This is a genomic window from Paenibacillus sp. P4_E11 (genome assembly GCF_056401635.1).
Genome location: NZ_JBFUIX010000052.1, coordinates 1 through 50256, shown reverse-complemented (window position 1 = coordinate 50256; position 50256 = coordinate 1). Strand labels below are relative to the sequence as shown.

Here is a 50256-nt window from a genome sequence, read left to right as displayed (position 1 = left end):
CTTTATTGCCCACCATATGTCCATATGTATCGTTAATTTGTTTGAAGTGATCCAGATCAATTAACAACACCCGTACCTTGTTCCCTTTCTCGACTAATTGTTGCCCGAATAACAAGGTTTGCTGCAAGGAAGACAGGCCTGTGAGCGAATCAATCATGGAGAGGTGCTTATATTCGTTTCTCTCTTTGATCAGATTACGCATCATATGGGTTAGCAAGGAAGACACGAGGACATTCAACAAGATGGCGAATACGTTCGCCCACAGCTCCTCTGCTTCCATAAGTCCCTGATACCGGATAAAAAATAACGTGGACGACAGCAAACCTGCTACAAAAGGAACGATCGGACTCGTATTGATAATAGCAATGAGCAGCAGCAGCGGGTATAGGATGAGCAGGAAACAGTGCAGCGGCACTACCGGCAATACGAATAACAACAATAGCAGCGCTGTTGCAGACAATACGAATGAAGTCATCTTGCTCGACCGAAATCGAACCAGGAACAGCAAGTTGATCGAGAACACCAAGGAGAGGAGGAGATCATTCCATTGCGTGTAACTCGCAGCGATGGCGCATGATGAGGCGAACACCGCCAGCGGGCCAAGGAATATTTCCAGACGCTCATATGGGAACAATGACCGCCAATTCAATTTAATTAAAGGTTTCATCATAACCGATCTTCCTTTCGTCGGAAAATCTGAAAACGAAAAAAAACCATTCCAATAATCGGAATAGCTGGGTTTGCATCAAAAAACAACATTCTGTTTTCATCGGCAACCCAGCTATCATAGTTCTTGGTAGAACCTTAGACCTGAGGCTTTGCGTCCTTGCCTTTCGGCAAGTTTGCCATTTATCGGTATATAGGACTATCGGGTAGTTCTTTTTAACTACTTCACTATAACACGAAACTCATCAGTTTCCTAGTGTTATTTTCATCATTTTGGTAAAAAGCCTTCTCGGCTTACTAGCAAATCCCCTTCCTCGAACCGACTCCGCAATAAATCCAGGACACGCATATATGCGTCCCGTTCAAACCAAGATTCCAGCCCAAGCTGTTGAAAGATGTCTCCGATCCGCAAAGATTGTGTTCGTTTCCCACCACTACCGTCTCCCATATAGAAATCATCGAGGCATACACGCCCTGTCACCGAAGCCAACGTATCCGCGAATGTATCCGAGCTTGGGAGCACTGGCGAAACCGCTGCCTGCGCAGGTATACCTGCATCCCGCAGCAGCCTTAACGCTTTCAGCCGTGCAGCAATTGGAGGAGCCGCGGGGCTGAACGCCTTGCGAACGTCTTCTCGATCTGTCTCAACTGTCACACTTACCCGAATTCGGTCTTCGAATTGAGCGAATAAGTCGATATCTCTTGTCACCAGTGGACTGCGTGTCTGCACGAACAGGAAGTCAGGCGGTGAAACGAGCATCGCTTCAAGTAATGATCGTGTTACCTTCGCCTTCACTTCGGCAGGTTGATAAGGGTCCGTTGCACTGGACATGAATATCGTGACCGAGCCTTTCTTCTTCGCCTTCCGCATATCACGAGCTAGCTGCTCAGCCGCCTGCTCCTTAATATCCACCCATGTCCCCCACTGCTCTTGGCGGAATAAGGAGACCGGCATCCGGCGTACGTAGCAATAAGAGCAAGCGAAAGCGCATCCTGCATAGGGATTCAGCGTATGACTATAGCCGGTTAAGTATCCTCCAGTAGGAGTTAGAACTTGCTTGGGGACTACTGTGCGAATCGTAGCATTCATCTGTATCTCTCCTTGCTCTCAGTATTAACCATTCAAATCATATGAAATCCCATGACATCACGTACTTGGCCGATGACACGCTGAGCCGTTTCACGAGCTTTGGTCCGTCCGTAGAGTAACAGGTCTCGAACATCAGCATCTGTCAATCGTTCTCGCCTCTGCCTGAACGGTTCGACGATCGACACAACCGATTCCGTTAATAATGACTTGCACTGTACACAGCCAATCTGTGCGTTCCTGCATGGCTCCACCACAGTTGGGGTGAGATTGCCTACTGTGAAATACGTATGCAGATGAAAGACGTTGCAACCTTCCTTAGTCGGAGTACCGGGAAGCTCACGGTGTGTTCTCGTCGGATCCGAATAAGCTCTCTTCACCTTCCGACCGATCAACTCAGGATCGTCCTTCATACTGATATAAGAATCCGCTGCATCTGACTTGCTCATCTTCCCTTCACCCGTCAGCGCCGGAATTCGGACCGCTTGATCTATCATCGGTTGAGGCTCGGGGAAGACGTGTCCGTACAGCTGATTGAATCGACGCACGATCGTTCTTGCGATCTCCAGATGCACAAGCTGGTCTTCTCCTACTTGCACATACTCGCCTTTATGAATTAGAATATCAGCTGTCATGAGCACGGGATACCCCACTAAGCCATAATTCACATTATCAGGGTGCTTCTTGGCCTTTTCCTTGAAGGTCGGGCAGCGTAGCAGCTCTCCGAGCGGCATCATCATGCTCAAGTACATATGCAGTTCTGCCAACTCGGGGGCTAATGAAGACTGTGCGTAGAATGTGCATTTGTGTGGATCAAGGCCGGCCGCCAAGTAATCCTTGGCAATCTCGATTACGTTCTTCGTCATATTCTCCGGCTTCGGATGTGTCGTCAGACTGTGCAAATCCGCAATGAAGAACGAAGCGTCGTACGTCTCCTGAACGTCCAATAATCCTTTTAACGCGCCATAATAATTACCCAGATGCAGCTCTCCCGTCGATCGTATGCCGGATACAAGTGTTTGTCTAGCCATCGAAATCCCTCCATTTATTTGTTTGTATTCCACGCTTTCCATGCTTGTTCCCTAGCCAATTCACCTGCGGTTGCCATCGCCAATCTTCATTCATTGCCGTCACACTCCTATTGAGTCATTAGTATCGTTGTACGCAAAAAAGGGGCTCCCGTCCTTATAAAAGGACGGGAAACCCCGCGGTACCACCTTGATTGGCCCGATGCTTCGGACCCGCTTCATCGTATCAGGCTGGTCATCGTGCATCACCGCCGAATACGTGTCTCTTGTAACGATGAGACATTCGCCGAAGCCTACGTGCGCCAACTATCAGACGCCTTCGGTTCGGATGCTCAGAAGCCCATTCAACACCACCCAATCACTGATTCGCACCGTCCATCAGCTCTCTATAGATTGCATGTTGCTTACTCTTCTTCCTCATTGCATAGTTATATTGAAATTACAGCCAATTGTATACCAAACGGATCTCATTATCAAGATGATCTTAGTTGCTGCAGTAATTCCGATAACGAATGATCTGCCATGGAGGCGATCCGCCGATTATGTGTTCCGAAAGGCAGTGTTTCCGTTACCGAGTTCGGCACGATCACACAATTCAAGCCTGCGCGATGAGCGGCCAATGCTCCATTCGGTGAGTCCTCGAAGGCAACTGTCTCGAATGGTTGTACCTCTAATGAGTTCACTGCACGCATATACAGCTCCGGATCGGGCTTTACTTTCGCCACATCGTCCTTCGTATGGATCGTTTCGAAATAATCCATAAGCCCTATTCGCGATAAGTGGCCAGTAACCCAAGCTCGGGATGAACTCGAAGCCAGTCCGATTCGCAGTCCGAGCGCCTGCGCTTCTTCTAAGAAAGACACAACGCCTGGCCGTACAGTCTCATTCTCCATAAATCGTGCGAAGTTAGCCTTATGCATGCTGCGGACTTGTTCCCTGTCTAGGGCAAACCCGACTAACTCATCCAAATGATCATAGGGATTGTATACCGATAAATCGGTCCCCACGCAACCGGACCAGCGATCCAAGGTCAGCTGATGACCATGCTCCTCGAACACCATCTGGAACGCTTTGAACTCATTCGTCTCCGTATCCAGAATCAATCCATCGAAGTCAAATACGACTGCACGCCACATATTAATTCTCTCCCATCCTCTTTGTCTACTTGTCCAGTATACAATAAAAATAACCCCTCGAGGGGGCAGAGTTAAGGAGATTCACCTCACTTTGTGGGGCTGAGTATCGGGGTCCCCGCAAAGTAATAGGCATAGGCTTCGAAGATTTTCGCTTCACTTTGTGGGGCTTAAACGCAGATCATCAGGACGAATCGACATCAGCTCCTGCTTGGAAGGAACCGATGTATACTGGCCCATTAGACGCACCGCCTGGTGACGGATCGACTTTTCGAGCAGATTCCTTACATATCTGGCGTTACTGAACGAGCGCCAATACGCAATCTTCTCCTCAGCCAAATGCTGCTTCAACTTCGCCACGGTTTGCGGCATAAGCACATAATCCTTCTCCTTCGTCATCTGCTCGGTAATGAGCAACAACTGATCCACACTATAATCCTCGAAATCCAGCTGAATAGGGAATCGCGAGGGCAGGCCAGGGTTCGTCGCCAGGAATTGCTCCATTTCATCCGGATAACCGGCAAGAATGAGAATGAATTGATCCCGGTAGTCTTCCATCGACTTCACCAGACAATCGATCGCTTCCTTGCCGAAATCTTTTTCTCCCCCCCGTGCCAGGCTGTACGCTTCGTCTATAAATAACACGCCACCCATCGCTTTCTTGACTAGCTCACGGGTCTTGATCGCCGTATGCCCGATATACTCTCCGACCAAATCTGCCCGTTCCACTTCGATCAAGTGCCCCTTCTGCAGCAGACCCATCGATTGGAACAGCTTGGCGATAATACGGGCTACCGTCGTTTTCCCGGTTCCAGGATTGCCTTTGAATATCATATGGTACACTTGTGGGTTGGACAGAAGTCCTGCTTCCGTTCGATATTGTCCGACTTGCAGAAGCGCATATATTTCATAGATCAGTTCCTTGGCATGCTCCAGCCCGACCATACGATCCAAATCTTTCATAATTTCCGCAAAGGGACCTGTTCCGGTAATCGCCCGATTGGCGGAAGCCGGCTGTTCAGGATCAAGTGGCGCAGTAGGATTGGCGTGGCGGAGCACTACATTGATTTGTCTGGATGACTTCGAGCCGGCTTTCGATTCTGTAGGAACAACACGACTACTCAATGAATTCACCTCTCATCCCTCTGACTACTACTTTACCGGTTTCAGCCTTGTCCTATGAATGTTTTTTTCAAAAAAAACAAGCCAGGGATGTCCCAGCCCGGCTCGTTTGATCAAATGATTTTCATTATAACTATTGAATATTTATTCATCGATATGTATAATGATGCGAAATAACATTTTATAAAGGAGGCCTGCCCAAATGCTTCAACTGGACAATACTGCACAATTGGAACGAATTGCCGCCAACACATGGCCTGCACAGCATAACGAGGCGCTAGAACAATGGTTGCTGCGAGCTAACCCCGAATTACCTTCCAGACGTTCCAACAGTGTACTTACGATCGGACAATTCCCTCGAACAGCGGACTGGATGGAGCGAATCGATACATTTTACGCATCGCACAGCCTTCCGACTCGGTATCAGATCGGTGCATCAAGTCCGAACGAGCTGGACGGTATGTTGGAAAGGTTGGGCTATGAGAAAGAGATGGAGTCGATCGTTATGGTCGCCAGCGTTGATACTGTCTCCAAGATTATGTCATCTGGTGATCCAATCCCTTATAGCTACTCGCTCACTGACACAGCAACCCCTCAATGGACTGCGGCTTTTATGAATATCGAACAGTTCGCACCAAGCCGTACAGAAGCCTATCAGCAGATGATGGATCGGATTCAGGCTCCCAAAGTATTCGCACTTGCTCATGATCTGTCTGCTGAAGCTGCCGGGATAGGAACGGCTATACTTGAAGGAGAATGGGCAGGCCTTATCAACATAGCAACGGCCATTCATTCTCGCAGACAAGGCATTGGACTTCAAATGATTCGCACCCTTATGGAATGGAGTTCCCAGTATGGGGCCCGCTACATATACTTACAGGTTCTAGCGACTAACGAGACCGCCCAGCAATTGTACTGCAAACTCGGATTCGAACCGGTATTCAGCTATCACTATCGCACTCGCACTTCATCCGTAGGTTAAGGACGATTCCCGTTTATCGTAAAACGCAGTTTATCCATCTCCCATTTCGTGAAGGCTAGCGTTTCTCTCGCTTTGTGCCACGGCATCCACATGACCTGGGAGTTCATGGAGGAAACCTTCGTACGTTCCATGTCCAGGAAACGAGCAATATCATAGGCTCTCGCAGCGTGATAGGTATGCGTGATCAGAATAGCGCTTGTCCATCCTTTTGCGGTCATGATCTGTTGTGACAACAGTACGTTCTCATATGTACTCCGGGCGAGTGGTTCCAACGAAACAGCTTGCTCCGGAACACCTTCTCGAACCAAATAATTGCGCATTCCTTCCGCTTCTGTGATCGTCGAGCCGTTGTGATCCATTCCACCACTCACGATAAGATGTGCGACTTGACCATTGCGATATAAGGAGAGAGCACGCTCCAGCCTTTCCCGTAACGCCGGACTCGGCTCATTGTTCCATACGGAAGCTCCAAGCACGATGCCCACATCTGCACGCCCATTCGGGGCTGTTTCCGGAACGGTGTGAATCTTGTACTGGATATAGGCTACCCACAAACAACCAACGATTAGGCAGACAATGGCTAGTCGAATGAACAGAGATAACTTTCTGCGTCTTCTTCTCCGATTAGAGATGGTTACCGTTCCGTAATGTATTGGCATCCGCTTCCTCATACTTCTAACCACTCATTCAGATGCATGTCCGCGACGAGTGTCAAGTCGAATGACCCTTTGCGGCACTCCTCCATAACCATCCTGGCAGTCGACCAGGCTAGTTCGTAATCTTCGGCATTCACGATCCCTTGCTGGCGCGCCTCCTCCAGCTCCTCCTGATCGAGCAAATAGAGCTCACCGGATGGAAACATAACAATATCCAGAAACAGATCGTCATACCAAGGGATTCCTTGATCCGAAATCCCCTGTTGCTTACATATATCGATGTATCGCTGCACAATACAGTCCTTCTCATCATATACGGAAGTCAGCACATAGCTGGCATGCTCCGGAAAGTGCTGCACCCACTTATAGCCGTTATCTACAATCCGTGTTGGGCGATTGTTATAGTTGACAACCAGCGGTTCTCTCACACGAATCATCTCTAATAGCGTCATATGCCCGCTGAAACCGATCGATTGCTTGGAGTAGACAGTGAACCTTCGCTCCAATATTCTTGTCCAATCGGCGCGATCCGCATATTTACGTATCACGAACGCTCATCCCCTCCCAATCTGGAATTACTTCTCCTTGATCGTTATGCTCTTGATCTTCACTTCTTCAGTTGGAACACTCATTTCCCCACGAGAGCTGGCCTTAACAGGAGTCGAGGCAATGGTCTGCACGATATCAAGTCCCTCGGATACTTTACCAAAGATCGTATAGTTCGGAGATTGATTCAATCCGCTGCACTGCTCACCTGTACATATGAAGAACTGGCTGCCTCCTGAGTTAGGCTGTCCTGTATTAGCCATTGCTAAGATGCCCGTCTCATACTTATAGGGGCTCTTAAGCTCGTCTGGAATGTTGTAGCCCGGTCCACCTGCACCGGTCCCTGCTGGGTCTCCCGACTGGATCATAAAGGATTTCATAATCCGGTGAAAGACGACGTTGTCATAAAAACCTTCTCTGGATAAAAATACGAAATTGTTCACTGTTTTGGGGGCGTTCTCAGCGAATAAAGCTACTTTAAACGACCCTTTGGACGTTTCGAAGGTGGCCTCATACGATTTCTTGGCATCGATCGTCATAGTTGGAGCTGAAGTCCATGTCTTCTTTGCAGGTGTAGCTCCAGGCGTTGCAGTTGGAGCAGCAGTCGGAGACGGTGTCGGGGAAGCGGACTTCCCACCATTCGTGCTTGTGTTGCCACCTGCACCGCTAGTTTTACCATCGTCCGGTTGCGGCTTAGAACCGCAAGCGGCAATGGACACACATACCGCTGTAATCATGAGCAGTAATCCGATTCGTTTCAACATTGAGTTCATTCTTGTTCACCTGTTCCTTCAATAAAATAGTGATTTTGACAATCCATTATCTCACCTGCGGTGTTATTGTAGGCCTTGGCAGCTGGCCTCCGACAGGAGTTGACGTTGGTGTGGGTGTCGGAGTCGGCTTGGGAGTTGGTGTTGGAGTTGGGGTCGGCTTAGTGCTGCCGGTCCCACCACCACCGGGAGTAGGGGTCGCTCCTGGCCCGCTGCCGTTGCCAGATCCATTGCCATTGCCATTGCCATTTCCGTTACCGTTATTGCCGTTACCATTCCCGTTGCCATTATTTCCATTGCCATTGCCATTATTACCATTCCCGGGTTTGTTGCCACCATTCCCGTCAGACCCAGAAGACTCCTCAATCGTCACCGTAACAACGTTCGAATTGGCACCCTCCTGGTTGTTGTCCATATTGAGCGGCACTACGTAGAATTGATACGTCTCGCCAGGCTTGACAGTGAAGTCCTCATACAACGTTGTTGCCAATCCAAGCGAATCTCCGTAAGACGCGTCCTTGGAGCTTTTACGGAACAGCTTGTAAGTGATATTGCTCCCCTTAACCGGAGTCCAACTAAGTTTCACCGAATGGTCGCCCTTGTTATAGGTAGCTGTCAAATCGGTAATACCTTGAGGCGGTTCACTCAAGTCAGGAACGCCACTCGGCTTCTGGAATTGCACGACAGTACGTCCATTCAGAGCCTTGGACATAATCTCCTTGAACAGCGCGGCCGGACGTCCGCTGCCGCCGTTCACGAAGTGCTTGGTGTCTGTCGTGTCGAAGCCCATCCAGATCGCAGCGGTCCATTCTGGCGTATACCCGGCGAACCAGACATCGCGGTAATACTGTTCGAACCCCTTCAAGTCCAACTGTGTCGATCCCGTCTTCCCGGCAACCGGACGGTTCATCTTGGCACTCGCTCCGGTTCCTACATCAACAGCATTTTTGAGCATAGTCGTCATGTAATAAGCGTTTTTGGCGCTCATGACTTGCTCAGGCTTATCTCCTTTGAATTTATACTTTTCCTTCCCGTCTTTATCCAATATTTTAACAATCGCATGGCTCTCATTCAACTGTCCGTTATTAGCAAACGCTGTATATGCCCTGGCGATCTGTAAAGGTGAGGTTCCATTCGTCATCCCCCCTAAGGCAATGGACAAATTCACATCCTGCGGGCGTGTGAACGTGATCCCCAACTTCTCAGCAAACGCCATCCCCTTACTAACTGTAATCTTATTCAACATCCACACGGCGGGAGCATTCGCTGATTTCTCAATCGCCTTCATCATCGTAATCTGACCGGTGTACACATTGTCCCAGTTGTTCGGGCTGTAGCTGCCATAAGACAGCTTCTCATCGGTCAACATTGAGTAAGGGTTATATCCCATCTCCAGCGCTGGGGCATACTCTACAATCGGCTTGAATGATGAACCCGGCTGGCGTGGCTTGATCGCCCGATTCCAAGTCTTCGTCTTGTAGTCCCGACCGCCGATCATCGCGACAATACCGGCATCCTTATTGTTCAGGATCGCCATCCCGCTCTGCATGATTTGTTCCGGTCCATCCTTCTGGAAGAAATCCGGATTCGCATAAGCCGTCTCCGCGACTTTCTGGGCATTGGCATCCATCGTCGTATACACTTGATACCCGCCGCGCAGAAGTTCATCCTCCGTCAGACCCGTCTTCTCGATTGCTTCATTCACCGCGAAGTCCAGGAACGTTACGTAATCCTTCTTCGCCGAAACCGGAGGTGCCACGTAGTTGTAAGCCAACGCATCGGTCTTCTCTTTGTCCGTAATGTAGCCTTGTTCAGCCATCAATTGAAGTACGACCCCGCGACGCTCCTTTGATTTCTCCGGATTGTCCAGTGGGTTGTAGTTACTCGGCGCCTTAGGAATGGCCGCTAAGGTAGCGATCTCTGCAATTTTCAAGTCTTTCAGATTTGCAATGCCAAAATATTTTTTGGCCGCTGCTTTCACGCCCCATGCTGAATTTCCGAAATAGATGCGATTCAAGTACATCTCAAGAATCTCATCTTTCGTCTTGTGATTTTCCAAGGCAATAGCGATCGACGCCTCGGTAGCTTTACGGAAAATCGTTTTATCGGCGTTCAAAAACATATTTTTGGCCAATTGTTGAGTAATTGTACTGCCGCCTTCGAGAGCACTGCGGTTAATGACATCCTTCACAATCGCACGTCCAATCGAGAAGAAGTCAATCCCGGAATGCTCGCTGAATCGTTTATCTTCGGTAGCGACGAATGCTTGCGGCAACTTGTCCGGCATTTCTGCCATCGTTACGACTTCACGATTCTCCCGAGCCATTGTCGATACTTCTTTGCCAGTGACATCATAGAAGATTGCCGCTTCCGACATCTCCATTTTATCTTTATTCATTTCGTATTGCTTCTCGCCGCTAAGCAAGATGATCATATACCCGACCATCGCGCAGACGACCCCCAGAATGATCAAGACCAACAACCAGATGAACCATTTCTTCTTGTTAAACTTCTTGCGCTTCTTATTCGGTTTGGTGGTTGATCGATCGGATTTTCCTTGTACAGTCATCCTTCTCGACATCCTTTCTCGCTAAAATCCTTAGAAGTAAAAGAACAACCCTTAAGGTTCGGGTTGCTCTGTGCACTATCGTTATTAACGTAGGCGGCTCTAGAAAAGTTTCAACTTCGCCCGTTCCAGCGCTAATCAGCTTCCATTATTCGGAAGTTTCCTGCTGCATAAGCGATACTGGACGTTGTGGGGTAAACGTAGAGATCGCGTGCTTATATACCATTTGCTGACGGCCTTCACTGTCAATAATAATGGTAAAATTATCAAATGCCTTAATGTACCCGCGAATTTGAAATCCATTGGTCAAGTAGACGGTTACGGCGATGCTTTCTTTGCGCAATTGATTCAAGAAAGTGTCTTGAATGTTGATCGATTTGTTCATAATGGAACCCCCTAATTGGTCTGAATAGGATCGCTTCCGCAAGGTTAGCGCCGCTTACGAATTATATTCTCTACGGGAAAGAAACTTTCCTGTTATTATATCACTAATTATTTTCAATTGCTCGGAAAAATTTGATCCATCTGCAAGTTCCACCCAATGAATCTCCTTCATTCTACGAAACCACGAGAGCTGTCGCTTCGCGAATCTTCTCGTATTCCGCTTGAGCAATTCGACCGCTTCCTCTAGCGAATACTCGCCTTCAATATACTTGGCAATCTCTTTATACCCCAATCCTTGCATCGATACGAGACCTTGTCCGCAGCCTTCCGCCAATAGACTCCGCACCTCTTCGATCAGGCCAGCTTCTAACATTTGATCAATTCGCCGTTCTATTCGGTTATATAGCATGTCACGGTCCATTGTCAATCCGATCAAGATCGTCTCATAAGGAGATTCCCTTGTCTGACCCGCCTGCTGCTCCGATAACGAGACCCCTGATAAATGCTTGACCTCCAAGGCACGTATCGTCCTTCTCCGGTCATTAGGGTGAATACGTTCGGCAGATTGTGGGTCTGCCTCCTTCAATAGATCGTGCAAGGCCTCTTCGCCATGTACGTCAGCAAATACGCCAAGCTGCTCCCGATACACCTCGTCCGAACCGGCTTCATTGAATTGAAAATCGTAACAGACCGATTCTATATATAACCCAGTTCCACCTACGATAAACGGTAAGTTGCCTCGGGCATGAATTTCCTGAATCAGGGTGCGGGCTCTCTCCTGGAACTCAGCAACAGAGAACGGATAATCCGGTTCATGGATATCGATCAGATGATGAGGGATGCCGCGTCTCTCGGCTTCCGGTGCTTTGGCCGTGCCGATATCCATCCGTCGGTACACCTGCATGGAATCACCGGAAATAATCTCGCAGCCGAATCGTTCGGCGATATCAAGACTAAGATTCGTCTTGCCTACCGCAGTCGGACCGACAAGGACTAGCAGCTCAGGCTTATGGTTCAATGGGTATCACTCCGTATGCAATTTTGGTTCCGGAACGGACCCAGCGCTCGAAGCCGAGCCGTTCGAATTCACCACTGTCTCGATGCTCCTTGAGCACGATTCGTTTGCGGGCCACACGTCTTGCTTGCAAGATCGTCGATTCGGATAAAGGATTATGATTCGCTAGTCGTCGTAACGGCTGCAATCCACTAGAATCGTGAATCGGGCTGCGAAACATCGGGTCGAAGTAGACGATATCGACGCTTCGGTCGGGCAACTGCTCCAATATCTGCATATGGTCGCCTTGCTTCACTTCAATTCTGCGCATCGCTTCATTGAAAGACGGCAGATGTGTCTTGTAGTTCGCTAACCCTTCACGAACGAGAATGTGCAGCGCAGGCTCGCTCTCGATTGCCGTTACATGCCCGGTCGAGCCTACCGCGAAGGAAAACACGATGGAGTCCGAGGCCAGTCCGGCCGTACAATCGAGAACCGTGTCTCCCGGCTGTACAGCTGCACATTCCATCAAGGCATCTCCTTCTCCTTGCAGAAGACGTTTCACACGTACGAATGACATGCTCGGGTGGAAAAACATCGGAGCCGGTTCAGTACCGGCTGGGTCTAATTCGTGATCAAGTCCCATGTAGAGCTTCAATTGATCGTCCGCCTGAAGCAGGATAGGTGAAGCTCCATACGAATCGAGCATTTTGCGGATAGACTTTCCTTCGCGCGGAACCCAACGACAGCCCCATTCCGCTGCAATCCGCTTGGATGCCGCAATCGATTCCGCCGAAGGAGTATGGGAAGTCGTTACGACGAACACTACATCACCCGCTTAAACATTTTTTCCAACTCATATGTGGAGAAGCTGACTACGATCGGACGGCCGTGCGGGCACGTATAAGGATTGCGGCAAGCAGCCAATCGGTCCAGCAGCGCTTCGATTTCTGGAATCGATAAGCTCTGATTCGCTTTGATCGACGCCTTGCAGGAGCACATGATTGCGGCCTTCTCTCTTAGTTTGGACAAATTTACCGATTTTTTTTCAGCAAGCACCCATTCGGCCATTTCATCGATCAGCGTCTTCTCGTCATTCGGTGGAAACCAGTGCGGTAAGGCGCGAACGATGAAGGAATTCCCTCCGAACGGTTCCAAGTAAACGCCGACCTGCTCGAATAACGGCAGCTTCGCTTCTATAGCTCCGGCGTCAGATGAAGTAAACTCAAGTGTGATCGGCAGCAGCAGCTCTTGGCTCGCTTGTGCGGGCTGACCGAACTTCTCATAATAATATTCGTAATGAATGCGTTCATGAGCGGCATGCTGGTCGACTAAATACAAGCCACGCTCGTGCTGCGCTACGATGTATGTACCGTGCATCTGTCCGATCGGTTCCAGCTTAGGGAACTCAGGTAAGCTTGGTGCGGATTCGGGCGTCGGATCTGGCAGCATTTCCTTGATTTTATCGTATGGCAGCGAGCTGACGGGAGGCACAGGGACGGAAGATCGGACCTTGACAGCGGATGAATCGTTATCCTTCCGAACTTCTGAATAGGATACAGACGGCCTATCCACTTGAGGAGTGGCTTGCTGAGCCAAAGATGGCTGCATAGACTCCACAGTCTGGGGCATCGGTGATTTCTGAGCTCCAGCGAACGGGTCTGTCATTTCCACTGTTGGTCGATACAACTCCATCCGCTCTTGCACGACCTGCTCGCGTATGACGCTCGATGGTGTTACCTTACCCCCTTGTGGAATTAGCACCTGCTGCTGCAGCGTCTGGCGAATACACCCTTCCACAAACTGGATGAGCTCAGACTCCTTGCTGAAGCGCACTTCGAGCTTGGACGGATGCACGTTCACGTCGACCAATTCCGGATCCATCCGGATGCTAAGCGCCGCTATCGGAAATCGGTTAATCGGCAAGAACGTATGGTAAGCGTTCAGTATGGCATGATTCAAGGCATAGTTACGAATGAACCGTCCATTCAGGAATAAGCTGATCGCCTGACGGTTAGCGCGGGTCAATTCCGGCTTCGATACGTACCCCTGCAGTTGATAATCAGGATGATCACCTTCAACTAGAAGCATCGTCTTCGCAGTAGACGTCCCGTAGACAGCTGCAATGACTTGCAGCCGATCACCATTTCCCAATGTGCGTAAAAGTTCATTGCCATTATGTCGCAAGCTGAAGGCAATTCCCGGATGGGCCATAGCAAGCCGATACATATAATCGGATATGTGCCCGAGCTCCGTCTGGATCGTCTTCATATATTTCAAGCGAGCCGGCGTGTTATAGAACAAATCCTTGATTGTAAAAGAAGTTCCTCTCGCAGCAGCCGTCTCTTCGAACGCTCGAACAGTCCCGCCTTCTATCGTCAGCTTGCGTCCGAGGCCTGATGTATCGTTGGCTGTCGTACACTCGACCCTGGACACTGCTGCAATACTGGGGAGCGCCTCGCCTCGGAAGCCGAGCGTGCGAATCTGAAACAAGTCCTTCCCTCCGACGATCTTACTCGTAGCATGCCGACTGAAAGCCAACTCGCAATCCTCCGGCTCCATCCCGGAACCGTTGTCCGTTACCCGAATGAGATCCAGTCCGCCCTCCTCAATCTGAACATCGATTCGGGTGCTTCCTGCGTCGATCGCGTTCTCCACCAGCTCCTTGACGACCGAAGCCGGTCGCTCCACCACTTCACCTGCGGCAATCTGATTCGCTACATGGTCGTCAAGAACGCGTATAATTCCCATCAGCGACTCTCCTTTCCTGCTTCCTTCTGGACATGCAGATCAACCTGATCTCCACTAGTCTCCCAAGTCAGCTGAGCAAATTGCTTTTGGAACTCTGCTACGTCGATCAAACCTACACCATCACGATTAATCATTCCACTGTCTGCTCCGTAGGATACCGTTGCATTTGATCCGGCAGTTGTAGCGCCATCTACACTTGTTGTACCTGTGGCGATCTCAATCGCCTGTTGTTGATCATTCCAGACAATCTTGCCCCCCACCATGGACGCTAATAACCGTGCTGGTACGTACAAGCGACCGGACAATTGCAACGGAACAAGCTTGTCCGCCATGGCCAGCCCATTGACTTTCACGTTGTCCTTGTCCATCTTAACATTCAGTGCCGCACTGCCCGCTTCTCGCAAGGCGGTAATGAACTGAGGCGTAGCTCCTTCTACTTGAACATCCGGTGTAATGCCGACATGATTGACCGGCTTGCCCTTAGGGGTGAAATATTGTTCGATTGTGACCTTGACTGCTGCACCGGATGATAGCATGACTATGCTTTGTACGCTACCTTTCCCATAAGTCAGGGTTCCGACAATCTTCGCTTTCCCATAATCCTGCAACGCCCCGGAGAGCACCTCGGAAGCGCTCGCGCTGCTCTCATTCACGAGAAAGACGACAGGGACTGCCACGGTATTACCGCCCTTCAGCAGGACAGGACTGTCCACTCCATTCCGGTCTTTCGTATGGATCAATGTCCCTTCCGGAATGAACTGCTCGGCAATATGCTGAGCTGTCTCCAATACACCGCCTGGGTTGTCGCGAAGGTCGACGATCAGTCGTGAGATGGACTTCTTCTTCAACTGCTCCAACTGAGCAGCGAACAGTTCATCTGTCGTATCGGTAAAACCGGTTACTTGCATGTACCCTGACCCATCGTCCAATACTTGACTTACAACGGAAGGTACGGATATGGCACGGCGTGTCAGTTGGATCGTGCTGAGCTTGTCGTCCTTGCGGAGCAGCGTGATAGATACCCCGGTTCCTTCGGGGCCCTTCACAACGCCGGTAATATTCTCGAGCGATAAGCCCATCATGCTCTTCCCGTTCACTTCCTGTATGTAATCCCCTGACACGAGACCTGCTTCTTCTGCCGGACTGCCAGCAAATACTTCTACGATACGCGTCCCCTTCTCATCTTGCGACAGCTTGGCGCCGATGCCAACGTAGACCATACCCAATTCGTTATTGAAGAGCGCATATTGTTCCTTCGTGAAATATACCGTGTACGGATCTTTCAACGAGGCGATCATTCCCTGGATGGCCGCATCTGTCAACTTCTCGTCAGTCACGCCGCTCACGTGGTTGTTCTTCAGTGTGTCATATACTTCTCCCAGTCGCGTTAAAGCTTCGTCCTGGGTTTCGGCCGCATAAACCGCTTGCGGTATGAGCGCTCCGGCTGTTACCCCGCAGCCTAGTGCGAATACGGCGGCTAGCCTTAATCCGATCCGCGTCCTCTGAATCGTCCCTGCTAAGTTCATTCCATCTTCCTCCTCATAGTTCCAAGCAATTTCGACGCGGCCTCAGCCGCAGCTGAGTTATTTGTCCTGCGTCTGCTGTTTCAAGTCGAATAAGAAATTCATCGCCTGCATCGGCGTCATGTTGATCAGATCGGCGGCCCGCAGCTGCTCCAGCAGCTTCTCCGCGGCCGCCTCGCCCCTCGGCTTCGCCTTGGCGCCCGAGAGCTTGTTCGGAGCTTCGCCGAACAAGCTCAACTGCACCGCCGCGTCCCCCGCAGGGGGCTCCGCGGCGGCGGCAACGGCTACGCCGGCGTCGGCCTGGGCCGAGCCGGCGGCAGCCTCTTCGCGGGCCAGCCGCAGGGCGGCCCGCGCTTCAAAATCACCGAGCAGGCTGTAAGCCCGCTCGATGATAGGGCCCGGCAGCCCGGCGATGCGGGCGCAGTAGATGCCGTAGCTCGTGCTGGCCGCACCGCGGATCAGCCGGCGCAGGAACGTGACCTGCTGGCCGCTCTCCTTCACGGCCATGCAGTAATTGCGCAGGCTGGCGAGCGTCTCCTCCAGATGCGCCAGCTCATGGAAGTGCGTCGAGACGAGCGTACGGCAGCCGACACGGTCATGAAGATACTCGATGACCGCTTGCGCGATCGCCATCCCTTCCCCGGTCGATGTGCCGCGTCCGAGCTCGTCGATGATCACAAGGCTGCGCGATGTGGCCTTCGCGGTCATCGACTGGATGTCCATCATCTCTACCATGAACGTGCTCTGACCGCCAACAAGATCGTCTGCCGCGCCGATCCGCGTGAAGATACGGTCTGTGATCGGAATGCGCGCTGCAGTGGCTGGAACGAAGCAGCCGATCTGAGCCATGATGCAGATGGTCGCTACTTGGCGCATATAGGTGCTCTTCCCTGCCATGTTCGGACCCGTAATGAGCAGTACATGCCCATCCTCCTCGGACATGCGGGTATCGTTCGCCATGAAGGCTCCGTTCTTCAAGATCGCTTCCACAACAGGATGCCGACCTTCCTCGATCAGCAGCTCGTCGCGCTCGTCACACAACTCCGGCTTTACGTACCGATATGCCGCACTTACAGCAGCCATCGCCTGCAGCGCATCGATCGCGGCGATCGCTTCCGCCAGCTGCTGCAGCCGCTTCAACTGATCGGCTACCTCCAGACGAAGCTGTAAGAACAGCTCGGATTCCAGGCCAACCATCTTCTCCTCCGCTTCCAGAATGAGAACTTCCTTCTCCTTCAGCTCAGGGGTCACATAGCGCTCCGCATTCGCAAGCGTCTGCTTACGCTCGTAGCGATCCATCGGCAGACTGTTGGCACTGCTGCGCGACGCTTCCAAGTAGTAGCCGAACACTTTATTAAAGCCGATCTTCAGCGACTTCACGCCGGTCAACTCCCGCTCCCGCTTCTCCAGCTCGGCTAGCCATTGCTTCCCGTTCGTACTCGCTTCCTTCAGTTGATCCAAGTAGGTGTCGAATCCATCCCGAATTAACCCGCCTTCTCGCGTCGATACCGGGGGCTCGTCCACAATGGCGGAGGCAATCCGATCGCGCAAGTCGCCGCATTCATCGAGTGATTGCCCTAGCTCCCTAAGCGTTGCCGATCCGGAAGTCAGACAAGTATGCTTAATCGACGGTACTTGCTCGAGCGACAGTTGTAACGCCTGCAAATCCCTGGCGTTCGCATTGCCATAGGCGATACGGCCAACAAGCCGCTGCAAGTCATAGACGTCCTTCAACTGCTGTCTCAATTCTTCCCGTACAATCAACTGATTGTATAAGCAATCGACGGCTTCTAGTCGCTCTTCGATTTTCCCACGATTCATGAGAGGCTTGTCCACCCAACGACGAAGCAGCCGCCCGCCCATTGAAGTTACCGTACGGTCTAGCAGCCAGAGCAGAGAACCTTTCTTCGTACGTTCACGCACGGTCTCCACGAGCTCCAGATTGCGACGGGTAAATGGATCAAGCGTCATGTATTGCCGATGCTCATACCCTTGGACGTCGGTAATATGCGCTAGCGCTCTTTTCTGAGTTTCACTAAGATAACCCATTAGCAGGGCGACCGCCTCGTAACGAGCCGGTTCCAGCGAGTCAGTCGCCCTATCCGGGAATTGCTCATGCATGAGCTGACTATTGGCCACAACTTCCCAATCAGTCAATAACTTGGCCGAAGGCTGTGTCCACTCATTCTGTCTCATCCGATCCAACACATCCGGGTTGCCCAGCAATTCCGATGGGGAGTAGACGTTCATCTCATCAATCAAGGCATCGAGTGATTCTTCAATGGACGTGACGAACAGCTCTCCTGTCGTCAAATCACAAGCGGCCAGCCCGAAAGTCCGCTCGACGGCGGACACGCAGACGATGAAGTTATTTTTGGCTTCCCCCAACGTCTTCCCGTCCATGACGGTACCTGGGGTAACGATCTTCACAATTTCTCGGCGCACAACGCCCTTCGCCGTAGCGGGATCTTCCACTTGCTCGCAGATCGCCACTTTGTACCCTTTTTCAACCAGTCTTGCTATGTAATTCTCGGCCGCGTGGTAAGGGACCCCGCACATGGGAATGCGTTCTTCCTGTCCGCCTTCGCGGCCGGTTAATGTAATTTCCAGCTCCTGAGAAGCTTTAATAGCATCATCGAAAAACATCTCGTAAAAGTCGCCCAGCCGGAAGAACAAAAAAGCGTCCTTCGCCTGCTCCTTCACGGACAAATACTGTTCAATCATCGGCGTGTACTTCGTCATCGTTCTCCTCCACCCGCAACATTCATTTCTCGGTTCCTATTATAGCATGAATTGTCGGATCGTGAACTTGCCCGTCGAAGGGAGAGATTTTCCACAACGGCCGAATATCGCGGCGTTCGTCCCAGGCTTGCATCGCGAAGAGGGACTGTTTATAAGGCTCCAGCCAGTCGGCCCAAGCTTGGTAACCAGGCAGTCGTTCCATATCGCTCCACAGTGACTTGACAAGCGGCAGCAGCTCGGATTTACTCCCATCGTAGTACTGTCTCTGGACGGCTGCATGAGTAAGCGGACGTTGCGTGAGCTCCTTATAATGTGTAGCGACAAGCGCAGTTGAAGCGAGCACGCCTCTAGCCAGACGCGGCGAGACTAACCAACTGGGAAGCGTGCGGTATTCGAAGCCTCCATGCTTCTGGCGGCGGAAATCGCCCAGGAATCCGTAGCGCGGACGGCGCCGAACAGATCTGGCCTCCTCCGCCAACACAAGGGGCAGCGCCACATAATTGTCCAACGCCCGCAGCAGTGTGGTGTTCAACCAGATGCGGCTCATATGCACATGTCCTCCCAGAGCGAAGCCCTTCGCTGGCATAGCGCCAGCAACCCAAATCAGACTATCATCGAGAATATAGTCTGCGGCAAGCTGCATGGCCTGACGTATATGACGCACGAGCTTTCTCGGATCCGGTGTCGGGGTCGGCCGCAACTCCGCCAGCGGGAAACGTTTCACACCGCGAATCGTCAATACGTCGCACCCTGCGGAGCCATTCTTAGGTAAATATCGGGAAGCATGCACAATCGTTCCGGCATTATCCGCGATTAGAAATTCCGGATCAGCGCCCAGAATGGGCAATTCTTGTCGCTGACTTGCCGTAATGTACTCCCGTTGGAACCGACCAATCGCTTCGGCGAATAGCTCTGCCAAGCGATCATCGAGCTCAGGATAAGGGATCACCGACAATATTTCCGGCTCACCCGACGCTGGAAAGACGACATCAACGACGCCGTAATCCAGTCCAAGGGCGTATAACGCTTTCACCGCCTCCCGTACCGCCGAAGCACCACGTTTGCCCATTCGTTCCAAGCCGGTTTCTACGAAGATGGGGGTAAGCCTCCCTAACTTCCGCAACGACTGCGGCTCTCTGTCACGGGCTGCGGATCTCCTGTTGGGCGGCTCCATGAACCGGAGATGGGTTGCCTCATGTTCACTAAGTGATGTGACGGTAACCGGCATACGCAGGCGAATCGCCGCATTGGACTGGGCACTGAATAAGGTAAGCGCCTCCAGGTGGAACACGGGTACCCGATAATGAAACGAATAATCGCCATCCTTGTTTCTGGCATATTTGGTGTAAGCTGTCGCAATCCCATGCAAGTTCAACTGCTCCGCCATACGTTCCACATTCGTGCAACGTTTCACGTTCGACGGATGATTCAGCACCCAATCGCTCTGAGCCAGGATGGACGACACCTCGTCACCCCATACGATAATCGCTCCTTGACTTTCGTTCGAAACAGGAGCTTTGCTTCCATGAGGAATGTGATGTCGCTCCAATCTCTCCAACAGATTTCGTACATGAACCTGCTCGGCATATAGCAAGAAGACGCTCATGCTCTTCACCTCCACCGCTTATCCTGCTTAATCCGTGTATAAATAGGCTTATTCATCCCCCGACAAGCGCCCAATTGAAACAAAAAAGAGGGCTATCGCCCCCTGCCGAATCCTGGGATTCGTCATATAATGAACTAAACCTTAGTCGAGCTCATCATCTAACAAATCAGGATCGAGATCTTCGAAGTCGCCTTCATCCCCACTGAAATCCATCGACTTCTCCGACAAATCGTCGCACCCGCCTTCACACACGACGACACAAACCGTAGTCTCTGCAACCATCTCGCACAAGAATTCACGTTCCACGCGAATGGATACACTGCCCCCACCTGACGACACATTAGCTTCCACGCAGTTCGGGTCCTGCGTTGCGGTCGCAGACACCTCGACCGTGGAAGCTCTATGTTTGGGATCTAGGTACGAGAGCGGAACCACTTCTACGAATGAGATCGTTTCTTTTGCTACGTCTGTTTTCCGGTTCTTGTCGTAAGAATACCAGATGTTGATATCGTAAGTACCCACTACCTCGACGCCGTCACTAGACTTCACCGCTTCATATTCATGGTTAATGACCCAAGCGCCAAGAATGCTCGTCGGTGTATGTGGCGGGGTTATCGTATGAGTGACCTGCGAAAACTTACGACCTTTACCGCATACCGCTTTCACACGTATTTCCCTGCAATGCGTGTCTCTATCTTTAGTCGACATCCTCTAAACCTCCTCCATACAATCATTCAATAAAGTGTATGCAGGACATTCGTCTAGGGTGACATATTTTTTTCAAAGACGCACAGCATTTCCACGTCGCTTCTTTTCTTTCTTCGCAATATTCAGATAGAGGTGCAGCGATTGACATATTTGAAACAGGGCTGAGCGTACCTCGAACTCCGAGCGGCTGGCCGGCAGAGGCATTTGTTTGTACTGTTGCTCCAGCTCAATCAGAAGCTTCTCGGAATTGCCTGTGTACGTTTCTTGCTTCACATCCCCGCTCAGAATCTCGAATAACGCTGCGGTCGACCGCCCTGGATCGAGCGTCTCATATACTTGCGCCACCAAGTCCATCATCTGTTCTACAATATCTAACTGCTGCTCACGCATATGGAAGTAGGCGTTCCAATATAGATCTTCCTGGAACAGGCGGTTCTCCCCTGCTCGCTTAGCCAGTTCAGCCCCTTCCTGAATCGTATCCCTGGCATCTAGCAGTTCTCGTCCGTCCCATACATAATCATGATTTTTCAAATGCGCAGCAATCTCTCTGAATATCGATGAGAACAAATCCTCGGTTTTCGTTCGTATCTCCATTAGCTGTTGTTCAGCCTTCGGCATATACACCATGTTGATCAAAGTTGCCGTCCCTAACCCCGTCAGAAGCAGCAGCAACTCGTTCACCACCACTTCCTGATCGGCATACCCAAGGGAGAACACATGAAATACGGTTACAGAACAAGTAGCCAAGCCATCCTTCAACCTTGAACGATTCAAGACAGGAATAATAAGCAGGATGTAGAGTGCGATCACCCACAAGTGGAAGCCGAAAAACTTCATCATGACAGCGGCAAGCATAAGACCCAGTACGGAAGCGGCGAGACGTATGACTGAGGTGACGACCCCTTTGCGAATAGTGGATTCCACGCCCAATATGGCCAACAATCCGGCTGACATCGGAAATTGCAGAGACAATAACATGGCCAAGTAGACAGCGATAACGGCTGCGACGGCCGTTTTGATAACTCGAATCCCCATGCTTCCATCCCCATCTTTTTTAACCTCTATGGTACCTTATGGGGGCTCGTGTTTCAAACCGTTCACTGTCTCTTCGCCAATTTCCTCTCGATCATATTAACCGCCTGATACATAATCGCAGCTACAATCGCTATAACGAACAAGCTTCCAATGACTAGCGTGAAGTTGAACACTTGGAAGCCGTAGATGATCAAGTACCCCAAACCAGCCTTGGAGACGAGAAATTCACCCACGATTACGCCCACCCAGGCTAGCCCGACATTCACCTTAAGTGTGGAGACAATCGTAGGAACAGCTGCAGGTAAGATGACCTTGCGGAACGTCTGTGCCCGACTACCGCCGAATACCCGCACAACTTTGACATAGTTCGCATCCACTTCCCGGAAGCTGGTGTAGACGACCAGTGTTGTAATGATCACTGTAATCGCAAGCGTCGTCGCAATGATGGACCATACGTTGGGCCCTATTCCTACGATGAACAGCGGCCCGAGCGCTACCTTCGGCATACTGTTCAGCACGACAATGAACGGGTCCAGCGTACGAGCCAGGAACTTGGAGCCCCAGAGCAGTGTTGCGAATGCTGTGCCGCATAAGGTGCCGAGTATGAAGCCAGCCGCTGTCTCCAAGACCGTAGCTCCGACATGCGGCAGCAATGTGCCATCCAGCAACTTGACACACAGCAGATGTACGACTTTGCTCGGATAACTGAATAGCAGGATATCAATCCACTTCATCCGTCCAGCCGCTTCCCAGCAACCGAAGAAACCGATAAGGAGAAGGGTGCGGGTCAGCCAGACGAAGCCGGTCTCTGCTCGTTTCTGACGTATATGGGCCTGATAGATCGTGTTCAACCAGGCTGACCGCTCTACTCGCACCGATTCTGTAGGAGTCATACTTTCTGTTGTACGCTCAGGTCGATTCGGTTCGATGCTCATCTTGCCTCCCTCCCCTTCTCCATCTGCTCGAACTCCAGCCATATTTGTTTGAATGTTGCTTGGAATTCCTTCTGCTCTCGTGCTTCGAAAGGCAGCATCGATCGGATTGGTTCGGGAATCCATACTTCTTTGCGAATGGTTCCTGGATTGCTATTCAATACAATGACCCGATCACTTACAGCAATCGCCTCCGAGATATCGTGCGTGACGAGAATCGCCGTTTTCCCGTGTGCTTTCAAAGTTTCAAAGATCAGATCCTCCAATTGCAGCCTCGTCTGGTAGTCAAGGGCCGAGAATGGTTCGTCCAGCAGCAGGATGTCCGGCGATGTGGCAAGTGTCCGGACGAGCGCCACCCGCTGGCGCATTCCTCCTGACAGCTGATAAGGGTAGTGCTGCAGCACCGCACCTAACCCCATCTCTGTCAGCAAATCCACTGTGTGTGACTTCGTCTTTGCATTCAACTGATCTGTCAGCTCCAGACCCAGCAGCGCATTCTGCATAATCGTTCGCCAGGGGAACAAGTAGTCTTGCTGCAGCATGTACCCGACTTGTGTGGAGGGCGCGTTGACCAGCTTTCCTTGGATCTGTACCATCCCAGAAGCAGGGACGATCAAACCAGCGATAATGGACAAAATCGTTGTTTTCCCGCAACCACTCGGCCCGACTAGACTGATGAACTCCCCTTTGTTCACGGTTAGGTCAATATGTTCTACGGCCAAGGAAGCCTCCTTGTCGGTCACATACACATGAGTCACATCTTGCAGCATAACGGCTGCTTCATTCATTGTTGCTCACCTCAATGTTTTACCCCGATGTTTACCCCAAAAAGTGGCGTGATACTCTGTAGCTTAGTCCGATTACTTTTTGGCTGTATCGATTGCTTTTTGTGCGAATTTTGTGTTGACCAGCTTCTTGTACTCTACGCGCTGCTTGAGTTCACCGGCCGCTTCCATGACATCTTGCAAGTTGTTCCATTCTTTCTCGTCCACAATCGGGTCGGTTGCGAATGAGCTCTGCTCCTTATAACGTTTCACCACGTTTAAGACGATAGCCCGGTCCGTGTCTTTGAAATAGGGCAGTACGGCATCCGTTATCTCATCGATGGATTTCGCAGCCACCCACTGTTGGGCTTTGTAGATCGCGTTCGTGAACTTCTGTATCGTATTAGGGTTTTTGTCCAAAATACTGCTCTTTGTCATGAATACCGTATACGGAAGTTTACCGCTCTCCACTCCGAACGAGGCAATGACGAATCCTTTGCCTTCCTTCTCGATCACGGTAGCTTGTGGTTCGAACAACTGAACATAATCGCCAGTTCCGGAAGAAAAAGCTGCTGGAATATTGGCAAAATCGACGTTCTGGATGAGCTTCATATCTTTTTGTGGATCGATTCCCTTCTTCTTCAGCGTGAACTCACCTGCCATCTGTGGCATCCCTCCCTTGCGCTGGCCAAGGAACGTACTGCCCTTCAAGCTATTCCAGTTGAAGTTAGGAACAGGTTTCCTGGAGACGAGGAACGTTCCATCCGTTTGCGTCAGTTGTGCGAAGTTGATGACCGGATCGTCAGACCCTTGCTGCTGCACATAAATGGACGTTTCCGAGCCAACAAGCGCTACGTCGATCGCGTTCGAGAGCAGCGCCGTCATCGTTTTGTCCCCGCCTGGCGTTGTTTGCAGTTCGACCTCAAGCCCTTCCTCTTTGAACATTCCTTTGGACAATGCCACATATTGTGGCGCATAAAAAATYGATCGGGTTACTTCACCGATTCTTACCGTGGTCAGTTCTGCCTTCGAAGAAGTGCAGCCTGCAAGCGGTACTAGTAAGCCGATCCCCGTTACAAGTAGCAGCTTCAATCCTATCGATTTCATCGAAAATCCTCCCCATATTGCATAGATGCAATATCTTATGCAGCCACCTTTCCTCGGGTCAATCGGATCGTAAAGTAATCAGGTAACTGGAAAACCTCCTGCTAATTTATGTAATTCTCAATTGAGACAAATTAACAGGAGGTTTTCCCTGTAACATCTCGTATTCAGCGGGTAATCCAGCAATTTCCTACATAACAAATAACCCCAGCCAGTGGCAGTGGCTGGGGGTTGAGTATGTTGCGAGTCATTATAGTACGCAGGTATTTTCACTTAGCGCCTGTAACCGATTGTAGAAACGGCCTTAGATGGCCAATGGAGCGCGAAGCGCCCGGTGCAAGGCCGGAAATGAGGCTGTCGATTCATTGTGGACAAGAGATATTTCGGCTTACAGCCCCTGCGGTTGGCCTTTCTCGTGCTGTAAGCCGATTTTTGAGGCTGTCGATTAACTTTGGATATGAGGAGTGTAGAGTGAAAAAGAGGACCCCAGCGAGTTTTGGCTTGAACCTCCATACCACTTGATCCCTTATACAATCAGGKAGGTTCAAACAAGATGTTTGAGCTAAAGGGGTCCTTTTTCACTTGGAACGGCCGTCTTAGCATCTACCAACAGTTAATCGACAGCCTCTTTTTTCGGCTTACAGGGCTTTTTCACTTGGCACGGTCGTCTTAGCCTCTATCTACTGTTAATCGACAGCCTCATCATTCAACTTACAGTCGGTAAATATCTTTGTACTTCTCTTCGATGTATTCGACCAGGTAAGCCGGGTTCAATTCCTCGCCCGTCACGTTCAAGATGATCTCCGACGGTGTGAGAAGCTTGCCGTACTTGTAGATCCGTTCGGTCAGCCACTCCTTGATCGCCAGCAGCTCCCCGTTCCGAATTTTCGCTTCGAAATCCGGTAACTCCTTCATTAAAGTCGCACGTATTTGGGCAGCATACATATTGCCAAGCGCATAGGATGGGAAGTAACCGAAAGCACCACCCGACCAATGCACGTCCTGCAGTACACCTTCCCCATCGTTCGATGGCTCGATGCCTAAATACTCCTTGTACTTGGCGTTCCAAGCGGCTGGAAGGTCCTTCACATCTAACGTCCCGCTGAACAACTCCTTCTCCAGCTCATACCGGATCATGATGTGCAGGTTATACGTCAGCTCATCCGCTTCAATACGGATAAGTGAAGGCTTCACGTCGTTGATGCCGCGATAGAACAACTCGACGGGAACTTTGCTGAAGTGCTCCGAATATTGCTCTTGCAGTTTCGGATAGTACTTCTGCCAGAAGCCCAGACTACGGCCGATCATATTTTCCCAGAAACGGGACTGAGACTCATGGATCCCCATGGAAGTTCCGGTGCAGAGCGGTGTCCCGATAAGGTCTGTCGATATATTTTGCTCATACAGCGCATGACCGCCCTCATGGATCGTTCCGAATAAGGCGCTCGTCACATCGTTAGGGAGGAACCGGGTCGTAATCCGCACGTCACCTGGATTGAGTCCAGTTGCGAACGGATGTGCACTCTCGTCCAGTCGACCGGCTTCGAAGTCGTAGCCCATCTGGCGGAGCGTGAACAAGCTGAATTCCTTCTGCAGCTTAATGTCGAACTGTTGCTGCAGGAACGACCGATGCGGCTTATGGGGCGAAGCCTGGATCGCAGCTACGAGAGGCACCAGCTTGCGCCGCAGCTCCCCGAACACTTGATCCAGCTTAGCTACTGTCATGCCTGGTTCATACATGTCAAGCAGCGTATTATACGGATGGTCTACATAGCCCCACAGGTCGATGAACTCGCGATTGTAAGCTACGATCTTTTCCAGATAAGGACTGAACGTCGCGTAATCGGATTTGGGTTTCACCTCTTCCCACACCGACTCGGCTTGGGACGTTAGCACGACATATTGTTTATACTTTTCAGGTGGAATGCGCTTGCTGCGGTCGTAGTCTTTCTTGCACTCGGTGACGATCTTCTTGTTGATCTGATCTAACTGCTCGAATGTAGGTGGATCCAGCAACGCTTCCAGATAACTCCCCATTTGATCGGACACGGACAACTTGAACATCTCGGACGACAATTCGCCGATGACTTCTGAGCGAGCCTCACTCCCCTTGCGCGGAGCGCCTGTCCGCAAATCCCAGTAGATTAAGCCAAGTGCTTCCTCATAGCTTTTCATCTTCTTCACATAAGCGCGAAATTCCGTCAGTGTGTTTTCATACGATGCTCCCAATTGGATTCCCTCCCGGTCAAATGATAGTCATTACCTTTTGATCTTACTTTTTCTGGGTAAAAGAATCAACTTTCGCTCTTATTTGTGGTAAAATATTTTCTAAAATACTTTCATTAACACGACTGTTGCCAATAGGAGGAAAAGGAACATGCAAATTACTTATACCCAAGAAGCCGTCACCCACATTCAGCATGTCCTTGATGAGACCCAGCCTGGAGCGCCAACCCGAATCAAGCTCGCTTATGATTCCGAAGGATGCGGTTGCGCTGTGAACGGAGTCGCTGCGTTATGGCTCGTTGAAGAACCGCAAGTGGACGATATCGAGTCCGAAGCTTCACCATACCGGACCTTGTACGACAAGAAGCATGCGGTGTTCTTCGATGAGCAGGTAACTGTGGATTATAATCCCCAGAAACGGGCGTTCACGTTGAAGAGCAAGCAGCAAATTTATAACACGATGATGCGATTAATCGATAAGAGATCCGGAGGTCGCCATGTACAACATTAATGAAATCCTGGAATACAACCGGACGTTTGTAGAAAACAAGGAATTCGAACAATTCCGCACGACCCGCTTCCCCGACAAGCGGATGGTCATTCTGACTTGTATGGATACGCGGCTTGTTGAACTGCTGCCCAAGGCGATGAACATCCACAATGGCGACGTGAAGCTGATCAAGAACGCTGGAGCGATCGTGACCCAACCCTTCGGTAACATCATGCGCAGCATCATCGTCGCGATCTATGAGCTGAACGCGGACGAAGTGCTCGTGGTCGGGCACTATCAGTGCGGCATGACGGGTCTCGACTCTGAACGGATTATCACCAAGGCTAGAGAGCAAGGCATCACGGACGACACGATCTCGACGTTGCACCATTCCGGGATTAATCTGAGTCGCTGGTTGACCGGGTTTGATGATGTGAAGCAAAGTGTGGAGAACAGTGTGGACATTATCCGCAATCATCCCCTGCTGCCGAAAAATATTCCCGTCCATGGCATGCTGATCGACCCGGAGACTGGGAAGTTGGACTTGCTTGTCGATGGGTATGCGTATCTGGATGAAAAATCCTAAGTAACCTTATTGCAAGACCCTGACAGCGTAAATGCCGTCAGGGTCTTCTTGCAGTCGCTATTCGATTGACTTAAACTATTTCTGTCTCGCCATCAGACTCGTACCAAGCAGACTAAGCGCTCCTTCGAACTTCTCGTAAATGTACACTCTAGGGAAGGACAAGTGAGTCACGTCATTGCCCGTCACATCCGCAGTCAAGGTGATGTCTCCGTTAGCTAGCGAGTTGGCACCCTCGAATGGAATATCCCAAGATTTCATGATCACATCATTCAAGTCCCGCAGTTCAATGACAAGACTGCGATTCTTGTTCCCTCCTGTGACAATAGAAGCTGTCGTCATTTCGTAACTGAAATCGAGCTCATACCGATTCAACGCAGGTGCTGATGGCAATTTAAACGCCAGTACCTTATTGAATTTGACCGAGTAGGGATACAAGTCCACGGTTCCCAGATTGTATGCAACATTGTCAGACACATTCTGAATCGTCGAAGAAGATACGTATGTTCCGATGTGTGCTACTGGCACTTGCAGTTGCTCTTTCATGTTGGACAGGCTGAAGCGTTGTACGCTCGTCAAGGCCGTATCGTCCAGCTTCTGACCGAAGACTAGGTCGAATCCGTCCAAGGATTTCGACACCGTCGCGGGAAGTGTCACCCACAACGTCGTGAGCGCTTCACAACTGTTGCATAGCCGACCGGTTTCTTCCGTCACTTTGGCGTTCCATATTAAACCATTCGGAGCGATGAAATATCCTGTATAAGGTACAATGTTGCCTACCCGCTTCTCTTGACTGGTCTGGGTCATTCGTACAGCGAGCATCTTCTGCGTCCCTTGCGTGAATACTTTGGCATCGATTATTGCTCCAGTGGATTGACGCCCTTTATCCGTAATAGTCCAGACCTTATCCTTCTCAACCGTTGGAATGCCATCGCCATTCGTCATTGTGAAGGCGATCCGCGTCCATTCTTGAACAGGCGTAACCGTGGAGCTTGTATTAGAATTTGTATTCGTGTTGGTGTTGGTGTTCGTATTCGTATTGGTGTTCGTTCCCGTTGTTCCATTCGTAGTACCGTTCCCCGCACCTGATCCGGTGGACGATGATACGGTGCCTTCGCCTAGGAAAATACGCCCCTCTGCTGTATCCAGCGAATATGGAATTTTGGTGTACAAGTACACGGTCGTGCTTTCATTCGGATTGAGGTAAGCTGACGATTGCAAGCGAACGACCTTACCCGTTAGCTCGAAATCTCCTGCTGCATATCCACCATATAACGCAGGCAGAGTGACGATCGAATTCGTATCATTTCTAACGAAAATTTCGCTCAGAAGCACGTCATCGCTCTCTAATGTCAGTCGTTGTGTCTGTCTCATCTGAACAGCGAGCAAACCTTGCGATGTATTGACATGAACCAACGACCCTTCTGTTGGCGTGAGGATCCCGGATGCTCCGGCTAAGCTAAGGCCGAGGATCGGTTGCACGGTAGCAGCAGCAGCTGTGGCCCCGGTCTTCTTCTCGGATAAAATGAAACTCGTGTCCGCCATCTCCGCCCCTACAGGCAAAGTCACTCGAAACGTATGGGTGACGCTTTCTTTGGGTGATAAGTAATCCAATTGGGTAGCTGACTCCGTCGTAGCGACAGACGTGCCACTCGTATTCAATTGATAAGAACCGACCAAAGAAGGAACGGTCACGACTGATTTGCCATTGTTGGTCAGTCGAATGGACGTTTCTACAGACACCCCATCCGTCAATACCTTGAAGCCGGCACGTTCGACCGATAGGGACAAGCCATTCGGATTCGCTATGGGATAATCCCGGACCTGCCCAGTAGCGATCGGGTCTGAATTGATAATGGCTAGGGTACCAGCCAGGCTTGTTGTCGTCTGCGTCTTGTTCATGAACTGCACGGCAAACTGGTTATCAGTGAACGCTCCCCCTACCGGAGCCTGAAGCGTCAGTCTAACTGCTTGATGAGGGAGCAGGGCGTCTACACCGGCTAATGCTGTTGCTGCGAACGTCAGCCCCTTGGCATCAACCAACTGGTAGATGAGTGCTGCTGGCAGCTTGAAGGCGGTCGCACCGAGATTCTCTACCCGCAGATCAACCGACATGGTCCAGTTGCCATCCTTGGCCACCTTCGTGCTGCCGATCGGTTGGAATGAGACTACCCCATCATCTGGCAGCGCGGCATCCAATTCATGTACATTTAGGACGGCGGATTGTTTCGTTACCGGTTGATCCGAAGCAGCCACACCTACGGATAACATTCCGAAATCCTTCATATAATTGGTTGCTTTCGCATCCCAGGCGAATAGGACAACCGAGAGATCATCCAGCTTCAAACCGCTTGAGATGTTGCTTGCATACTTGAACGTTTGTGATGTGTGAGGTTGCACACGGGCGGTTGATCGTTCGCTCAGTTGCACAGAATAGCTGTTCCCGGCGGAATCCGCTACCCGAGCACCGTACGAGTTGTAATCAACTGCCGTATCGCTGTCGTTGGTCATATTCAGTGTAAACCGCAACGACTGGGAATCGGTTCCTGTTGAAAGCAGCACATCGCTCAGTGTGAAATAGACGGAATCACTTAAATATACGCCTTCTTTAGCCGCTTGGGCCGGAGTGGACCATAGGGGGGCGCACACTAGGCTGAATAGGGCTAGAAGGACAAAAAGATGAAATTTACGATGACGGGTGCGCTTCAAGTTGCTCATGTTCCGACCTCCTGCATTCCATAAATTTAGTTTAATCAAATCGTAAGGCATCGATCGGGCGGAGCTTGGAAGCCTTGTTCGCCGGGTACAGACCGAATATAATGCCGACCAGAGCCGAGAATAGGAAGGCGTACAGACTGATGTCCACCGATATTTGCGTCGGCTGATCCGGATTGAATGACGGCCATGCGAGTGACAGCCCGATTCCGAGCAACAGCCCGATCAACCCGCCCATCCCGCTTATGACGCCAGCCTCAACGAGAAATTGGAACAAAATATTGCGTCGCTTCGCTCCAATTGATTTGCGTATCCCAATCTCTCGCGTTCGTTCACTAACCGTGACCAGCATAATATTCATGATGCCGATTCCGCCGACTAACAACGAGATACAGGCAACGCTGACCAGCTGTTTCGTCAACGTATCGCTCGTCGCTGTCTTGGCCTTCAGCAGCTCATCCTGGTTCACCAATTGAAAACCTGTATCACTCTTGAACTTGTAGGTCAAGTATTGCTTCATGGTGTCCTGAGCCTTATAAATGTCCTCTTTCGTCGGCGCTTCGATATAGGTTGTACGAATCGTTCCCAGCTTGAATTGCCGGCGAGCGGTTTCGAGAGGGACCATGACCATGCTGTCGATAGATGTCCCACTGACGTTTTGCCCCTTCTCCTTCATCCGCCCCACGACCGTGAACACGACGCCGTCAATGTTGATCTGCTCGCCAATTGGGCTTAGATAACCGAAAAACTTCTTGGACACCTCACTCCCCAGCACGGCCACATTCGCCCGCAAATCCAAGTCAGCCGATGAGATAAAGCGCCCTAAATCTACGGAAGCTTTGACGATAGCAGGATATCGGTCGTTCGTCCCGAGAAGCGTGTACTTCTCCTGGGTCCGATCATACTTCACGTTGGAACCTGGTTTCGTAATTGTAGGTGCTATCGTATCGATTTCCGGCAGTCCTTCAAACTTCATCAATTCATTGTAATCCAATTGGGTCGCACGGCCGTTCCCATTCACATTGACCACGAGCATGTTCGTCCCTAGATTCTCATATTGCTTCTCGATCTGGRCAGACGTCCCTCTGCCTATGGCGACCAATGTTACTACCGATGCCACACCAATAATGACTCCAAGCATCGTCAGAATGGTACGCAGCGGGTTGGACATGACAGTCCGCAGCGCCATTCCGATTAATTCAGCCAACCTCATACTTGCACCGCCTCTTGCTGTATGCTTACGATGCCTGTATCCTTGCGTTGGTCGCTAATGATGTTGCCATCACGCAGGGCGACAACACGTTTCGCATGGTCGGCAATGTGGGAATCATGCGTAATCAGAACGATCGTGTTGCCTTCTTCATTCAATCGCATGACGAGTTCCAATACTTCCTCGCCCGTCTTGGAATCTAGTGCACCTGTCGGCTCGTCAGCCAGAATGAGCGATGGGGATATGGCAAGTGCCCGCGCTATCGCTACGCGCTGCTGCTGTCCGCCGGACAACTCGCTCGGTTTGTGGTGACCGCGGGCCCCCATTCCTAACAGCTCCAGCATCTGATACGCGCGTTCCCGCCGTTCCTTCTTCGAAAACCCAGCGTAGATCATCGGCAGTTCAACGTTCTCTATAGCATTCAACCGGGGAAGCAGATTGAATTGCTGGAATATAAAACCGATCTTCTGATTACGAAGCTGGGCTAGCTGGTTATCCGACATATTTTCCGTCGCAACGCCATCCAACGAATACGTACCTGACGTAGGAGCATCCAATAGTCCGATCGTATTCATGAGTGTCGATTTTCCCGAACCACTCGGTCCGATGATGGCAACGAAATCTCCTTTTGCAACGTTCAAGGATAGTCCTTTCAGAACGTGAAGTTCCTCTCCGCCGCGGCTATATACTTTGGAAATGTTGTGAATCTGTATCATATCCATGGCTGCTCCTCCTTTCCACCCTTACCTGCCGCCGCCGGCATTTCCTCCACCGCCAGCATTGCCCTGTTGACGCTGAATTTGGACGTTGTTACCGCCGCCTGCAGCTCCACCTTGCGTCCCACCGCCTGCTGCTCCAGCACCTCCAGCAGCACCGCCCTGTCCGCCTTGGCCGCCACCGAATTGTTGACGTAGCTGGTTGATCTGTTCCTGAGTCAGCGCTCCGCCTTGACCTTGTGCTCCGCCTGCTCCTTGCTGGAATTGCTGTCTTAATTTATCAATCTCCGACTGGCTCATATCTGTCGCTTTCTTTGGAAGCGGGATGATGACTTTGTCGCCTTCCTTCAGACCGTCTGTCACTTCCACCTCGGTTTTACTGCGAATGCCGACCTTGATTTCGTGCTGCTCGACGATACTGCCATCGGCTTTCTTCAGGGTCACAAACCGTTTGCCCTGCTGCTGCTGAAGCGCTTCGTTTGGCACCGTAATAATGCCTTTTTTGTCCTGAATCAAGATTTCACCCGTCGCTGTCATGCCATATTTCAATTGCGCCGCATTCTTGACTGTCAGTACCACATCATAGAACGTAACTCCGTTCGTCGTCGTGCCTACCGTGGATACTTGACTGACTTCCCCTTCGAATATTCTTCCTTGAATGGAATCAGCTTTCACTTCCGCCTTCATTCCGGCCTTAATGTTCGGCAAATCCAATTCATCGACCTGAATCGGCAGTTGCATTGTATTCATGCTGGCCACGGCTCCCAATTGAGCATTCGCAGCAATCTTCGAGCCAGGTACGTAACTGGCCAGTACGTTCGCTTTTTTATTGACGAAGTCTGTGGAGAATACACCCTCGAATGGAGCCGTAACCTTTAATGCCTTCACTCGCTCCACCAGGTCATCCACAGTAATTTTTTGCAAATCCATAGCGGACTGCTTGCTCGCAATATCGTCTCTCAGCGAATCATTCGTAATCTGGGCAATAATATCTCCTGCATATAAGTAGGACCCTGTCTTGAAATTGAGCGTATTGATCGTGCCCGGAACATTGGCCAATACGGATACTACCTTGCTATATCGCAGTGTGCCGGCATCCTTCGAGTCCACCTTACGACCGTTCAAGGTTACACTACCTCTCGCCTTCAACCCGGCATCCATTGTTGCGTCATTCTGAATGGAGATTTCCGCGTCGATCATCTTGCCGCCCTTACCGTCACCACGCGGGTCTTTCCCAATGGACAGGATCTGTCCTGGCTTGGAAAGCATGAACCCGTCAATGGTCAAATCGACGTCCGTGCCCGGCTTGAATTGTACCGCGTCCTCCAAGGCGAACGGAATGGTGACGAGAAGTACAGAATTGTCGGAGATTTGCCCGATTAAAGAGTTTTTCGTCAACGTTGCCCCTACATCGATCTTATCCGACAGCGTGAACTTCCCGTTAATCGAAGCTCTAGTGGTCAAGGCATCCATCTGTGCGTTCAAATCGTTCAAATCTCTTTGGAGCTGCGAATACGTCGTTTGGGAACGTTGAAGGTTGTTCTCGAGTGTAGGGTTACTAATCTCGAACAAGACCTCCCCTGCCTTCACTTCTTTATTCCGTGTGAGATTCATCGTTTTGATCGTGCCATCTGTAGGCGCAATAATATTCTGGGAGTCTTTCGGCTCCAACTGGGATGTTCCCGAGACGGAGAACCGAATATCACTTTTTTTTGCTTCTACGGATACTTCTTGCTTCGCTTCCTTAGCACTGCTCTTACTCCCGTTTTGAAAGTAGTAGTAAGTCGCTCCACCGCATACCACAATGACGACCAGACTCCATATAAACGATTTACTGCGCAACCAACGCATGCTTCCTACCTCCTATTGTAGATTGGTTTAGGGCGGGCTTAGCTTACTCTCGAGCAGCTCCACAAGCTGCTGCTCCACGTTCTTGTCCAGAGAAGAATCCACTGGAGGGGGTTCTCTGAACGGAGAAGGGATGGGTCGGTTCCCATCTTGGTCTTTCGGTTCAATCAGTCTTCGCTGCTCCAGATCCTTAGCTAAGGCTTGACGTTCTTCTTCGGTTAAGGGCGGACCTAGAGGACGTCCTTGCTTGTGCTTCATGGCTGCTGCCCGTTTCTTCATCCGTCCGCTGACTTCCTCGTAGTAGGCTTGCTGTACCGTATCCAGCACTTCGAGCAGCTCTTGACGATCTGTCTGTGCCAGTAGCCCATGCTCGATCGCAGCGTTCACTATCGGCAAGATTCGTTCAGCTTGCGGACTTGTGATATGCAAGTCAGCCTTCTTGTCCATCTCTAGCAGTGCGATGAATGCGACAACCAGCTGCCTCTCCGATGAGCTCTGAAGCAGCTCGCTCGTTTGGCGACCCGCTCCCTGGTTGCTCACACCGGATCCTRCAGCGGCCTGTGATGGAACGGTCCCCTTGCCGGAATCGTAATCATATGCACAGCCAGTTAACGCTGCGATTAGAACCGAGCAGATTAAAGTAACATTTCCTCTGTTCCTCACCACGCCTCTCCCCCAATCAAAGTCCATCCCTATCGATTGGCCTACCATGTTGACTCCAACCTACACAATCCTTCGAGGATCAGAATAGGGCAAAATATTGATGAAAGCGTGTGCAAATTGTAAAAAATGTGTGAATGCGTACACAAAGAACCCGCCTGGAATCCCAGACGGGTAAAAACACCTATAGTAGGCCGTTATGCAGCCTCACGTTGATAGATCGGGAAGATCAACCGGAATTCCGTTCCTTCCCCTAATCGGCTCGTTACCTCAATCTGTCCCTTCAAGCCATTCACGAGATGCTTGACAATCGTGAGACCGAGACCTGTTCCATCCGTCCGCTCACCTCGGGAACGATCGGCCTTGAAGAAGCGGTCCCAGATGCGCTGCATCTCCTCCTCTGACATCCCGACTCCATTATCGCGTATGATGAGCTGGAATTGTTCGGCATTGGCCTCCAGCAGCACTTCAATTACACCTTGGACGGCGGTGAACTGAATCGCATTATATAGTAGATTCTGGATGATTTGAGCGTATCGATCCGGATCCATCATACAGATGATCGGCGGGTTGCCAGGGTGCGGCAGCTGAACGTGGATGTGCAGCTGCTTACTCTGGAATGAAGGCAGCAGCCAATCCAGCACTTCTTCCGTCTTGACGGTTACGTTCATCGGAACTGCGTGGAATACGTCGGTCCCGTTCTGAATACGGGCCAAATCCAGCAAATCCGTAACCAACCGCTGCAACCTTTGCACCTCATAGTCACATATCTTCAAGTAATGCGGATACTTGTGCTCGGGGATAACCCCATCATTCATGGCGACGATGAAGCCGCGTAATGTCGTTAACGGTGAACGGAGCTCATGCGACACATTCGCCAAAAAATCTTTACGTGAATCTTCCCACTGTTGGAGTTGATCCACCATGAAGTTAAAGCTGCTTGCCAATTGCCCGATCTCATCATTCGACACGATAGGTACTCGCTTGCTGAAATCGCCTTCGGCCATCGCTAACGCGGTTGAGTTCATTTGCTGCAACGGACCTGCAAGTCTGCGAGACAAGATGAACAAGATCAGACCGACAGCCAGCAGGGAGAACATTAACGGCACCAGGATGTTCCATCGCACCGCTTTCACTGCTTCACTGATTTCCTCAGCGGGCGTGTGCAGGAACATGACCACCTGCTTATCATTTAACAAGATGGAAGAGTAGTAGGTCAATACATGCTCCGTTGACGAAGGTCCCTGTGAGATGACAGCTGTGGAATACCCCGACTTCCCGCGAAGCGCTTCAAGAAATAATGGATCCATCGACTTCGGTATTAGCTCACCTTCTCGTTCGAACGAGCTAAACATTACCGTCCCCTTCTGATCCACGATCCAGACCTGTCCGTTGAAGCTCCGCCCAAGTATTCGCAAGCCCAAGCGCAGCTCACGAATCGAGATGACCCCTTCCTGCAAAGGGGTCAGCAACTTGTTCACCTCGCCTGCCCGAGCTAACAGCAATTCTTTCTTTTCCTTATAAAATAAGTCCGAAAAGTAAAAGTTCCAGAAAACAGCCAATGCAACGAAAAAAAGCACGCAAGTAGCGAGAAAGGATAAAAAAACTTTCAAATACAAGCTGCGACCGAGTCGCCTAAGCATGCAGCTTCACCTCGAACGCATATCCGATCCCCCACAAGGTTTCAATGCTCCAATCGTGATGGGAACCGAGCTTCTTACGCAAATTTTTGACGTGGGCATCCACCGTACGCGTCCCGCCGTTGAAATCGAATTTCCATACATGCATTAACAAATCTTCGCGTGTATAGACGCGGTTCGGATTCGTGGCCATGAAATATAGCAGATCGATTTCCTTGGGCGTTAGATCAATTCGTTGTCCGTCTACCGTTACTTTGTAACTGTGCAGATCAACAGAAAGTCCACCAATCTCCAGACCTTTCAGCTTGTGAATCGGCTCACGGTTCTCCTCTTGACCTCGTACAGAACTGTTGGTTCGCCTAAGTACAGCCTTGATTCTAGCGATCAGCTCGTTCGGATCGAACGGCTTGACGATATAATCGTCCACCCCCAGGTTGAATCCCCGCAACTTATCCATCGGTTCCCCTTTAGCTGTCAGGAATATGATCGGAACCTGTCCGGCAGGCCCCCCCAGACCGCGGATCTTCTGACATAAGTCGAACCCCGAGCCATCGGGCAGCATAACGTCGAGTAGCAGCAAAGAAGGCAATACCGGGCCTTTCATATAGTCCAACGTATCTGAGCAACAATTCATGATCTGGGCTTCATAATTCGCATGTTCCAAGTATAACCGAATCACTTCCGTAATATTTGGTTCATCATCCACGACAACAATCTGATTGGCAGCTGTCCGGGTTGTCAAAGCTCACTTCCCCTTTGCAACCGTCTGCGTTCCGCTTCTACTCGCCTTGCCTCAATTACGTCGCTTCGATCCCTTAATGTATGTCGATGTAAGAGCTCAGGCTCTTCCATTCGGCTAGCAGCTTGCCACTCTGTTCCCAACTCTCGACATATCGCGATACACTGTTGCATTAGAATAGGATCGACAATAGGCAGGTTCAGATCGACGAAAGGCTTCATTTCATCCGAAAGTTCGACTTCTTGGCGCCGCTGCTGGATCAGCTGAATCGTTCGTTCAGGATCCAAGCCGAGCCCGCTCATCTCGATCAGATCGAGATTCCGTTCCGCACTTTCCAACATTTTCATCGCGCCAGCCCGATTTCCCCGCCTCTGATGGTATAGCCCCACTGCGACTTGAATGAGCCCGACCCAAGTTCGGCTTCGCTTGTCATTCGGGTGATCTTTCCAGTATTCCTCTAGTATTTCATGACATTCAAACCAATCCCGATCCCCGTGAAAATGGACCAGATATTGGACATAAGCATCCGGATATGTATTCACAGCAGCACCTCTGTCGATGGTTCAACAATATTTTCTATTATATCATATTCCGTGCTGCGAAATATGAAACCTGGGCGCTGTATATTCGTAGTAGTATATTGGAACAAATAAAGTATGCACTATAACAGGAGGGTAACAATTCGATGAAAAAATTAATGCTGATTCTGATGGCATGTATGCTGGTCGTCTCCTTCAGCACAGCAAACAGTGCGGAAGCGAAGGGGAAAGTGGGCGGTTCATACAAGGCTCCGAGCAAATCGTATTCCCCCACAGCTCCAGCCAAAGGCAGCGGTGTGACGAAGACCGATCCCGGGAAATCTGGGACGACTGCTGGAACCGGTACTACTGCGTCTAAACCTGGATTTTTCGGCGGCGGCGGATTCATGAAGGGCATGATGATTGGTGGTTTGGCCGGTCTGATGTTCGGTGGATTGTTCGGAGGTATGGGTGCTTTCGGTAACATCTTAGGGATGTTAGTCAACATCCTGGCGATTGTAGTCGTGATTATGGTCATTCGCCGTATATTCGTATACTTCCGGGATCGCAAAAATGTGACTCCTAAGAAGAGGTTCCAGGAATGAGATTAAGCGAACAGGAAATCGTGAATGCGATCTGTATGAACGTCGCGGAGCGCAAACAGCTGAATCCTTCGCAGGTCAATGTCGAATTGATGTGGGACGAGGAACTGGGTTACTCCGCCGAAGTTACAGCTGAAGGCCGAAGCCAGATTCTGATCGAAGCGAATATGCTGGAAGCGATCGAGCGTTACGTGTTGAAACAATACGATCAGCGGATATATCGCAGCCAGATTCATCTGGATATTGATGACGAGATGTTCGCCGATATTCACGATTCATAATCATATGAACACACAGGGACGCTCCGACGGGGCGTCCTTTGTTTTCGATATGTAATATTTTCCACGAAACTATTTCTCTTTCTTCTCGTTATAGATTAGTAGAGTCGAGAAAAAGAAAGAGGAGTGAGCGATGAAGAAGAGCATGACGCTTATGTCCCTGGTGTTGACGATCGCGTTGCTTGCGCCAGCTGCTGTATCAGCTGCCGATAAGACGACCAAATACCGGGTGTATCAGAATGATGTCGCATTATCCGAGTTTTCTAGCCTGCAGCAAGCTACGCAATATGCACAATGGTATAACCACAGCTATGTCGAAGAAATCGGTTCACGCCGCTGGGTGTGGAACAATTTTCCCCGTTACCGAATCTATCAGAACGATATTACGCTTCCCACTTGGGAGTTCGCCACGCTGAATGAAGCGATTGCTGAGGCGAAGCGTTGGGGATACGTCAGCATTCGGGATATGCAGGGCGGCGGCTGGGTATGGAACAATTATCCACGATACCGCTTGATGCAGGATGAGATTACACTCGATAGCTGGGAGTTCACTCAGTTGCAGGACGCGATCCAGGCTTCCAAGTACTACACGAATACGCACGTTATTGACTTGACGAACAACCGCTGGATCTGGGACAACCTGACAGCTGCTGAGAAAGAGACTCGTCGTGCTGGCACCGCACAGTATAAAATCGTTCAAGGAACTTACTCCGCACCAGAGTGGACATTTGCCTACCTGGAAGATGCGATTAACGAATCGTTGAACTGGTCTAATTCCCGCGTGGAAAGAATCGATAACAAACAAACGGTTTATACCAACATGAAGACGTACAAGGTGTACCAGAACGACAACTTGATCAATGAATTCGTCAGTATGGATGAGGCTATCGCCTATTCCCAATGGTATTTACATATCAAAATCAAGCAGAATGGCAAAGAAATATGGAATAATTACCCTTTCTATCGTGTATATCAAGGTTCTACGTTTGTTAGCGATTACAATCAAATTTCCGATGCGCTATACTATGCTTCCCATTATGCCAACGCATCGGTTAAGTTGTATGATGGCAGCTCGATCTGGAACAACTTCCACAAGCTGCTGTTCTGGGGGTGGAACGGTTCCTCAGCTATGGATACGATTCAGAAGCAAGTGCAGAACACACAAGGGCTCGATGTTGACTCCCCCACGTGGTTCCAGCTGAATGATGCTGAGGGGAACTTGAAGGACACGTCCACGGTGGAAACGGTCAATTGGCTAAAAGCACGTGGCTATGAGGTCCACCCTCTCGTGAGCAATCAATTCGACGCCAGCTTGACTTCCCAATTCTTGGGTAACACTGCGGCGCAGCAGAAATTCATCGGAGCGCTCGTCTCAAGAAGCGTTCAGCTAGGTGTACAAGGGATTAATGTCGATTTCGAGAGTATCGCCGGTAAAGATCGGGCAGCATTCACCACCTTCATTACGAATTTGTCAGCGGCCGCACATGCTAGCGGGTTGACGGTATCCATCGACTTACCTAGAGGCAGCTTGAAGTGGAACCACCTGTCTGCCTTCGACCATGAGAAGCTTGCTGGAGTCGTCGATTATATCATCACGATGACCTACGACCAGCATTACTCCGGTAGTCCAACGGCGGGGTCCGTATCCGGCTTGCAATGGGCGGAAGAAGGAATAACGGAATTTCTGAGCTATGGGATTCCGCGTGAGAAGCTGCTGCTCGGCATTCCTTATTACGTCCGAGAGTGGAAGATCGATGGCAACGGAGCGTTAGTGAGCAATCGGGCTATCTATATGAAAGATGTCCCGGCCCTGATCGCGAATAAGAAAGCAACCTCAACATGGGACAGCCAGTTCCAGCAATATCGAGTTGAATACTCTGAGGACGGATACCGGTATGTGTTCTGGATGGAGAATGAAGATACGATCAAAGCGCGTCTGCAAATCGCCAAGAAGTATGATCTAGCCGGAGTTGCCTCCTGGCGACTCGGCTATGAGGGCGCTGATCTGTGGAAGGCTATGTTGCAGTTGAAGTAAGCACTGCTGTTGTATGCGGAAGAGCCCCTCGTTTCCTATTGAACGAAGGGCTCTTCTTCACTGACTCTTATTACATTGCTGCGAGGAACTATGCTATAGTAGGTTCGGAACTAACGTATACTTCATCCCTCACTGGAGAACCGTCCTATGAATCGCAAACTTTATTGGAACAACCTACTTGAAATGTTCTTAGTCTCCTTGAAGCTCGGCTTTACTTCATTCGGTGGTCCGATTGCTCACCTTGGGTACTTCCGTAATGAATACGTCATTCGTCGCCAATGGCTGGATGAACATAGCTATAGCGACCTCATCGCTTTGTGCCAACTACTGCCCGGTCCAGCTAGCAGCCAGGTTGGGATCGGCATTGGTATGATGAGAACCGGGATAGCCGGAGGTATCGTAGCTTGGTTGGGATTCACGTTGCCCTCTATTATCGCGCTAACCTTGTTCGCACTATTCCTTCAGCATACATCGTCCGGTATCACTGATACGGGCTGGATTCATGGCTTGAAGCTGGTCGCCGTCGCCATCGTAGCTCAAGCCGTGCTCGGTATGGGGCAGAAGCTGGCGCCTGATCGCGTACGCGCTTCGATTGCTGTAATAGCAGCAGCCGTTTGCTTGCTCTGGGTATCGCCCTTCTCTCAAGTGCTGCTACTTGTTGCAGCTGCCGTCTTCGGGGTACTATACTACACAACCGCTCCAGGGCAAACATCGCTTGAGGCTTCCGGCTTCGATAGCAGGGTGAATGTAGCTGTTAGTAGAACGAAGGCATTGAGCTTTCTGCTGCTATTCGTTGCCCTACTCGTAGGCCTTCCTCTCCTTCGCGCCGTTACAGCGAATGAATGGGTTGCCCTCTTCGACAGCTTCTACCGCTCCGGAGCACTCGTCTTCGGAGGTGGACATGTCGTGCTTCCCTTGCTGGAACGGGAAGTAATTCCGACTGGCTGGGTCGATCACGCCCAATTCCTGACCGGTTATGGTGCGACGCAGGCCGTCCCAGGACCATTATTCACGTTCGCCAGCTACTTAGGCACTGTGGCTAAGGGGCTGCCGGGGGCTCTTATCGCCACAACCGCTATCTTCCTCCCTGCCTTCCTGCTTATCGTCGGGGCACTCCCATTCTGGACAAGCATTCGAGGCAATCAACGTATGCAGGGTGCGTTAACTGGTATGAATGCAGCTGTTGTAGGCTTACTTCTAGCCGCACTGTATGACCCGATCTGGACCTCCAGCGTACAACAGCCCCTCGATTTCTTGATCGCTGCGATCCTGTTCGTACTGCTCGTCTTCTGGAAGCTGCCGCCCTGGATCGTCGTGATCGTCGGTGCGGCTGCAGGTTATGGGTTCTTGTAGTCGACTCCGCTGAGTCCCAGCAGCTCCTCCAGTTCTTCCACATCCGCTACAGGTGCTTGACAAGCGAAGTTCTCGCACACATACGCGGTCGTTCTGCCGCCAAGCGGCAGCTTGTCCTGCACCATCGGAATGGCAGCCCTTACTTCCTCCCCCTCCATACCCGTTGGAACCAGGATGACAAGTGTATTCGGCATGAAGCGCCCGCGCACCGCAGCAAGCATAGCTTGTGTCTCCGGCGCATCCGCTTGACCGGCGATGACAATCTCGGCCGGAGCGCCCATTGCGAAATCCACAGCAGACAAGAACAGCGCATGGCCTGCCGGATAACGGTCCACCGTCCCTGTGAAGGCACGGAGCTGCTCTTCCGCACGTTGCGCCAACTGAGCATCATAAGTGTAGCGGGCTAAACGCTGCAGATTCATCGCCGCAACTGAATTGCCGGAGGGCTGGGCGCCATCGTAAATCTCTTTCATCCGCGTCAGCAGCTGTTCCCCATCTGAGCCGTAGAAGAACAAACCGCCCTTCTCTTCATCCCAGAACAATCGGAGCATGTCCGTCGTTAGTTCCTTGGCGGTCCGTAACAAGTGAATGTCGAATGTCGCTTCATACAACTCAAGGAGTCCCCAGACGAAGAATGCATAGTCATCTACATACCCTAGATAGGCGGCTTCTCCATCGCGATATCGCGCCAATAAGCGTCCGTCTTCTGGACGGCGGAGCCGGGCCAGGATGAAGTCCGCAGCCTTCCGCGCCGCTTGTGCATACTCTTGACGGTTCGTAACCTTAGCGGCTTTGGATAACGCCGCAATCATCAAGCCATTCCAGGAAGTGAGAATCTTGTCGTCCTTATGCGGATGAATGCGTTCTTCGCGGTAAGCGAACAAGGCTATACGGCATCGCTCAAGCTTCGTGTGAAGTTCCTGCTCCGTGATCCCCTTCAACCGGGCGAATCGATCCGGCGTCATCTCGATCAAGTTCGGAATGCTCGCTCCCTCGAAGTTGCCACCCGCCGTAATGTCATAGAGATCACAGAACCATTCTCCATCATCGACTCCAAGAACTTCAAGGACTTCCTCTTCAGACCACACATAAAACTTGCCTTCATGCCCTTCCGAGTCCGCATCTTCTGCCGAATAGAAGCCGCCTTCCGCGTCTGTCATATCCCGCAGGACATAGGTCAGAATTTGATTCAAGACATCGGCGTATTGGCGCTTCCCAGTCACTTGAAAGGCTTCCGCATAGGCGATCACCAGAAGCGCGTTGTCATATAGCATTTTCTCGAAATGGGGGACTAGCCACTTCTCATCCGTGGAGTAGCGGGCAAACCCATATCCGATATGATCGTACATCCCGCCGCGATACATCGCGTCGAGCGTCTTCTCTACCATCGCAAGCGCTTTAGCCTCACCGGTCTTCTTATAGTAGCGCAGCAGCAACGATAGGTTATGCGCTGTTGGGAACTTCGGGGCGCTGCCGAAGCCGCCATAGGTCTCATCAAACATTTGCGAATACTGCTCGAACGCCTTATGTAACAACTCATCTGACGGATCGCCTTGCACGTTCGACTCCATCCGTTTGCGCGTCTCCTCCGTCATCTCTTCGCCGATGGTTTCGACCCGCTCCCGGTCTTCCGACCATTTCCGAGCAATTTGCGGCAGCAAGTCGGTCATGCCATAGCGTCCGAATTTCCGATGCTTGGGGAAATACGTCCCGGCGAAGAATGGCTTCTTGTCCGGTGTCATGATGACCGTGAGCGGCCAGCCGCCTTGGCCCGTCATCGCCTGACACACTTGCATGTATAGATGGTCAACATCCGGGCGTTCTTCCCGGTCAACCTTGATGGAGATGTAGTCGCGGTTCAGAAGCTCCGCTACTTCCTCGTCTTCGAATGATTCGTGTTCCATAACGTGACACCAATGGCAAGTTGATTTAAGCAGCACTACGAATACCCAATAGATAGGAAGATTGGCTTGTTATCGCGTTTGGCGATTTCAAAAGCTTCTTCGGACCAAGGGAACCAGTCGACCGGATTGTATGCATGTTGGAGCAGGTATGGTGATTTTTGCTTGGCTAATCTATTGGGTACTTCTTGAGTTGTCATGGGGCATCACCTCCTAGTTCTTTGGATATTTTTGTCGATATATATAGCGTAGCATACCCTACAACAAAAAGAAAAACATGTCTGTTGGACATGAGCTTTTGATTATAAGCTAGACAACTCATTCAGCCGTTTTGGTTGCCGATTTGGCGGACCTTTGGGGGAACGATCTCCTGAACTCATCACTGCCAGCGATGCGCTCTCCCACTGTGGTTAGTTTCACTGCCCATAAAGTTATTATTTCATTTTAATCTTGTTGACGAGTTTCCATCCTTTTTCTATATATCCCTGAGATATACTTCTTAATTGCGTCTCTTAGCAATACGGAAAGATATGATAAAGCTCAATATTACGAAAAGCAACTGAGTAAATAAGGCCAACATAATCCCCGTAAAGATACCTCGACTAAAATGTTCGCTTACGGCGATTAAAGCGCCGCCTACTCCGATGCTCAATCCCGGACAAAAGGCGTCGACGAATTGAAGATGGGAGGAAATCTCTCCTTCCTCGCCTGGCCGAGCATGTTGCAGCGCAATGGCTCCCGTAGTCGGATTTGCCAAGCCAATGCCGAAGCCGATAAATATTTGCGAAATCATGGCAAATACAATTCCGCCGCTCTCAAGCCCTACGGCCGTTATGACCAGCGATACACCCACGATCATTAAACCGATACCGAAAGTAACCCGTTTTTTTCTTCCACGACCGCGATCCCTTTCGTCCAGTTTGGATTGCAGCCAAGCTGCGGTGGACCAGCTTAACGCTCCTGCGGCGACAATCAACCCGGCAAGGTCTGCTGACAAACCCTTAACCTCCGTCAAAGCCAATACAACATAGCTCTCGGTGGCAACGTAGCACGCAACATACAACCCTCTTGATACAATTGTTGCCGGTAGCCCTTTTTTGATGAAGAACGTGCCATCGGGGAGCAGTTTTTGCAGAGGCCGAATCATGATGATCAACCCTATAAGCGAAAGTGCAATGCCTTTCCAATCGGACACAAACCCCAATCCGGCCAGCAACAGACCCGTGCCTATAGTCAGCAATAAGGCGTATCCTTCTTTGCGGCTGCTTTTTTTAACAGGAATGTTACCCGCTTGAAGCTTGAGAAATGAAGGAAGTGTCAGCAATACGGCCAATGCGATCAATGGCAATACAAGCCAGAACACGAATCTCCACGATACATATTCGGCCAGCAACCCGGCAAAATAAGGCCCGATCAAAGCGGGCAAAATATAAGCGCTGGAAAATGCGGCCAAAATTTTCGTTCTAAGTGCATCGGGATAGCTTAATGTAATGCTGTAGTAAACGCATGTTACAATGGCCCCGGCGCCAAAGCCTTGAAACGCTCTCCCCCCGATTAACATCGGCATATTCATGGAGGTGGCCGCTATCAGGATACCCGCCACAAAAATTACGATAGACAAGGAAAATGAACGATACACGCCGATTTTACCGATTTGCTGGCCGACGACCATCGTCCCCAATATTTGCGACAACAGGAAGGCGCTGAATATCCAGCCGTATAAGTGAATACCGTTTAAATGCCGTGCCAAATCGGGAGCAATCGTCGTAATAGCCAAGCCCTCGAATGCTACGGTAGTAACAGCCAAAATGATGCCGATTGTCAACGCTCTATAACGGACGTCAAAAATTCCTGTCTTGCTTTCACCTTTTTCCATTCTCGCACCTCTTCATTTAATTGCCAAAGCGGTAATTGTCTTAGCAAGTATAAAATTAAAAAAGAAATTGTCAGCAATAATAAATGGTCTTGAATATAGTTGCCATAGCATCTATATGGCCAAAAACATCTCAAAGCTACGAAACTTGAATTTCTATAGGTCCTTAACGTTGTTATACATGACAGCAAGTATTCTTCTAAATGTTTCAACTTCTTCCTCGGATAATCCTTCGATCGTTTTTTTATAGGCTTCTATCGACGGAACAAGAATATCCGCTTTGATTTCCCTGCCTTTTGCGGTTAAATATACACGCAACGATCTGCGGTCCGTCTCATGAGTTATGCGATGAACAAAGCCCTTCTTCTCAAGCTTAAACAGCATTCGGGCTATGTTCGTTTGATCTTTATAAAGCCTTTCCGCCAGATCTTTTTGAGTAATTCCCTCCCTTTCCCAAAGAATAACCAATATTTCCCATTGGTCTACCGTAATATTAAAAGGATTTACCACTTTTTGATAGTAATTATTAAGCTTTAAATCCGCCCGGTGTACGATAACACCTATATACTTTTCTAATTCCAATGGTAACCTCCATCATAATAGACATGATCATAATTGCTATGACCATTATAGATTCGACCCCGGACAGTGTCAACCCCAGTTCCGAAGATTATGGCCGGAAGCGAGGTTACTAATGTGGACAAATCATTTCTGAGCATCATAAACATCTTGTTTAACGCGGCAAATATGTCGGATTGCCCCTTTGGTATCYCGCTTGGGTGAAATCCAAAGAAACTCCTTGAAATTCGGTTCAAAGCTAAAAACCGTTGGAGAAAATCTCTCCAGCGGTCCTTGTAGGTTAAGCGTACAACTCTTATTCTGCATTTCTGACTTGCAATTCTGCCATAGGCTTCACCAGATCGCTCCAGCACTCAGGTACGACTTGGCTACGATCGACGTAAACAGCCCGTAAATATCGGGACACGTTGGTAAGCTGATCTTCAATAAGCACTTCTCGTACTTCAGACGCATTTGTTGGAACTGTCTTATTCATTATGCTCTTGAAGCTTAGTAAGGGTAGAAACATACCTAGACTTTTCTTGTAAGAACAATGAGCTGGAAATCGCGGCGAGCTCCCCGAGTCGTACTTAGATAACTTGACTGAGGAATAGTGCTCAAATAATAGGGAGTACGCATCGAACTCCAGCACAGCAAAATCTTCTTCCGTTTCTCTTCGTGCGTACGTGTCCATCATTTTCTGACAATCCTTTAAGGTGGGCCAGAAAAACACATGCTGGTCCAGACACAACCGAAATTGTTCCTGTGTGATACCAGGATCTATCATGCTGTCCGGAATCCTAATATGAGCATTTATGGTTACCGAGAAATCATTAAAGTTCACTTTCTTGGCTTCTGAACGGCGTTCACCTGCTAAGTGGGGACTTATATGATTGCTAGACAATAGAGCATCGAAATGAGCAATAGTCGGCAAATTCCTTACTCTCGTAAAATGATAAAGGGACTTTCTCCTGTTTGCTTTTGTTATGGCAGTTATAACAGCATCTATCATTAATTTATTCCTTTTCGTCTCTATGTTCATTAGGAAGCATTCTTATTGTGCGTAAATTAGGGAATTTCAATCACCTTCAACAAGGATGAGCTTCAATGATGAACCAAGAGCGAGCGTTAGCGATCAACAACAGCCACACTCCGATCCCCGCTTCATTAGGRCCGCCTGAAGCGCTGAAATATAGGCGAAGAAGATTACTAACAAACCACTTTTTCAATCTATAAAGGGTACTATTTACTATTTTCATATGACTTAAGTCATGTTTGTGATAACATAAGGTGAATACATATTCCATTCCATGTGGGGACTTCAATGGATACGCAGTTAAACAGAAGAATAACGTTAATTCTCACCATAATCGTCATAGCCTTCGCAAGCGTTCTATTACTCCATACGACTAAGTTTTCTATTGGACTCTGTTTGCTGATAGGCAGTTATATTACGATTGTCCTAGTTCGAGATTACATCATTAAAGTCGATTTACAACGAATAGTCGGCATCCTGTTTTTATATTTTCAACTTTCATTGGCCGTAGTCATAGCAGTATTGTCAGAAGATTTTTTGGCACAGGTTTTTATTTTAATTCTAATAGGCGAATTTACTTTCCATCAATCTAGAGTCTACTCGTTTATATTTACTGGAGTTAGCTATACCGGCTTTGTGCTGAGCCTTTGGATCTATCGCCACTTTCCTCCATTTGACCAGATTTATTATATTTTCCCACGCGTCATCGAATACTTGGCCATATTCGGCATCAGCTTGCTTGCGAAAATTGCTTTTCAACAAAAAAATCAATTGGCCAAAGACAATGAACAGTTGCGAATCGCCTCAATTGAGCTGGGACGTAAAGCCAAATTACAGGAGCGGACTCGAATATCCCGCGACATTCACGACTCAGTGGGACATACGCTAACATCAGCGTTGACCGGACTGCAAACAGCAGCTCATGCTATCGAGAAATGCCACTATTCCCTTGCACTTGAGATGATCGAAAGAACAAAAGAAAACATTCTCAGCGGTCTGAACGACGTGCGAATCTCCGTACATTTGCTGCGTGAAAACATCCCGGGGCACCAGCTTATACCCGAGTTGTTGGAATTAATCGACCAAACGAAGAAACAAACCAACGTGGAAATTGTTTACGAAATAGACATGGCAATGCCTGAATTGTCACCCATGATCGAGATCACCTTATTTCGCGCCTTGCAAGAGGGGTTGACCAATGGAATTCGTCATGGCTCTAGCAGCTTTTTCCAATTCTCATTGACTCGTGATGCTGAGCACATACGATTTCTCTTATCCGATAATGGGAAGCCTCCTTTGCAAATTGTATATGGCTTTGGCTTGAACGCAATGAAAGAAAGAGTTGAGGATGTTGGAGGACAGATGTGCCTATCCAAAAATGAGGCTGCCGGTGGTTTATTACTGGAGATAACGATACCTTATCCAACCGAAATGTTCGAACGGAGTGAGTCCATTGTCTAAAGCAACCATTCTAATAGCAGATGATCAACCCTTAATCCGTGACGGTTTAGCGGCCATATTAAGTATGGAAATGTATACAGTCGTAGCTAAGACGGGTGATGGTTTGGAAACGATAACGCAAGTACAATTGCATCGCCCCCAACTTGTATTGATGGACATCCATATGCCGAAACTGGACGGACTGCAAGCAACCAAGCAAATCAAAAAGGAATTCCCTGATATAAAGGTGTTGATTCTAACAACTTTTGAGGATGAAGATTACATTTGGGAAGCGATACGTCATGGGGCAAGCGGCTTTTTGGTTAAGGGAGTGGAGACGGGGAAAATTCTTTCAACTGTTCAGGACTGTCTGGACGGGAGAATCAACTTTCCCTCCAGTATTCAACTGCGTCTTGCCCAAGCTCTTCATCAGCCCGATACAAATGAAAAGTTGAGTGGGTTATCCATACAGGAACGAAAGATTGTAAGTAATTTGAAACAAGGAAAATCAAATCAAACGATCGCTTCCGAATTATTTTTGACAACGGGTACCGTGAAAAATTATCTAAGCAGCATTTACAAAAAGCTGAACGTGTCTACCCGCTCTGAAGCCATCTCTTACCTTCACGAAAAAGAACTTTAATCTCATTTCATTTCGGTTATCCGATAGGCACAACGACTTCCGCCTGCCAAGAGATTCTCTAATACGTCTAACCGTAACTTTATCGCCAAATAC

The 50256-nt window shown here is 50.0% G+C and carries 44 protein-coding genes, 1 riboswitch and 1 other annotated feature; of the genes, 9 read left to right on the top strand and 35 right to left on the bottom strand.

Translation table 11 applies throughout. The annotated features are described in order from the left end of the window. The 5 genes from AC1DWB_RS19590 to AC1DWB_RS19570 all read right to left on the bottom strand — a co-directional run. On the bottom strand, window positions 1-670 hold a 670-nt coding region (locus tag AC1DWB_RS19590; protein ID WP_477542775.1), incomplete at its 3' end, for a GGDEF domain-containing protein. 98 nt (window positions 671-768) lie between these two features. After that, window positions 769-857: riboswitch (cyclic di-GMP riboswitch) on the bottom strand. Between the two features lie 77 nt (window positions 858-934). After that, window positions 935-1756 carry an SPL family radical SAM protein gene (locus AC1DWB_RS19585; RefSeq protein ID WP_477542774.1) on the bottom strand — a complete coding sequence of 274 codons (822 nt, stop codon included), beginning with the start codon at window positions 1754-1756 and terminating at the stop codon, window positions 935-937. A gap of 32 nt (window positions 1757-1788) precedes the next feature. Then, window positions 1789-2784 (bottom strand): tryptophan--tRNA ligase, encoded by a 996-nt coding sequence (trpS, locus tag AC1DWB_RS19580; RefSeq protein WP_477542773.1) that lies wholly within the window; start codon window positions 2782-2784, stop codon window positions 1789-1791. Window positions 2785-2941: 157 nt separating this feature from the next. Then, window positions 2942-3211, bottom strand: a binding site (T-box leader). Window positions 3212-3254: 43 nt separating this feature from the next. Next, window positions 3255-3917 carry an HAD family hydrolase gene (locus tag AC1DWB_RS19575; RefSeq protein ID WP_477542772.1) on the bottom strand — a complete coding sequence of 221 codons (663 nt, stop codon included), beginning with the start codon at window positions 3915-3917 and terminating at the stop codon, window positions 3255-3257. 153 nt (window positions 3918-4070) lie between these two features. Next, a complete protein-coding gene (locus AC1DWB_RS19570; RefSeq protein WP_477542771.1) occupies window positions 4071-5039 on the bottom strand; it encodes an AAA family ATPase in 969 nt (322 codons plus the stop codon). Window positions 5040-5238: 199 nt separating this feature from the next. On the opposite strand from AC1DWB_RS19570, the gene AC1DWB_RS19565 reads away from it, so the two are divergent. Then, entirely contained in the window at window positions 5239-6018 is a 780-nt protein-coding gene (locus AC1DWB_RS19565; protein ID WP_477542770.1) for a GNAT family N-acetyltransferase, read from the top strand. On the opposite strand, the gene AC1DWB_RS19560 is transcribed toward AC1DWB_RS19565, so the two are convergent. From AC1DWB_RS19560 to AC1DWB_RS19480, 17 genes are all read right to left on the bottom strand, one after another. Further along, entirely contained in the window at window positions 6015-6677 is a 663-nt protein-coding gene (locus tag AC1DWB_RS19560; protein WP_477542769.1) for a YdcF family protein, read from the bottom strand. The two genes, AC1DWB_RS19565 and AC1DWB_RS19560, sit on opposite strands and share 4 nt — an antisense overlap. Before the next feature lie 8 nt (window positions 6678-6685). Further along, a complete protein-coding gene (locus AC1DWB_RS19555) occupies window positions 6686-7222 on the bottom strand; it encodes a ribonuclease FAU-1 family protein (protein WP_477542768.1) in 537 nt (178 codons plus the stop codon). A 27-nt stretch (window positions 7223-7249) separates the two neighbouring features. Then, on the bottom strand, window positions 7250-7993 hold the full coding sequence (locus tag AC1DWB_RS19550) for a peptidylprolyl isomerase (RefSeq protein WP_477542767.1): 744 nt from the start codon (window positions 7991-7993) through the stop codon (window positions 7250-7252). Between the two features lie 46 nt (window positions 7994-8039). After that, entirely contained in the window at window positions 8040-10559 is a 2520-nt protein-coding gene (locus AC1DWB_RS19545; RefSeq protein ID WP_477542766.1) for a transglycosylase domain-containing protein, read from the bottom strand. A 145-nt stretch (window positions 10560-10704) separates the two neighbouring features. Beyond that, complete coding sequence (gene hfq / locus AC1DWB_RS19540; protein ID WP_477542765.1) at window positions 10705-10941, bottom strand: RNA chaperone Hfq; 237 nt, start codon at window positions 10939-10941, stop codon at window positions 10705-10707. Between the two features lie 54 nt (window positions 10942-10995). Beyond that, window positions 10996-11958, bottom strand: coding sequence for a tRNA (adenosine(37)-N6)-dimethylallyltransferase MiaA (miaA, locus tag AC1DWB_RS19535; protein WP_477542764.1), 963 nt, complete (start codon window positions 11956-11958; stop codon window positions 10996-10998). Next, entirely contained in the window at window positions 11948-12760 is an 813-nt protein-coding gene (locus AC1DWB_RS19530) for a class I SAM-dependent methyltransferase (RefSeq protein WP_477542763.1), read from the bottom strand. Before AC1DWB_RS19530 ends, miaA begins: the two co-directional genes overlap by 11 nt. Further along, window positions 12760-14685, bottom strand: a complete 1926-nt coding sequence (gene mutL, locus AC1DWB_RS19525) for a DNA mismatch repair endonuclease MutL (RefSeq protein ID WP_477542762.1) — start codon at window positions 14683-14685, stop codon at window positions 12760-12762. Before mutL ends, AC1DWB_RS19530 begins: the two co-directional genes overlap by 1 nt. After that, a complete protein-coding gene (locus tag AC1DWB_RS19520; protein ID WP_477542761.1) occupies window positions 14685-16211 on the bottom strand; it encodes a S41 family peptidase in 1527 nt (508 codons plus the stop codon). The genes mutL and AC1DWB_RS19520 overlap by 1 nt, the downstream gene beginning before the upstream one ends. 57 nt (window positions 16212-16268) lie before the next feature. Next, a complete protein-coding gene (gene mutS / locus AC1DWB_RS19515; protein ID WP_477542760.1) occupies window positions 16269-18950 on the bottom strand; it encodes a DNA mismatch repair protein MutS in 2682 nt (893 codons plus the stop codon). A gap of 22 nt (window positions 18951-18972) precedes the next feature. Further along, window positions 18973-20556, bottom strand: a complete 1584-nt coding sequence (locus AC1DWB_RS19510) for a putative amidoligase domain-containing protein (RefSeq protein WP_477542759.1) — start codon at window positions 20554-20556, stop codon at window positions 18973-18975. A gap of 141 nt (window positions 20557-20697) precedes the next feature. Further along, window positions 20698-21264 (bottom strand): outer spore coat protein CotE, encoded by a 567-nt coding sequence (gene cotE, locus AC1DWB_RS19505; protein WP_477542758.1) that lies wholly within the window; start codon window positions 21262-21264, stop codon window positions 20698-20700. A gap of 72 nt (window positions 21265-21336) precedes the next feature. Beyond that, window positions 21337-22299 (bottom strand): aromatic acid exporter family protein, encoded by a 963-nt coding sequence (locus tag AC1DWB_RS19500; RefSeq protein WP_477542757.1) that lies wholly within the window; start codon window positions 22297-22299, stop codon window positions 21337-21339. Window positions 22300-22361: 62 nt separating this feature from the next. Further along, window positions 22362-23192, bottom strand: coding sequence for an ABC transporter permease (locus AC1DWB_RS19495; RefSeq protein WP_477542777.1), 831 nt, complete (start codon window positions 23190-23192; stop codon window positions 22362-22364). Between the two features lie 38 nt (window positions 23193-23230). Continuing rightward, window positions 23231-24019 (bottom strand): ABC transporter ATP-binding protein, encoded by a 789-nt coding sequence (locus AC1DWB_RS19490; protein ID WP_477542756.1) that lies wholly within the window; start codon window positions 24017-24019, stop codon window positions 23231-23233. Between the two features lie 72 nt (window positions 24020-24091). Further along, complete coding sequence (locus tag AC1DWB_RS19485) at window positions 24092-25102, bottom strand: ABC transporter substrate-binding protein (protein WP_477542755.1); 1011 nt, start codon at window positions 25100-25102, stop codon at window positions 24092-24094. A 708-nt stretch (window positions 25103-25810) separates the two neighbouring features. After that, window positions 25811-27328, bottom strand: a complete 1518-nt coding sequence (locus tag AC1DWB_RS19480; RefSeq protein WP_477542754.1) for a carboxypeptidase M32 — start codon at window positions 27326-27328, stop codon at window positions 25811-25813. A 148-nt stretch (window positions 27329-27476) separates the two neighbouring features. On the opposite strand from AC1DWB_RS19480, the gene AC1DWB_RS19475 reads away from it, so the two are divergent. After that, on the top strand, window positions 27477-27836 hold the full coding sequence (locus AC1DWB_RS19475) for an iron-sulfur cluster biosynthesis family protein (protein ID WP_477542753.1): 360 nt from the start codon (window positions 27477-27479) through the stop codon (window positions 27834-27836). Continuing rightward, window positions 27823-28401: a beta-class carbonic anhydrase gene (locus tag AC1DWB_RS19470; RefSeq protein WP_477542752.1), complete on the top strand. Its 579-nt coding sequence runs from the start codon at window positions 27823-27825 to the stop codon at window positions 28399-28401. The genes AC1DWB_RS19475 and AC1DWB_RS19470 overlap by 14 nt, the downstream gene beginning before the upstream one ends. Window positions 28402-28476: 75 nt before the next feature. Here AC1DWB_RS19470 and AC1DWB_RS19465 read toward each other — a convergent pair whose 3' ends face one another. The 8 genes from AC1DWB_RS19465 to AC1DWB_RS19430 form a co-directional block, all read right to left on the bottom strand. After that, window positions 28477-31116 carry a hypothetical protein gene (locus AC1DWB_RS19465; protein WP_477542751.1) on the bottom strand — a complete coding sequence of 880 codons (2640 nt, stop codon included), beginning with the start codon at window positions 31114-31116 and terminating at the stop codon, window positions 28477-28479. 31 nt (window positions 31117-31147) lie between these two features. Further along, window positions 31148-32326 carry an ABC transporter permease gene (locus tag AC1DWB_RS19460; protein ID WP_477542750.1) on the bottom strand — a complete coding sequence of 393 codons (1179 nt, stop codon included), beginning with the start codon at window positions 32324-32326 and terminating at the stop codon, window positions 31148-31150. Continuing rightward, window positions 32323-33045 (bottom strand): ABC transporter ATP-binding protein, encoded by a 723-nt coding sequence (locus AC1DWB_RS19455; protein ID WP_477542749.1) that lies wholly within the window; start codon window positions 33043-33045, stop codon window positions 32323-32325. The genes AC1DWB_RS19460 and AC1DWB_RS19455 overlap by 4 nt, the downstream gene beginning before the upstream one ends. Window positions 33046-33066: 21 nt before the next feature. Further along, entirely contained in the window at window positions 33067-34890 is a 1824-nt protein-coding gene (locus AC1DWB_RS19450; RefSeq protein WP_477542748.1) for an efflux RND transporter periplasmic adaptor subunit, read from the bottom strand. Window positions 34891-34917: 27 nt separating this feature from the next. After that, the gene (locus AC1DWB_RS19445; protein WP_477542747.1) at window positions 34918-35550 is read right to left on the bottom strand and encodes a hypothetical protein; all 633 of its coding nucleotides are present in this window, start codon (window positions 35548-35550) and stop codon (window positions 34918-34920) included. A gap of 194 nt (window positions 35551-35744) precedes the next feature. Next, window positions 35745-37190 (bottom strand): sensor histidine kinase, encoded by a 1446-nt coding sequence (locus AC1DWB_RS19440; protein WP_477542746.1) that lies wholly within the window; start codon window positions 37188-37190, stop codon window positions 35745-35747. Next, entirely contained in the window at window positions 37183-37929 is a 747-nt protein-coding gene (locus AC1DWB_RS19435) for a response regulator transcription factor (RefSeq protein ID WP_477542745.1), read from the bottom strand. Before AC1DWB_RS19435 ends, AC1DWB_RS19440 begins: the two co-directional genes overlap by 8 nt. Next, window positions 37926-38468, bottom strand: coding sequence for a DUF309 domain-containing protein (locus tag AC1DWB_RS19430; RefSeq protein ID WP_477542744.1), 543 nt, complete (start codon window positions 38466-38468; stop codon window positions 37926-37928). Before AC1DWB_RS19430 ends, AC1DWB_RS19435 begins: the two co-directional genes overlap by 4 nt. 143 nt (window positions 38469-38611) lie before the next feature. Here AC1DWB_RS19430 and AC1DWB_RS19425 point away from each other — a divergent pair, with 143 nt between their 5' ends. The 4 genes from AC1DWB_RS19425 (at window position 38612) to chrA (ending at window position 42712) form a co-directional block, all read left to right on the top strand. Continuing rightward, the gene (locus AC1DWB_RS19425) at window positions 38612-39049 is read left to right on the top strand and encodes a hypothetical protein (RefSeq protein ID WP_477542743.1); all 438 of its coding nucleotides are present in this window, start codon (window positions 38612-38614) and stop codon (window positions 39047-39049) included. Then, window positions 39046-39327, top strand: coding sequence for a DUF2653 family protein (locus AC1DWB_RS19420; RefSeq protein WP_477542742.1), 282 nt, complete (start codon window positions 39046-39048; stop codon window positions 39325-39327). Before AC1DWB_RS19425 ends, AC1DWB_RS19420 begins: the two co-directional genes overlap by 4 nt. A 130-nt stretch (window positions 39328-39457) precedes the next feature. After that, on the top strand, window positions 39458-41359 hold the full coding sequence (locus tag AC1DWB_RS19415) for a glycosyl hydrolase family 18 protein (RefSeq protein ID WP_477542741.1): 1902 nt from the start codon (window positions 39458-39460) through the stop codon (window positions 41357-41359). Between the two features lie 147 nt (window positions 41360-41506). Further along, the gene (chrA, locus tag AC1DWB_RS19410) at window positions 41507-42712 is read left to right on the top strand and encodes a chromate efflux transporter (protein WP_477542740.1); all 1206 of its coding nucleotides are present in this window, start codon (window positions 41507-41509) and stop codon (window positions 42710-42712) included. Here the strand turns inward: chrA and AC1DWB_RS19405 are convergent. The 5 genes from AC1DWB_RS19405 to AC1DWB_RS19385 all read right to left on the bottom strand — a co-directional run bounded on the left by AC1DWB_RS19405 (window position 42697) and on the right by AC1DWB_RS19385 (window position 48056). Next, window positions 42697-44616 carry a thioredoxin domain-containing protein gene (locus AC1DWB_RS19405; RefSeq protein WP_477542739.1) on the bottom strand — a complete coding sequence of 640 codons (1920 nt, stop codon included), beginning with the start codon at window positions 44614-44616 and terminating at the stop codon, window positions 42697-42699. The genes chrA and AC1DWB_RS19405 overlap by 16 nt on opposite strands. A 35-nt stretch (window positions 44617-44651) precedes the next feature. Further along, entirely contained in the window at window positions 44652-44813 is a 162-nt protein-coding gene (locus tag AC1DWB_RS19400) for a DUF255 domain-containing protein (protein WP_477542738.1), read from the bottom strand. Window positions 44814-45112: 299 nt separating this feature from the next. Beyond that, window positions 45113-46489, bottom strand: a complete 1377-nt coding sequence (locus AC1DWB_RS19395) for an MFS transporter (protein WP_477542737.1) — start codon at window positions 46487-46489, stop codon at window positions 45113-45115. A gap of 153 nt (window positions 46490-46642) precedes the next feature. After that, on the bottom strand, window positions 46643-47068 hold the full coding sequence (locus tag AC1DWB_RS19390) for a MarR family winged helix-turn-helix transcriptional regulator (protein WP_477542736.1): 426 nt from the start codon (window positions 47066-47068) through the stop codon (window positions 46643-46645). Between the two features lie 292 nt (window positions 47069-47360). Next, on the bottom strand, window positions 47361-48056 hold the full coding sequence (locus tag AC1DWB_RS19385; RefSeq protein WP_477542776.1) for a DUF7002 family protein: 696 nt from the start codon (window positions 48054-48056) through the stop codon (window positions 47361-47363). A gap of 312 nt (window positions 48057-48368) precedes the next feature. On the opposite strand from AC1DWB_RS19385, the gene AC1DWB_RS19380 reads away from it, so the two are divergent. Then, on the top strand, window positions 48369-49541 hold the full coding sequence (locus tag AC1DWB_RS19380) for a sensor histidine kinase (RefSeq protein WP_477542735.1): 1173 nt from the start codon (window positions 48369-48371) through the stop codon (window positions 49539-49541). Next, window positions 49534-50163: a response regulator gene (locus AC1DWB_RS19375; RefSeq protein WP_477542734.1), complete on the top strand. Its 630-nt coding sequence runs from the start codon at window positions 49534-49536 to the stop codon at window positions 50161-50163. The genes AC1DWB_RS19380 and AC1DWB_RS19375 overlap by 8 nt, the downstream gene beginning before the upstream one ends. Window positions 50164-50256 lie beyond the last annotated feature (93 nt).

Coding starts and splice junctions, on each gene's coding strand:
- AC1DWB_RS19490 (WP_477542756.1), bottom strand. CDS start 24,019: ATGAATGAAGCAGCCGTTATGCTGCAAGATGTGACTCATGTGTATGTG.
- AC1DWB_RS19385 (WP_477542776.1), bottom strand. CDS start 48,056: ATGATAGATGCTGTTATAACTGCCATAACAAAAGCAAACAGGAGAAAG.
- AC1DWB_RS19380 (WP_477542735.1), top strand. CDS start 48,369: ATGGATACGCAGTTAAACAGAAGAATAACGTTAATTCTCACCATAATC.
- AC1DWB_RS19450 (WP_477542748.1), bottom strand. CDS start 34,890: ATGCGTTGGTTGCGCAGTAAATCGTTTATATGGAGTCTGGTCGTCATT.
- cotE (WP_477542758.1), bottom strand. CDS start 21,264: ATGTCGACTAAAGATAGAGACACGCATTGCAGGGAAATACGTGTGAAA.
- AC1DWB_RS19475 (WP_477542753.1), top strand. CDS start 27,477: ATGCAAATTACTTATACCCAAGAAGCCGTCACCCACATTCAGCATGTC.
- mutS (WP_477542760.1), bottom strand. CDS start 18,950: ATGACGAAGTACACGCCGATGATTGAACAGTATTTGTCCGTGAAGGAG.
- AC1DWB_RS19560 (WP_477542769.1), bottom strand. CDS start 6,677: ATGCCAATACATTACGGAACGGTAACCATCTCTAATCGGAGAAGAAGA.
- AC1DWB_RS19400 (WP_477542738.1), bottom strand. CDS start 44,813: ATGACAACTCAAGAAGTACCCAATAGATTAGCCAAGCAAAAATCACCA.
- AC1DWB_RS19550 (WP_477542767.1), bottom strand. CDS start 7,993: ATGAACTCAATGTTGAAACGAATCGGATTACTGCTCATGATTACAGCG.
- AC1DWB_RS19520 (WP_477542761.1), bottom strand. CDS start 16,211: ATGAACTTAGCAGGGACGATTCAGAGGACGCGGATCGGATTAAGGCTA.
- AC1DWB_RS19440 (WP_477542746.1), bottom strand. CDS start 37,190: ATGCTTAGGCGACTCGGTCGCAGCTTGTATTTGAAAGTTTTTTTATCC.
- AC1DWB_RS19470 (WP_477542752.1), top strand. CDS start 27,823: ATGTACAACATTAATGAAATCCTGGAATACAACCGGACGTTTGTAGAA.
- AC1DWB_RS19545 (WP_477542766.1), bottom strand. CDS start 10,559: ATGACTGTACAAGGAAAATCCGATCGATCAACCACCAAACCGAATAAG.
- AC1DWB_RS19465 (WP_477542751.1), bottom strand. CDS start 31,116: ATGAGCAACTTGAAGCGCACCCGTCATCGTAAATTTCATCTTTTTGTC.
- AC1DWB_RS19585 (WP_477542774.1), bottom strand. CDS start 1,756: ATGAATGCTACGATTCGCACAGTAGTCCCCAAGCAAGTTCTAACTCCT.
- chrA (WP_477542740.1), top strand. CDS start 41,507: ATGAATCGCAAACTTTATTGGAACAACCTACTTGAAATGTTCTTAGTC.
- AC1DWB_RS19575 (WP_477542772.1), bottom strand. CDS start 3,917: ATGTGGCGTGCAGTCGTATTTGACTTCGATGGATTGATTCTGGATACG.
- mutL (WP_477542762.1), bottom strand. CDS start 14,685: ATGGGAATTATACGCGTTCTTGACGACCATGTAGCGAATCAGATTGCC.
- trpS (WP_477542773.1), bottom strand. CDS start 2,784: ATGGCTAGACAAACACTTGTATCCGGCATACGATCGACGGGAGAGCTG.
- hfq (WP_477542765.1), bottom strand. CDS start 10,941: ATGAACAAATCGATCAACATTCAAGACACTTTCTTGAATCAATTGCGC.
- AC1DWB_RS19420 (WP_477542742.1), top strand. CDS start 39,046: ATGAGATTAAGCGAACAGGAAATCGTGAATGCGATCTGTATGAACGTC.
- AC1DWB_RS19500 (WP_477542757.1), bottom strand. CDS start 22,299: ATGGGGATTCGAGTTATCAAAACGGCCGTCGCAGCCGTTATCGCTGTC.
- AC1DWB_RS19455 (WP_477542749.1), bottom strand. CDS start 33,045: ATGGATATGATACAGATTCACAACATTTCCAAAGTATATAGCCGCGGC.
- AC1DWB_RS19415 (WP_477542741.1), top strand. CDS start 39,458: ATGAAGAAGAGCATGACGCTTATGTCCCTGGTGTTGACGATCGCGTTG.
- AC1DWB_RS19405 (WP_477542739.1), bottom strand. CDS start 44,616: ATGGAACACGAATCATTCGAAGACGAGGAAGTAGCGGAGCTTCTGAAC.
- AC1DWB_RS19495 (WP_477542777.1), bottom strand. CDS start 23,192: ATGACTCCTACAGAATCGGTGCGAGTAGAGCGGTCAGCCTGGTTGAAC.
- AC1DWB_RS19510 (WP_477542759.1), bottom strand. CDS start 20,556: ATGAGCGTCTTCTTGCTATATGCCGAGCAGGTTCATGTACGAAATCTG.
- AC1DWB_RS19395 (WP_477542737.1), bottom strand. CDS start 46,489: ATGGAAAAAGGTGAAAGCAAGACAGGAATTTTTGACGTCCGTTATAGA.
- AC1DWB_RS19425 (WP_477542743.1), top strand. CDS start 38,612: ATGAAAAAATTAATGCTGATTCTGATGGCATGTATGCTGGTCGTCTCC.
- AC1DWB_RS19565 (WP_477542770.1), top strand. CDS start 5,239: ATGCTTCAACTGGACAATACTGCACAATTGGAACGAATTGCCGCCAAC.